The organism is Halopiger djelfimassiliensis (assembly GCF_000455365.1).
GTDB classification, from domain to species: Archaea; Halobacteriota; Halobacteria; order Halobacteriales; family Natrialbaceae; genus Halopiger_B; species Halopiger_B djelfimassiliensis.
Genome location: NZ_HG315684.1, coordinates 962,659 through 1,017,000, shown reverse-complemented (window position 1 = coordinate 1,017,000; position 54,342 = coordinate 962,659). Strand labels below are relative to the sequence as shown.

The 54,342-nt window shown below is 65.8% G+C and carries 60 protein-coding genes, 1 tRNA gene and 2 pseudogenes (1 of these 63 only partly in view); 33 read left to right on the top strand and 30 right to left on the bottom strand.

Features of this window, described 5'->3' with window-relative positions:
- From TX80_RS05060 to TX80_RS05020, 8 genes are all read left to right on the top strand, one after another.
- Positions 1–886 carry the 3' portion of a long-chain-fatty-acid--CoA ligase gene (locus tag TX80_RS05060; RefSeq protein ID WP_049921874.1) on the top strand. The gene continues 731 nt to the left of window position 1, outside the view, so the window shows 886 of its 1,617 coding nt (coding positions 732–1,617); the start codon falls outside the window, past its left edge; its stop codon occupies positions 884–886.
- 170 nt (positions 887–1,056) lie between these two features.
- Positions 1,057–2,202 carry an extracellular solute-binding protein gene (locus TX80_RS05055; RefSeq protein ID WP_049921873.1) on the top strand — a complete coding sequence of 382 codons (1,146 nt, stop codon included), beginning with the start codon at positions 1,057–1,059 and terminating at the stop codon, positions 2,200–2,202.
- 9 nt (positions 2,203–2,211) lie between these two features.
- Positions 2,212–3,135, top strand: a complete 924-nt coding sequence (locus tag TX80_RS05050; RefSeq protein ID WP_049921871.1) for an ABC transporter permease — start codon at positions 2,212–2,214, stop codon at positions 3,133–3,135.
- 1 nt (position 3,136) lies between these two features.
- Entirely contained in the window at positions 3,137–4,003 is an 867-nt protein-coding gene (locus tag TX80_RS05045; RefSeq protein ID WP_081661440.1) for an ABC transporter permease, read from the top strand.
- An 85-nt stretch (positions 4,004–4,088) separates the two neighbouring features.
- The gene (locus TX80_RS05040; RefSeq protein WP_049921868.1) at positions 4,089–5,123 is read left to right on the top strand and encodes an ABC transporter ATP-binding protein; all 1,035 of its coding nucleotides are present in this window, start codon (positions 4,089–4,091) and stop codon (positions 5,121–5,123) included.
- Positions 5,124–5,446: 323 nt separating this feature from the next.
- Positions 5,447–5,647 (top strand): zinc ribbon domain-containing protein, encoded by a 201-nt coding sequence (locus TX80_RS05030; RefSeq protein WP_049921866.1) that lies wholly within the window; start codon positions 5,447–5,449, stop codon positions 5,645–5,647.
- 105 nt (positions 5,648–5,752) lie between these two features.
- Entirely contained in the window at positions 5,753–6,472 is a 720-nt protein-coding gene (locus TX80_RS05025; protein ID WP_049921864.1) for a V-type ATP synthase subunit D, read from the top strand.
- A gap of 4 nt (positions 6,473–6,476) precedes the next feature.
- Positions 6,477–6,872, top strand: a complete 396-nt coding sequence (locus tag TX80_RS05020; RefSeq protein ID WP_049921862.1) for a DUF6276 family protein — start codon at positions 6,477–6,479, stop codon at positions 6,870–6,872.
- 378 nt (positions 6,873–7,250) lie between these two features.
- Here TX80_RS05020 and TX80_RS05015 read toward each other — a convergent pair whose 3' ends face one another.
- The 8 genes and pseudogenes from TX80_RS05015 to pepF all read right to left on the bottom strand — a co-directional run bounded on the left by TX80_RS05015 (position 7,251) and on the right by pepF (position 13,827).
- Complete coding sequence (locus tag TX80_RS05015) at positions 7,251–7,643, bottom strand: DUF5811 family protein (RefSeq protein ID WP_049921860.1); 393 nt, start codon at positions 7,641–7,643, stop codon at positions 7,251–7,253.
- Positions 7,644–7,834: 191 nt separating this feature from the next.
- A complete protein-coding gene (locus tag TX80_RS05010) occupies positions 7,835–8,329 on the bottom strand; it encodes a type II toxin-antitoxin system VapC family toxin (RefSeq protein ID WP_326544621.1) in 495 nt (164 codons plus the stop codon).
- Positions 8,217–8,447, bottom strand: a complete 231-nt coding sequence (locus TX80_RS05005) for a ribbon-helix-helix domain-containing protein (protein WP_326544620.1) — start codon at positions 8,445–8,447, stop codon at positions 8,217–8,219. The genes TX80_RS05010 and TX80_RS05005 overlap by 113 nt, the downstream gene beginning before the upstream one ends.
- Before the next feature lie 63 nt (positions 8,448–8,510).
- Positions 8,511–8,686 (bottom strand): annotated as a pseudogene (locus TX80_RS18510) (IS6 family transposase); the annotation flags it as partial.
- Between the two features lie 603 nt (positions 8,687–9,289).
- Positions 9,290–9,775 (bottom strand): pyruvoyl-dependent arginine decarboxylase, encoded by a 486-nt coding sequence (locus TX80_RS04995; RefSeq protein ID WP_049921856.1) that lies wholly within the window; start codon positions 9,773–9,775, stop codon positions 9,290–9,292.
- 193 nt (positions 9,776–9,968) lie between these two features.
- A pseudogene (locus tag TX80_RS18505) lies at positions 9,969–10,313 on the bottom strand (GNAT family N-acetyltransferase); the annotation flags it as partial.
- Between the two features lie 381 nt (positions 10,314–10,694).
- Positions 10,695–11,927 carry a proteasome-activating nucleotidase Pan2 gene (gene pan2, locus TX80_RS04985; protein ID WP_049921854.1) on the bottom strand — a complete coding sequence of 411 codons (1,233 nt, stop codon included), beginning with the start codon at positions 11,925–11,927 and terminating at the stop codon, positions 10,695–10,697.
- A 106-nt stretch (positions 11,928–12,033) separates the two neighbouring features.
- Positions 12,034–13,827: an oligoendopeptidase F gene (pepF, locus tag TX80_RS04980; protein ID WP_049921853.1), complete on the bottom strand. Its 1,794-nt coding sequence runs from the start codon at positions 13,825–13,827 to the stop codon at positions 12,034–12,036.
- Positions 13,828–13,922: 95 nt separating this feature from the next.
- Between pepF and TX80_RS04975 the strand changes: the two genes are divergently transcribed.
- Positions 13,923–15,311: a M28 family metallopeptidase gene (locus TX80_RS04975; protein ID WP_049921852.1), complete on the top strand. Its 1,389-nt coding sequence runs from the start codon at positions 13,923–13,925 to the stop codon at positions 15,309–15,311.
- Positions 15,312–15,359: 48 nt separating this feature from the next.
- Here TX80_RS04975 and TX80_RS04970 read toward each other — a convergent pair whose 3' ends face one another.
- The 4 genes from TX80_RS04970 to TX80_RS04955 all read right to left on the bottom strand — a co-directional run bounded on the left by TX80_RS04970 (position 15,360) and on the right by TX80_RS04955 (position 17,970).
- A complete protein-coding gene (locus TX80_RS04970) occupies positions 15,360–15,602 on the bottom strand; it encodes a hypothetical protein (protein WP_049921851.1) in 243 nt (80 codons plus the stop codon).
- Between the two features lie 108 nt (positions 15,603–15,710).
- On the bottom strand, positions 15,711–16,556 hold the full coding sequence (gene truA / locus TX80_RS04965; protein WP_049921849.1) for a tRNA pseudouridine(38-40) synthase TruA: 846 nt from the start codon (positions 16,554–16,556) through the stop codon (positions 15,711–15,713).
- A gap of 46 nt (positions 16,557–16,602) precedes the next feature.
- Positions 16,603–16,944 carry a carboxymuconolactone decarboxylase family protein gene (locus tag TX80_RS04960; protein ID WP_049921847.1) on the bottom strand — a complete coding sequence of 114 codons (342 nt, stop codon included), beginning with the start codon at positions 16,942–16,944 and terminating at the stop codon, positions 16,603–16,605.
- Between the two features lie 69 nt (positions 16,945–17,013).
- The gene (locus TX80_RS04955) at positions 17,014–17,970 is read right to left on the bottom strand and encodes a PfkB family carbohydrate kinase (RefSeq protein ID WP_049921846.1); all 957 of its coding nucleotides are present in this window, start codon (positions 17,968–17,970) and stop codon (positions 17,014–17,016) included.
- A 153-nt stretch (positions 17,971–18,123) separates the two neighbouring features.
- Here TX80_RS04955 and TX80_RS04950 point away from each other — a divergent pair, with 153 nt between their 5' ends.
- The 5 genes from TX80_RS04950 (at position 18,124) to TX80_RS04930 (ending at position 25,555) form a co-directional block, all read left to right on the top strand.
- Positions 18,124–19,704 (top strand): sulfatase, encoded by a 1,581-nt coding sequence (locus TX80_RS04950; RefSeq protein ID WP_049921845.1) that lies wholly within the window; start codon positions 18,124–18,126, stop codon positions 19,702–19,704.
- A gap of 121 nt (positions 19,705–19,825) precedes the next feature.
- Positions 19,826–20,119, top strand: a complete 294-nt coding sequence (locus tag TX80_RS04945) for a hypothetical protein (protein ID WP_049922215.1) — start codon at positions 19,826–19,828, stop codon at positions 20,117–20,119.
- Positions 20,120–20,248: 129 nt separating this feature from the next.
- A complete protein-coding gene (locus tag TX80_RS04940; protein WP_049921843.1) occupies positions 20,249–21,541 on the top strand; it encodes a hypothetical protein in 1,293 nt (430 codons plus the stop codon).
- A 39-nt stretch (positions 21,542–21,580) separates the two neighbouring features.
- Entirely contained in the window at positions 21,581–22,876 is a 1,296-nt protein-coding gene (locus TX80_RS04935) for a carboxylate--amine ligase (RefSeq protein WP_049921841.1), read from the top strand.
- A 129-nt stretch (positions 22,877–23,005) separates the two neighbouring features.
- Positions 23,006–25,555, top strand: coding sequence for a heavy metal translocating P-type ATPase (locus TX80_RS04930; protein WP_049922214.1), 2,550 nt, complete (start codon positions 23,006–23,008; stop codon positions 25,553–25,555).
- 21 nt (positions 25,556–25,576) lie between these two features.
- Here TX80_RS04930 and TX80_RS04925 read toward each other — a convergent pair whose 3' ends face one another.
- Positions 25,577–26,059: a cupin domain-containing protein gene (locus TX80_RS04925; RefSeq protein ID WP_049921839.1), complete on the bottom strand. Its 483-nt coding sequence runs from the start codon at positions 26,057–26,059 to the stop codon at positions 25,577–25,579.
- A 105-nt stretch (positions 26,060–26,164) separates the two neighbouring features.
- On the opposite strand from TX80_RS04925, the gene TX80_RS04920 reads away from it, so the two are divergent.
- Positions 26,165–26,950 carry an HpcH/HpaI aldolase family protein gene (locus TX80_RS04920; RefSeq protein ID WP_049921837.1) on the top strand — a complete coding sequence of 262 codons (786 nt, stop codon included), beginning with the start codon at positions 26,165–26,167 and terminating at the stop codon, positions 26,948–26,950.
- Positions 26,951–27,052: 102 nt separating this feature from the next.
- Positions 27,053–28,528 (top strand): lipase maturation factor family protein, encoded by a 1,476-nt coding sequence (locus TX80_RS04915; RefSeq protein ID WP_049921836.1) that lies wholly within the window; start codon positions 27,053–27,055, stop codon positions 28,526–28,528.
- A 2-nt stretch (positions 28,529–28,530) separates the two neighbouring features.
- Here TX80_RS04915 and TX80_RS04910 read toward each other — a convergent pair whose 3' ends face one another.
- Positions 28,531–28,917 (bottom strand): DCC1-like thiol-disulfide oxidoreductase family protein, encoded by a 387-nt coding sequence (locus TX80_RS04910; RefSeq protein ID WP_049921834.1) that lies wholly within the window; start codon positions 28,915–28,917, stop codon positions 28,531–28,533.
- Positions 28,918–29,020: 103 nt separating this feature from the next.
- Here TX80_RS04910 and TX80_RS04905 point away from each other — a divergent pair, with 103 nt between their 5' ends.
- Positions 29,021–29,215, top strand: a complete 195-nt coding sequence (locus TX80_RS04905) for a hypothetical protein (protein ID WP_230198669.1) — start codon at positions 29,021–29,023, stop codon at positions 29,213–29,215.
- Positions 29,216–29,522: 307 nt separating this feature from the next.
- Here the strand turns inward: TX80_RS04905 and TX80_RS04900 are convergent, their stop codons facing one another.
- The 7 genes from TX80_RS04900 to TX80_RS04870 form a co-directional block, all read right to left on the bottom strand.
- A complete protein-coding gene (locus TX80_RS04900) occupies positions 29,523–29,771 on the bottom strand; it encodes a hypothetical protein (RefSeq protein ID WP_049921833.1) in 249 nt (82 codons plus the stop codon).
- Between the two features lie 253 nt (positions 29,772–30,024).
- Positions 30,025–30,097, bottom strand: a tRNA-Arg gene (locus TX80_RS04895).
- A gap of 87 nt (positions 30,098–30,184) precedes the next feature.
- The gene (locus TX80_RS04890; protein ID WP_230198668.1) at positions 30,185–30,496 is read right to left on the bottom strand and encodes a HalOD1 output domain-containing protein; all 312 of its coding nucleotides are present in this window, start codon (positions 30,494–30,496) and stop codon (positions 30,185–30,187) included.
- Between the two features lie 288 nt (positions 30,497–30,784).
- The gene (gene gnd / locus TX80_RS04885) at positions 30,785–31,684 is read right to left on the bottom strand and encodes a phosphogluconate dehydrogenase (NAD(+)-dependent, decarboxylating) (RefSeq protein ID WP_049921831.1); all 900 of its coding nucleotides are present in this window, start codon (positions 31,682–31,684) and stop codon (positions 30,785–30,787) included.
- 168 nt (positions 31,685–31,852) lie between these two features.
- Positions 31,853–32,287: a hypothetical protein gene (locus TX80_RS04880; RefSeq protein WP_049921829.1), complete on the bottom strand. Its 435-nt coding sequence runs from the start codon at positions 32,285–32,287 to the stop codon at positions 31,853–31,855.
- A gap of 103 nt (positions 32,288–32,390) precedes the next feature.
- On the bottom strand, positions 32,391–32,855 hold the full coding sequence (locus tag TX80_RS04875; protein WP_049922212.1) for a hypothetical protein: 465 nt from the start codon (positions 32,853–32,855) through the stop codon (positions 32,391–32,393).
- Between the two features lie 88 nt (positions 32,856–32,943).
- Positions 32,944–33,498, bottom strand: a complete 555-nt coding sequence (locus TX80_RS04870; RefSeq protein WP_049921828.1) for a hypothetical protein — start codon at positions 33,496–33,498, stop codon at positions 32,944–32,946.
- Between the two features lie 407 nt (positions 33,499–33,905).
- Between TX80_RS04870 and TX80_RS04865 the strand changes: the two genes are divergently transcribed.
- Together TX80_RS04865 and TX80_RS04860 are read left to right on the top strand one after the other, a co-directional pair.
- On the top strand, positions 33,906–34,289 hold the full coding sequence (locus TX80_RS04865) for an ArsR/SmtB family transcription factor (protein ID WP_049921827.1): 384 nt from the start codon (positions 33,906–33,908) through the stop codon (positions 34,287–34,289).
- Between the two features lie 2 nt (positions 34,290–34,291).
- Positions 34,292–35,251: a permease gene (locus TX80_RS04860; RefSeq protein ID WP_049921826.1), complete on the top strand. Its 960-nt coding sequence runs from the start codon at positions 34,292–34,294 to the stop codon at positions 35,249–35,251.
- A gap of 3 nt (positions 35,252–35,254) precedes the next feature.
- Here the strand turns inward: TX80_RS04860 and TX80_RS04855 are convergent, their stop codons facing one another.
- Positions 35,255–35,737, bottom strand: a complete 483-nt coding sequence (locus TX80_RS04855) for a deoxyuridine 5'-triphosphate nucleotidohydrolase (protein WP_049921824.1) — start codon at positions 35,735–35,737, stop codon at positions 35,255–35,257.
- Between the two features lie 227 nt (positions 35,738–35,964).
- On the opposite strand from TX80_RS04855, the gene TX80_RS04850 reads away from it, so the two are divergent.
- Positions 35,965–37,938: an aconitate hydratase gene (locus TX80_RS04850; RefSeq protein ID WP_049921822.1), complete on the top strand. Its 1,974-nt coding sequence runs from the start codon at positions 35,965–35,967 to the stop codon at positions 37,936–37,938.
- A 110-nt stretch (positions 37,939–38,048) separates the two neighbouring features.
- Complete coding sequence (locus tag TX80_RS04845; protein WP_049921821.1) at positions 38,049–38,972, top strand: LLM class oxidoreductase; 924 nt, start codon at positions 38,049–38,051, stop codon at positions 38,970–38,972.
- A 4-nt stretch (positions 38,973–38,976) separates the two neighbouring features.
- Here TX80_RS04845 and TX80_RS04840 read toward each other — a convergent pair whose 3' ends face one another.
- Together TX80_RS04840 and TX80_RS04835 are read right to left on the bottom strand one after the other, a co-directional pair.
- Positions 38,977–39,858, bottom strand: a complete 882-nt coding sequence (locus TX80_RS04840) for a hypothetical protein (RefSeq protein WP_049921820.1) — start codon at positions 39,856–39,858, stop codon at positions 38,977–38,979.
- A gap of 67 nt (positions 39,859–39,925) precedes the next feature.
- The gene (locus TX80_RS04835; protein WP_394324875.1) at positions 39,926–40,549 is read right to left on the bottom strand and encodes a DUF7344 domain-containing protein; all 624 of its coding nucleotides are present in this window, start codon (positions 40,547–40,549) and stop codon (positions 39,926–39,928) included.
- A 455-nt stretch (positions 40,550–41,004) separates the two neighbouring features.
- Between TX80_RS04835 and TX80_RS04830 the strand changes: the two genes are divergently transcribed.
- From TX80_RS04830 to TX80_RS04815, 5 genes are all read left to right on the top strand, one after another.
- Positions 41,005–41,541, top strand: a complete 537-nt coding sequence (locus TX80_RS04830) for a DUF1102 domain-containing protein (protein ID WP_230198667.1) — start codon at positions 41,005–41,007, stop codon at positions 41,539–41,541.
- Positions 41,542–41,554: 13 nt separating this feature from the next.
- Positions 41,555–42,154: a hypothetical protein gene (locus TX80_RS04825; protein ID WP_049921817.1), complete on the top strand. Its 600-nt coding sequence runs from the start codon at positions 41,555–41,557 to the stop codon at positions 42,152–42,154.
- A 2-nt stretch (positions 42,155–42,156) separates the two neighbouring features.
- Positions 42,157–42,282, top strand: coding sequence for a hypothetical protein (locus TX80_RS19930; RefSeq protein WP_268258130.1), 126 nt, complete (start codon positions 42,157–42,159; stop codon positions 42,280–42,282).
- Positions 42,283–42,446: 164 nt separating this feature from the next.
- Positions 42,447–43,589, top strand: a complete 1,143-nt coding sequence (locus tag TX80_RS04820; protein WP_049921816.1) for a signal peptidase I — start codon at positions 42,447–42,449, stop codon at positions 43,587–43,589.
- A 5-nt stretch (positions 43,590–43,594) separates the two neighbouring features.
- Positions 43,595–44,941 carry a DUF5305 domain-containing protein gene (locus tag TX80_RS04815; RefSeq protein ID WP_049921815.1) on the top strand — a complete coding sequence of 449 codons (1,347 nt, stop codon included), beginning with the start codon at positions 43,595–43,597 and terminating at the stop codon, positions 44,939–44,941.
- Here the strand turns inward: TX80_RS04815 and solA are convergent.
- From solA to TX80_RS04800, 3 genes are all read right to left on the bottom strand, one after another.
- Complete coding sequence (gene solA, locus TX80_RS04810) at positions 44,938–46,068, bottom strand: N-methyl-L-tryptophan oxidase (protein WP_049921814.1); 1,131 nt, start codon at positions 46,066–46,068, stop codon at positions 44,938–44,940. The genes TX80_RS04815 and solA overlap by 4 nt on opposite strands.
- Before the next feature lie 55 nt (positions 46,069–46,123).
- Positions 46,124–46,537: a hypothetical protein gene (locus TX80_RS04805; RefSeq protein ID WP_049921813.1), complete on the bottom strand. Its 414-nt coding sequence runs from the start codon at positions 46,535–46,537 to the stop codon at positions 46,124–46,126.
- Positions 46,538–46,615: 78 nt separating this feature from the next.
- Entirely contained in the window at positions 46,616–47,044 is a 429-nt protein-coding gene (locus TX80_RS04800; RefSeq protein ID WP_049921812.1) for a DUF5807 family protein, read from the bottom strand.
- Between the two features lie 446 nt (positions 47,045–47,490).
- On the opposite strand from TX80_RS04800, the gene TX80_RS04795 reads away from it, so the two are divergent.
- Positions 47,491–47,991, top strand: coding sequence for a helix-turn-helix transcriptional regulator (locus TX80_RS04795; protein WP_049921811.1), 501 nt, complete (start codon positions 47,491–47,493; stop codon positions 47,989–47,991).
- Between the two features lie 103 nt (positions 47,992–48,094).
- Here the strand turns inward: TX80_RS04795 and TX80_RS04790 are convergent, their stop codons facing one another.
- The gene (locus TX80_RS04790; protein ID WP_049921809.1) at positions 48,095–48,541 is read right to left on the bottom strand and encodes a DUF7112 family protein; all 447 of its coding nucleotides are present in this window, start codon (positions 48,539–48,541) and stop codon (positions 48,095–48,097) included.
- Between the two features lie 32 nt (positions 48,542–48,573).
- Positions 48,574–48,972 (bottom strand): 30S ribosomal protein S6e, encoded by a 399-nt coding sequence (locus TX80_RS04785; protein ID WP_049921807.1) that lies wholly within the window; start codon positions 48,970–48,972, stop codon positions 48,574–48,576.
- A gap of 161 nt (positions 48,973–49,133) precedes the next feature.
- Between TX80_RS04785 and TX80_RS04780 the strand changes: the two genes are divergently transcribed.
- The 6 genes from TX80_RS04780 (at position 49,134) to TX80_RS04755 (ending at position 53,571) form a co-directional block, all read left to right on the top strand.
- Complete coding sequence (locus tag TX80_RS04780; RefSeq protein ID WP_049922210.1) at positions 49,134–49,418, top strand: hypothetical protein; 285 nt, start codon at positions 49,134–49,136, stop codon at positions 49,416–49,418.
- A gap of 60 nt (positions 49,419–49,478) precedes the next feature.
- Positions 49,479–50,186: a TetR/AcrR family transcriptional regulator gene (locus TX80_RS04775; RefSeq protein WP_049921806.1), complete on the top strand. Its 708-nt coding sequence runs from the start codon at positions 49,479–49,481 to the stop codon at positions 50,184–50,186.
- A 31-nt stretch (positions 50,187–50,217) separates the two neighbouring features.
- Positions 50,218–51,171, top strand: coding sequence for a hypothetical protein (locus TX80_RS04770; protein ID WP_049921805.1), 954 nt, complete (start codon positions 50,218–50,220; stop codon positions 51,169–51,171).
- Positions 51,164–51,493 carry a hypothetical protein gene (locus TX80_RS04765; RefSeq protein WP_049921803.1) on the top strand — a complete coding sequence of 110 codons (330 nt, stop codon included), beginning with the start codon at positions 51,164–51,166 and terminating at the stop codon, positions 51,491–51,493. The genes TX80_RS04770 and TX80_RS04765 overlap by 8 nt, the downstream gene beginning before the upstream one ends.
- A 91-nt stretch (positions 51,494–51,584) precedes the next feature.
- Positions 51,585–52,814: an MBL fold metallo-hydrolase gene (locus TX80_RS04760; RefSeq protein ID WP_049921802.1), complete on the top strand. Its 1,230-nt coding sequence runs from the start codon at positions 51,585–51,587 to the stop codon at positions 52,812–52,814.
- 61 nt (positions 52,815–52,875) lie between these two features.
- Entirely contained in the window at positions 52,876–53,571 is a 696-nt protein-coding gene (locus TX80_RS04755) for a hypothetical protein (RefSeq protein WP_049922209.1), read from the top strand.
- Positions 53,572–53,602: 31 nt separating this feature from the next.
- On the opposite strand, the gene TX80_RS04750 is transcribed toward TX80_RS04755, so the two are convergent.
- Positions 53,603–54,342: DUF7509 family protein (locus tag TX80_RS04750; RefSeq protein ID WP_230198666.1), on the bottom strand; the 740-nt coding region annotated here is incomplete at its 5' end.

Genomic DNA, 54,342 nt, shown 5'->3' with positions numbered 1-54,342 from the left:
CTTCGAGGCCGTCCGAGCGGAGGACGTTTCGTACCTGTGCGGTGCGCCGACGGTGCTGAACATGCTGATCGACTACTACGGCGAACACGACCCCGAGACGACCGGCGCGAACGACGTCCGGATCGCGACCGCGGGATCGGCACCGCCGGAGGCGACCATCCGGACCGTCGAGGACGAGTTCGGCTGGTACCTGAAACACGTCTACGGGGCGACCGAAACCGGCCCGCTGATCACGACCTCAGACGCACGACGGAAGTTCGACGACGATGACTCGGACCGGTTCGCCATCAAGAAGCGACAGGGCCTCGGGTATCTCGGTACCGAGGTCCGCGTCGTCGACGAGGACGGGACCGACGTCGCCCGCGACGACGCGTCGATCGGCGAGATCGTCGTCCGCGGCAATCAGGTCATGGAAAAGTACTGGAACAAGCCCGAAGAGACGGAGGAGGCGTTCACGGACCGCGTCGAGGGCTACTACCACACGGGCGACCTCGCCGTGGTCGACGAGAACGGAATGATCTCGATCCAGGACCGCAAGAAGGACATCATCATTTCCGGCGGTGAAAACATCTCGAGCATCGAACTCGAGGACACGCTGTTCGACCATCCCGAGGTCTCGGACGTCGCCGTCGTTCCTGCCCCGAGCGAGGAGTGGGGCGAGACGCCGAAGGCGTTCGTCGTTCCGGCGAACGGCGATCCGGACGATCCGAGCGTGACGACCGACGAACTCGTCGAGTTCACCCGTGATAACCTCGCGGGCTACAAGGCGGTCCGGGAGGTCGAGTTCGTCGAGGAGTTGCCGACGACCGCGACCGGCAAGGTCCAGAAGTACGAACTCCGCCAGGAGGAGTGGGAGGACGAGGATCGGATGGTCGGTCAGGGGTGAGTCGAACCCGGATCCCGGTCGTTGCGGGCGCGTTCACGGTTCGGCGCTCCCGTCCGCGGTTCGGATCCCTCGAGACCGATCCGGAGCCGTCGGTGCCGGTACGTGGCGCTATATAGGGCAGTAGTCCGAACATAGCAACGGATTAGTGTGTTTTGTGGCCTCTCACGGACATGTCCGGACCGACAGGGACGACGCGACGCGCGGTGCTGACAGGGGGCGTTACTGCGGGGTCGCTCGCACTCGCCGGCTGTCTGAGCAGCTTCGGCGGCGGCGGCAACGGCGAGACGTACACGGTCGGCTACGGTGACGACGAGACCGAGATCAGTTCCGCCGCCTTCCCCGAGGAACTGCAGATCTACTGCGTCCAGACCGGCTGGTCCAACTGGGGGGCCGTCATGGACGCCTTCGAGGACGAGTACGGCGTCTCGCTGTACGACGCCCAGGGATCGTCGGGCGAGGCACTCGACGACATGCGCGCGAACGCCCGGAACCCGACCCACTCGGCGTACAACGGCGGCTACTCGTTCGGTCTCGAGGCGATGGCCGACGACCTGACGGCCGCGTACAAGCCGGCAAACTGGAACGTGGTCCCCGACGACCTCAAGACCGACGACGGTCACGTGACCGCGACGCGACAGATGACGACCGCGGTGACCTACCGGACCGACGTTTACGAGGAACGGGGGCTGGAGCCGCCGGAGACCTGGGAGGACCTGAAACACCCCGACATCGCCAAGGATCTCGCGTTTACGCCGCCACATACGGCCAACGGACAGGCGTCGGCGCTGTCGGTCAACCGCGCCTACGGCGGCGATCTGGACGATCTCGATCCGGTCATCGAGTACCACGAGGCGATCGCGGAACACGGGGCGGACTTCCGGCGCAACGTCGAAGGGCCGATGACCAGCGGCGAGATTTCGACGGTCGTCGAGTACGACTACACGGGGCTGAACCTGAAGTACAACACCGACGAGTTCGACGAGAACCAGATCGACGTGACGATCCTCACCGGCCCGAACGGCGAACCGGGGGCGATGAACGTTCCCTACGGCTACGCGTTGCTTCGGAACGCGCCCAATCCCGAAGCGGCGAAGCTGTTTATGGACTACGTGCTGACCCTCGAGTGTCAGGAACTGTTCTTCGACGCTTACGTGCGCCCGATCCGGGCGGACGAACTCGATCAGCCCGACGAGTTCCCGTCGCAGTCGACCTACGAGGCGGCGGAGTTTACGGTCGATCAGGAGGAACTCGTCTCGAAACAGGACGACATTCAGGAAGAACTGGTCGATCGAACGCCCCTGCAGGGTGCCCAGTGATCGTTCAGTATGTCTGTCCAGGACTCGATGGCGGCATCGGTCCGTCGGATCGCGTCGGCCGCGTCCGCGACCGCCAGCCCGACGACCGAACGCGAGCGCCGCCGGCGGCGAATCGCGATCCTGTGTCTCCCCTTCTTCGTGGTCGCGACCGTCGCGGGGTTCGTTCCGCTCGCGATGCTGGTCCGGATCAGTCTCGCGGACGACACGGTCTGGATGGAAGGCTGGTCGCTCGCGGCCTGGCGGACGCTCGCGACCGATCCGACGTACCTGCGGGTCGCCTGGAACACGCTGTGGTTCGTCGGACTGGCGACGGTCGTCAGCGTCACGCTCGGCGTGGCGATCGCACACGCCCTCGAGAAGTACGACCTGCCGTTCGAGCGCGCCGTCGTCGCGGCAGTGTCGTTTCCGATCGCATTGCCGGGGATCATCGTCGCGATCCTGATCATCGCCATGCTCGGCCGGCAGGGGATGGTGACGAACGCGATCGCGACCGTCACGGGGACGAGCGAGCACGACCTCGCGAGTGCGACCGCCATCACGGGGCTGTTTCTGGGCTACGTCTACTCGCTGGTGCCGCGGGCGACGATGGTGCTGCGGGGGACCTACGCCGAGATCAACACGCAGGCCGAGGAGGCGGCGCGGTCGCTCGGCGCGAGCCGGTGGGAGACGTTCTATCACGTGACCCTCCCGGAGATCCGGCCCGGAATCGCCGCGGCGGCGATCCTCACGTTTCGCTCCGGACTCGCGATCTTCGGGACGGTCCTGATCCTGCAGAGCCACCGGGTGGTCACGCTCCAGATACACCGCGAGCGAAGCGTCGGCACGTACGCCCCCGACGTCGCGGCCGCGATCGGTCTCGTGTACGTGGTCGTCATCGTCGCGGTCACGTTCCTCGGGCTTCGGTTCGTCAGGGCCGATACGGTGGAGATCTAACATGAGCGCCGACACGGAGCCGAACGGACCGGACGGTGCGTGGACGCCGTCTCCGACGGCGATCTCGACGCGGATCGGCCGACCGCTCGTCCTCGGGGTCGTCGTGCTCGTCGGGGCGTTTCTCACCGTTCCGGTCGTCGTGACGTTCGTCTCCTCGTTCGCGGAGACGGCGACCGGCGTGCTCCCGCGGGGGTTCGTGACGCTCGAGCACTGGCGGGACGTGCTCGGCGTGGGTAACGATCGGATGACCGTGCTGCCGGGACTCGCGTTCAGCCTCGCGATCGCGACCGGCGGGATGGTCCTGAACGTCGTCATCGGCGTTCCGATCGCGTACGCCCTCACGCGATACGACTTCTACGCCCGGGACTGGATCAACACGCTCGCGGTGGTCCCGCTCGTTCCCGGGGTCGTCCTGGGGCTTGCCTTCGTGCAAACGTATCCGAACTACGGTCGCTCCGCCCTCGGATTGATCGCCGGCTACTGTCTGCTCAAGTCGCCGTACATGGTGTTGACCGTCCAGAGTTCGTTCCAGTCGATGGATCTCGTCCGCCTCGAGGAAAGCGCCCGGTCGCTGGGTGCGTCGTGGCCCCGGACGTTTCTGACGATCGTCGTACCGCACGCGAAACGGGGGATCCTCGCGGGCTGTATCATCACCTGGACGCTCGCGGCCGCGGAGTTCAACTTCACGTTCATGGTCGTCAGCGGCAGCCCAGACCCGTTCGCGGTCTTTCTCTACCGAAATACCGCGAACGCGACGTACATGCAACGAGCGGCCGCCGTATCGGTGTACTTCCTGATCGTCGTGGCCGCGATCACCGCCCTGCAACTGCTCGGCAACAAGGGATTCACGACTGCACGAGACGGATGATCGATCGAACTTCCACTCACCGACGTCGCACTCGAATCGTCCGCCGACCGCGCCCACGCACCGTTTGCGTCCGGGGTGGTCGCCCGTGAGCGAGGTCCGCCTCGAGTCGCTGACCAAACGATACGGCGACGAGGTCGCCGTCGACGGCGTCGACCTGACGATCCGAGAGGGGGAAATCCTGGGTATCGTCGGCCCGTCGGGCTGTGGCAAGACGACGACGCTGCGGACCATCGCGGGTTTCGAGACGCCCACCGACGGGCGGGTGCTGTTCGACGGCGTCGACGTCACCCACGTCCCGCCGGAGGAGCGAAACGTCGGCCTGGTCTTTCAGTCGGACGCGCTGTTCGAGACGATGACCGTCCGTGCGAACGTCGCCTTCGGACTGAAGATGCGCGATGTGCCCGCGGACGAGCGCCGCAAGCGCGCGGACGACCTCCTCGCGATGCTCGACATCGCCGAGCTGGCCGACCGGCGGCCGGCGACGCTGTCGGGCGGCCAAAAACAGCGGGTCGGTCTCGCGCGGGCGCTCGCGATCGAACCGCACGTCCTCCTGCTCGACGAACCGATGACGGGACTGGACGCGAAACTCAAGGCGCGCCTGCGCGAGGAGATCGGCGATCTCCTCTCCGATCTCGGGGTGACCACCCTCTATGTCACCCACGATCAGGAGGAGGCGATGGCGATGTGCGACCGGATCGCCGTCTTCGATGACGGCGGTATCGAGCAACTCGGACGGCCGGCGGAGATCTACCGCCGGCCCGCGAACGCGTTCGTCGCGAACTTCGTCGGGACCTCGAATCTGCTGTCCGGCCGGGTGACGGACGACTGCGTCGACCTCGGGTTCGACACCCTCGAGATCGACGCCCAAACGAACGGCGAAGCGACGGTCGCGATCCGTCCGGAAGCGTTCGAACTCGCGGACGGAACCGGGATCGACGCCGAGGTGGTCGACGTGACCTATCTCGGCGACCGCACGCAACTCGAGGCGACGCTGTCCGACGGCACGTCGGTGACCCTCCGTGGCGACGGTGACGCGCACCGCGTCGGGGACTCGATCTCGCTGTCGATCGACGACGAGCGGGTCCACGTTCTCGAGGAACTCAACCGGCACCAGCCGTAGTGACTGTGCGTTCGACCGTCGGTTACTCCCGGCGGTCGTCCCAGCCCGGTTTGCCCCACTCGTCGTCTCGATCGCCGTTTCTCGAGGCGTCCGGCGTGGACCGTCCGGTGTCTCCGTTCGACCGCCGCCGCGCTCTCTGGCGATCCGTTCCGCTTCCTTCCGGTCGACGACGGTCGGCTCCGACGTTTCCTCGGCGATCGCCAGCCACAGGAGGGCGGGAACGCCGACCCGATCAGGAGCACGATGAGGAGGACCCCGGTCATCGATCGAACGTCGGGCGTGCGAGGACAAAAGTTCTGGTGAGGTTACAAGAACGTCGTCGTATGAAGGACGATCGCGGCTGTCCGAAGTGCGACCACACCGAGACCGAGATCGACGAGATCGCGACCACCGGAACCGGACTGTCGAAGTTTTTCGACGTTCAGAACCGGCGGTTCATGGTTATCAGCTGTACGAACTGCGGCTACTCCGAACTCTACCGGGGTCAGTCCTCCGGCGAGATGATCGATCTCTTCCTCGGGTGACCGCCGCTCGAGCGGAGCCGAACGCATCCCCGCTCGAGGAGCGGCGTCGACCGCCGTAGGAAACTGTAAACAGTTATCCGACTGGGTGCGCAAACCCACCACAAGATGGCCAAGGACGTCAAGCCCACCCGCAAGAACCTGATGGAGATCGAGGATCGGATCGAACTCTCCGAGCGGGGGCACGGGACCTTAGAGAAGAAACGGGACGGGCTGATCATGGAGTTCATGGACATCCTGGACAAGGCACAGGACGTCCGCGGGGATCTGGCCGACGACTACGAGCAAGCCCAGAAGAAGATCAACATGGCTCGCGCCATGGAGGGCGACGTCGCGGTTCGGGGGGCCGCCGCCGCGTTGCAGGAACACCCCGAGATCACCACCGAATCCAAGAACATCATGGGCGTCGTCGTGCCCCAGATCGAATCCTCACGCGTCTCCAAGAGCCTGGACGAACGCGGTTACGGGATCATGGGCACCTCGGCGCGCATCGACGAGGCCGCCGAAGCCTACGAGGACCTGCTCGAGAGCATCATCCTCGCCGCCGAGGTCGAGACGGCGATGAAGAAGATGCTCCGGGAGATCGAGACCACCAAGCGTCGCGTCAACGCCCTCGAGTTCAAACTCCTGCCCGAACTCTACGACAGTCAGGAGTACATCGAGCAGAAACTCGAGGAACAGGAGCGCGAGGAGACCTTCCGCCTGAAGAAGATCAAGGAGAAGAAAGAACAGGAGGAAAAGGAACAGCGCGAGGCCGAAGCCGAGGAGGAGGCCGAAGAAGCGGATCTCGAGCCGCCGGCCGCGGGCGGCGCGCCGAATCAGGACTGAGGCGATGGAGTGTCCGGCCTGTGGGACGGCACCGATCGTGTTTTCGGTTCCCGAGCAGTACCGCGAGTACGTCCCCGCCTCGATCGTCGCGTTCTGTCCCCGGTGTCTGACCCTCGAGCCGGCCGAGATGGACCCCGAACCTGACGAGACACCGGCCTTCGCCCGCGTCGGCGACGCCTTCCCGACACGCCCCGAGCGGGCGATTCCGCTGGCGATCGCGCTCGATCTGGCCGGCTCGCTCGCGACGAACCGATCGGCGATCGAATCCCTGCTCAGGGACGTCGAACGCGCGGGCACGGACCCTCTGCTCGTGCTCGATCGACTCGGAACCGACCCGTCCGTCGAGCCGGCGATCGATCTCGACCGGCGACGCCACCAGCTCGAGCAGTTGCTGTACTAGCGCGCCCGTTCGTTCGGAGACGCGTTCGGATCGCCGTCGAAACCGTCGCTACTCCGTCTTCTCGCGTTTCGTTCCGTACTACTGGAGCGCCTCGACGACAATCTTGCCGAGAATCAGGAACGGCGTTCCGATCACGTTGTCGCTGACCGCCTGTTTCACTACGCCCTGAAGTCAGGGACAATGACCGTGAACGCTACTGAAGTGGCGTCCGACACTCCTGTGTCGGCAGAACGAGAGTCCACTGACAAGCCCACCGCTGAAGCGGTGGGTAGCTGACAGCGGCGGTGAGGTCTATCGGCTCGTCTTGTCGATCGAGACACGATAACTCCGCGTGTCGGTCGCCGCTTCCGGGCGGCCCGACGAAACGGAAGGAAGGGGTTACTTCGCCGTCGGCGTCACGTTGTCGCTGACCGCCTGTTTCACCTGAAGGGCGGCGCTTGCGGCCAGACCGCGGGCGACTTCGTTTCGTTCGGCGGAGGTGATGACTTCCTCGGTTGCGTCCTCGAGATCCGGCGAGAAGCCGGCGCTGACGGCGTGGCCGACCGGCGGTCGAACGGCGACGGTCACGCGGGGACCCGTCGCGCCGGTCGAGACGTCGGCGTCGACGACGTACTCGTTGGGGAGGAACTCGCGGGTGCGGGCGGCGATCCGTGAGACGTCACGGTGGAGCAGACGTTTCTGTGTGCTCGAGAGGTCCGGAACGTCCGCCGCGGCGCGCTGACCAGCAGCTGTTTCCCCCGGCAGCCCTGCGTACGGCGTATTTCCGTTCATGAGAAGTGTGTACCGATAGCAATGGGCTGCCGGGTCAAAAGGGTTCGCCTTCGGGCATCGCCCGCGCTCGGCGACCGTCACGCAAGCCGTGACGGCGACTACCCGCCCGGATCGAGGGCGGGACGTGCGGGCTCGGCTGTCGGTTGAGCGCGATATATTGCACGCATGCCGACACTAGAACGGGTAAGCGATCATTCATCACCGAGGTTTCGTGGATCGATGTGCTCTATCTCACGAATATCTGGGTAGAGCGTATCCGTCGAGATTATCGGCTCGTCTAGTGTATCGGCTGTGCCAAGATGAACTGCATCGAAGACGTTGAGCCGTTCGTATCGCTTCCGCAACGTTGCTGCGGCCTCCATCGCGTCGACGGTCAGCGGGACCAGCTCGATCCCTTGATCGGCGATCGCCGCGTGAGCGTTCGCGAGTTGGTCCTGCTCCCAGTCGCTCTCCATGACGTACTGGACTTCGATCGCCGTCGCGACCGATGTTTTCGGAACCGCAACGGCCTCGAGATCGACGCTGCTGGCGAGCCAGTCGTCAGGTTTCAATACGGCGAGAATCGGGTCGGTATCAAGATACACGCTTGCGTTCCAACCGATCGCGGATATCTTCGCCAGCCTGCTCGGTGGTGAGTTCGTGAAGTCGTGCAGTGCGCTCCTCATGGACAACGAGCCGGGCTCCATACCGCAGCGCATCGGAGCGCGAACTGAACATCCCCTCTTCGACGAGTTTGTCGAGTTCCGCCACCAGTTCCGGGGGCAGTGAAACTGGCACTGACTTTCGATCGCTACCCATACTCATCCCTATTCTATACTATTGTATAAACCACTCGCCGCTCTCGTTCTGTGAGATCGGCGGTTGTGGTTAGTTTGTCGCGTTCTGCCGGGCGGCGAAGGCTTGGAGCCGCGATTCTGCGGTTGACGATTTGACGTGACCGAAACAGTTTGAGAACGAGGAAGTTCGTTGTGTTATTTTCTAAAGATACGTTCAGCAGCGTTCCGATTCCGTGTTTTTCGTCTCGAAAATCGGAGTTCGTGTCGACAGTGTGTTCTCGCAGAAACCTGTCCGCCCGGCTCGAGGGCGGGACGTACGGGCTCGGCTGTCGGTTGAGCGCGATATATTGCACGAACGTCGTCACTAGATATAAGTCGCTCCGTGTACTAGCTCACGCCGGAAGCTACCGTCTCCAGAACCGTCGCGGGGGGCATGCGCTGAAATGCCCCGGGTGCTGGGACACCCGAGACGTGGCTTCCGACCGGATGGTCGAAGCCATGATTGCGTACCCGCTCCCGAGACATAAACGTCTCGACGAAACTCCGTTCACCCGACACGGAAAGCGGCGCGTCCGAGGTGCGTTTCAGAGTCGAACTCGGCGAGGGTGTCGGTTTTGCGCCGAGTTGATTCGCTCGAGGACGGCGGCCGGCGGGACCCCTGGGGGATTCCCGCGAGGTCGCATCTCGTCGCGGTCCGCTCGAGCGAGCGCGTCGTGGGTTCGACCGATCCGGGACGTTGCGCTGGACCGCGAGTCACGGCCGGGACCGACCGACCGATCGCCGTGATCGGCCCGGTCACGCCGACATCGTGGCTTCCGGCCCCGTCCCGCCGCCGTCGTCTCGAGTCGGAGACGAAGCGAGTAGCCCCGCCTAGGCCGAGATGATCGGTTCGCTCTCGCCGTACACCGCGAGCACGAGCGCCGTCGTATACGTTCCGGACTCGGCTTGCGCGCTTTCGACGGCGACGTGTGGGTCGCCGAACTCCCAGTCCCGAAGCTCCTGACCCGCCGCCAGTCCCTCGCGGACGCGCCGTTCGACGTCCTCGCGGTCCATCTCGCCTGCGGTTTCGTAGAACAGTCCCGGACCGTCCTCGACGGACTGGGACCACGCGAGCGCGGCGCTGACGCGCCCGGGGCCGGCGGTGGTCGCTCGTCCCTCGACGACGGTCAGGCGTTCGCCGGCGGGACCGAGGTCGGGGGCGGTGCCGACGGCCTCGACGTCGACGCCGGCGGGGATCACGGACGACACCGAGACGAGGTTGTAGTTCTCGACGCCCGCGTTTGCGAGCGCGGCGTCGTAGGAGGCCATCGCCGTTGGAGCCGACGCGGCCCCCCAGACGACTCGAATCGTGCTCATACTCGATGTCGGGGGTCGGCGGCGTAAGGGCTTGCGATCCGATGCTGACGCTTCCCGGTCTCGGAACCGAACCCCACTTTCGGGGCCGAAGTCGGTCGAACTGGTGCTCCCGAGCCGAGCCTGCCTCTCGAAGGCCCTTTTCGAGTGCGATTTCGTCGTACTCGCGGTAGTCCAGCGGATACGGACCGGTCCGTGCGTATCCGCGACGGCGATACAGGTCGGGCAAGTACGGATGGGTCTCGGGCGTCGTCAGCCACATCGTCGCACAGCCGTCGGCTCGAGCCGTCTCCTCGGCGTGCTCGAGCAATCGACTGCCGATCCCCTCGCCCTTCCAGTCCTCGTGGACGCCGAGCCGGCTGCACTTCACGCGGTCGGGGTCCGTTTCCTCGAGTCGGACGCCGCCGCCGATCTCGTCCGAAACGTCGGCGATGTAGACCCGATGCTGTCGGATCCATTCTCCGACCGTCGACTCGTGAACGGACGCCGCCTTCGCGGGGAATCCGAGCCGGCAGTTCTCCTGATACGCGCTCCGGGACACCCGCGCGAGCGGTTCGGCGTCGGAATCCGTGGCCTGACGGATGTGCAAGTAAAAACAAACAGCATGACAGGACTGTCGCGGGCCGTGAGCGGAGCCGGAAGCGCTGACGGCTCCGCGAACCGGGGAAGGGCAGGCGGCACCCCGACGCTCACCGCGAGGGAAGCGAGGCGGCGAAGCCGCCTCGGATATGCGAACGGTGCAGCCGTGAGTGAGCGCCACCGGCGCGAACGAGCGGGCCGACGACCGATGTGAACGACCGACCGAAGGGAGCGAGAGAACGGAGGGAGGAGTGCTTTTGATCGAAATTTTATCGAGGGCCGTCGCGCTTGTGGCAGCAACGCTGGCGCAAGCGCGACAGACCGCAGAATAAAATTTCGGTTGTTATTGGTAGAAGTAACCCGCAGAGGAGACGACGTCGCTCGAGTCGTCGTTTTCGATCTTCTCGAGGGCGTCGGTGAAGTCCGCGTGGCGGACCTCGTCGCGGTCGTTACGGATGGCGAACATGCCGGCCTCGGTGGCCAGACTTTCGATGTCGGCTCCGGAGTAGCCCTCGGTTTCGTCGGCGAGGGACCCGAAGTCGACCTCGTCGGCGACGTTCATCTCGCGGGTGTGGATCTCGAGGATCTGCTCGCGGCCCTCGCGGTCGGGTTCGGGTACCTCGATCAGTCGATCGAACCGGCCGGGCCGGAGGATGGCGCGATCGAGCATGTCGAAGCGGTTGGTGGCGGCGATGATGCGGATCTCGCCGCGGGCCTCGAAGCCGTCCATCTCGCTCAAGAGTTGCATCATCGTCCGCTGGACCTCGGCGTCGCCCGACGTTTTGGACTCCGAGCGGGTGGTGGCGATGGCGTCGATCTCGTCGATGAAGATGATTGCGGGTTCGCGCTCGCGGGCCATCTCGAAGAGGTCGCGAACGAGCCGCGAGCCCTCGCCGATGAACTTGCGGACCAGTTCCGAGCCGGCCATCTTGATGAAGGTGGCGTCGGTCTGGGTGGCGACGGCCTTCGCCAGCATCGTCTTGCCCGTCCCCGGCGGCCCGTACAGCAGGACGCCGCTTGGGGGTTCGATCCCGACCTCGTCGAAGAGTTCCGGCTGGGCGAGGGGCTGTTCGACGGCCTCGCGGACTTCGCGGACCTGCTCGTCGATGCCGCCGATGTCCTCGTAGCCGACCTCCGGCTTCTCGGTGATCTCCATCGACTGGGCGCGGGCGTCGGTTTCGGCGTCTAACACCGTCTGGATCGCAAAGGAATCGTTGACGGCGACGCGGTCGCCGGCGTCGACGCGGTCGGCGATCCGCGGCGAGACGTCGGTCAGCACCTCCTGATTGTTGCCGTGTTGTTTGACGACGACCTCGCCGTCGTCCATCACGTCCTCGATGGTCGCGATGTACAGCGACGAACCCTTGAGCGTCTCGTTTTCGCGTTCGACGCGGTCGACCTTGTCGCGGAGTTGCTGGCGACGCTCGCCGGCCTCGTCGAGCTGTTCGGAGAGCTGTTCGTTGACCGCTACGAGGTCCTCGTAGTGCCCGCGGAGCGCCTCGAGCCGCTCGTCGTCGGGGAGATCGGGATCGATATCGCGGTGAGGTCGTTCGGGGAGAGACGGGCTTCGAGACATCTTGCTGTGCACGGATAAGTCCCCCACGATAAATGTGCCTTTGGGTCGCGGACGGATTTCCGTCCGGCGGCGATCCCGTCTGCAGATGCCGACACGGCCCGTGTTCTCACTCCAGCAACGTTTCCATTTCGTCGAGGCGGTCGCCGTACATCGCGAGCGCGCGGTCGATCGGCTCCGACGTACTCATGTCGACGCCGGCCGTCCGGAGGAGTTCGAGCGGATACTCGCGGGAGCCACGACGCAGGAACTCGAGGTAGTCGTCGGCTGCCGCTTGTCCCCGTTCGAAGATCCGGTCGGTGATCGCGAGCGCGGCGGAGATGCCGGTCGCGTACTGGTAGACGTAGAAGGCCCGATAGAAGTGCGGGATGCGCATCCACTCGCGGGCGATCCGGTCGTCGACGACGGCCGGGTCGTAGTACTCGTCCTTGAGTCCGCGGTAGATCTCGTCGAATCGGTCCGCCGTGAGCGGCTCGCCCGCTTCCTCGAGGCGGTGGGTCTCGTGTTCGAACTCCGCGAACAGCGTCTGGCGGTACAGCGTCGATCGGACCCGCTCGAGGAACTCGTTCAGGACGTGCTTGCGGAACTCGGGGTCGTCGACCGTCTCCAGCAGGTGCCGGGTCAACAGCGCCTCGTTGACCGTGCTGGCGACTTCGGCCACGAAAATCTCGTAGTTCGAGTAGACGTAGGGCTGTTCTTCCGTGGTAAGCTCCGAATGCATCGAGTGGCCCAGTTCGTGGGCGAGGGTGTACATCGAGGAGATGTCGTCCTGATAGTTCATCAGGATAAACGGCTGGGTGTCGTAGGTGCCCCCGGAGTACGCGCCCGACTGTTTGCCTTCGTTTTCGTAGACGTCGACCCAGCGCGAGTCCAGCCCCTCGGCCACGCGGGACTGGTACTCCTCGCCGAGCGGTGCGAGCGAGTCGACGACGTAGTCGGTCGCCCGCTCGTACTCGATGTCGGGGCCTTCGTCGCCGGTCAGTGGCATGTAGAGGTCCCACATCCGGAGGTCGTCGACGTCGAGGGCCTCGCGTTTGAGTTCGGCGTGGCGGTGGAGCTTCTCGAGGTTGTCGTGAACGCTCTCGACGAGCGTGTCGTAGACCTCGACGGGAACGTTCGGCCCGTCGAGAGCGGCTTCCCGAGCGGTGTCGTAGTGACGCGCCTGGGCCGTCTTGACGTCGGCCTTGACGCTGTTTTTGTAGGCGGTTGCGACCGTATTTCGCATCGACTCCCACTCGTCGAAATACCCTTCGTACACGCGGCGACGGAACTCCCGGTCGGGACGTTTGAGCAGGTTCGTGAAGTTGCTCTGGGTGATCTCGACGGAGTCACCGTCGGGGCCCTCGACGGTCGGAAACGCCATGTCCGCGTTCGAGAGCATGTTGTACACCTCTCCCGTCGCCCCGGTCACCTCACTCAGGTCGGCGAGCAGTTCCTCGACCTCCGCCGAGCGCGTGTGGGGTTTCATCCGGAGTACGTCGTCGACGTAGTGGTCGTAGGTCTCGAGATCGGGCTCCGTCTCGACCATCGCCTCGAACTCCTCGCGGGTCAACTCCTGAATCTCGGGGTCGATAAAGGAGGCCGCGGATTGGGCGTCGGCCGCCAGCGACTGGGCGCGGGCGGTCAGCGCCTGATAGTGTTGGTCGGTCGTATCCTCGTCACGGCGCATTCTGGCGTAGGCCGCGACCGTCGAGACCTCGCGCATGACCGCGTCGCGAAGCTCGAGTACGTCGAGGAGGGTGGCCGCGTCGTCGGTGACCTGCCCCTCGTAGGCCGCGAGTTCTTCGACGCGCTGGGCGACGCCCTCGTAGGCGGCTTCCCAGTCGTCGTCGCTCGCGTAAATGCTCTCGAGGTCCCAGGTGTACTCCTCGTCGACCTCGGACCGTTCGGGAACGGAACTCATGGGCGCGATTTTGGATCGAAGGTGGTAAAGGGTATCGAACCACAGTCGATCGCGACCGTACCGGCGCTTTTGTCGATCGGGATGGATGGGGACGTATGGCTGACAGCCGATCCGAGCCGGCCGACCTCGAGCGCGCGCTCGGTCGCGCGTGGACCGACGAGCGACCGTGGAACCTGCTGACGCGATTGACCGCGCTCCCACACCGGATGGGGGGATCGCCGGCGGAACGGCGGGCCGCCGAGATCGTCCGCGAGACGCTGGCCGATGCAGGACTCGGCGAGGTCCGTCTCGCGGAGTTTCCGATGCAGTACTGGCAACGCGGAACGACGGAGTTCGCCGTGGTCGGGACGGAACCGTTCTCGGCGGACGACGAGCCGACGGGCGTCGATCGATCGTTCGAGGCGCTCGCCCTGCCGTACTCGCCGGCCGGCGACGTCGAGGGGCCGCTGGTCGACGTCGGCTACGGCACGCCCGACGAGATCGAAGACGCCGACCTTCAGGGGGGAATCGCCGTCGCGAGCACGACCACGCCGCCGGGCCAGCGGTTCGTCCACCGGATGGAGACATACGGGCACGCGGTCGCCGCGGGTGCGAAGGCGTTCATCTTCGGCAACCACGTCGCCGGCCAGTTGCCCCCGACCGGTGCGTTGCGGTTCGACGGCGAGGCCGCCGTTCCGGGCGTCGGCGTCAGCGCCGAGACCCACGACTGGCTCACTGAGTACGCCGACCGCGGGGCTCGAGCCCGAGTTCGTGTCGACGCGAGCACCCAAGCAGGGACGAGCCAGAACGTTCACGGGACGCTCGGCCACGAGGCGGCCGACGACGAGGTGCTCCTCCTCGCCCATTACGACGCCCACGACGTCACCGAGGGGGCGCTCGACAACGGCTGTGGCATCGCGACCGTCGCCGGTGCGACCGCGATCCTCGCGGCGATCGAGGACGACCTCGACTGTCGCGTCAGGATCGCGGGCGTCGGCTGCGAGGAGATCGGCCTGCTCGGTGCCGAAGCCGTAGCCGAGACGTTGCCTCTCGAGTCGATCCGTGCCGTCGTCAACGTCGATGGTGCCGGACGGTTTCGGAACCTGCAGGCGTTATCACACGGATCGGCGGCGCTCGAGGGACTGGCCGACGAGGTAGCGAGCGACGCCGGACAGCCGGTCGTCCACGACGAGGACCCGCACCCGTTCAGCGATCACTGGCCGTTCCTGCGTGCCGGTGTGCCGACGCTGCAACTCCACAGCGAGCCGTCCGAGGGCGGCGAGCGGGGCCGTGGCTGGGGACACACGGCGGCCGACACGCGGGACAAGGTCGATCCCCGGAACCTCCGGGAACACGCGATATTGACGGCGCTGCTGGTTCGCGAACTGACGAAAGCGACGGTCCCGCGGATCGACGAGCGGGACCTGCGCGAGCGGTTGCGGGAACAGGAGTACGAGCCGGGGATGCACGCGGCGGAGATCTGGCCCCTCGAGTGGGATCGGTGACGGCGAGGGGACGTCAACCGCCGGGCGGCGGCTCCGGGTTCGTCCGGCTTATCGCATCTCGGCGTCGACGGCGGTTCGGACGACCCGCGCGACGCCGAGCATCGCCGCGAACGTGCCGATGAACACGAGCGCAGCGAACAGGAACGCGCCGAACGCGGTCGCGCCGATATTCGGATAGGAAAACAGCAGTGACACGACGAAGCGATACCCCAGAACGACGATCAGTACGCCGGCCGCGATGTAGATCGACGCGCGCCAGTAGGCACCGTACTCTTCCGGCGACAGTTCCATGCGCTGTCATCCGTCTTCCCGCATAAAAAGCGCTCGTCCACGGCTCGAGCGGTCGGCGTCACCGTCGCCGGCACGAGCGCGATGCCGACGCGCTCGATTGCGCTCGAGTCAGCGGACGCCGTCGGCCACCTGTCCGGCCACTCGAGCACCGGTCCGTCGCTGGACGCGCCGCGTCTCGAAGATCTCCCGTGTGCTTGCAGCCGCTTGCGCGTCGACTGCGAACGCGAGGTCGGGATAGCTGACGTCGGTCAGAACGAGCGGCTCCGGCGGCGCGGGCGCGATCCCTTCGTGTCCCGGGAGCGGAGTCGGGGCGAGCGCCCGGTCGATTTTCTCGAGCGGGGCGTCGCCGGTCCCGACCGCGCGGGCGAGCGAGACCAGCCGCCGAACGAGTTCGCGGGCGAAGCCGCCCGCCGAGACGGTGACCACGAGGTAGTCGCCGTCGCGGGTCGCCGCCACGGTCGGCGAGCGTTCGGTGTTGTGGTCGTCGGGGGTGAGGTTGTGGAAGTCGTGTGTCCCGGAAAGGGCTTCGCAGGCGGCCGCGAACCGGTCGTCGTCGACGGGCCGATCGCTCGCGGGTTCCGAACGGCCCGCCTCGAGCGGCGCGTACAGGTGGTACGTGTACTCCCGGCGGGTCGCGTCGTGAGTCGCGTGAAAGCCAGCGGGCGCGTCGGCGGCCGCCCACGCCCGGACGTCCGCGGGGAGTTCGGCGTTCAGCGCCCGCGGCGTGAGCCAGTCGGGGGCCTCGAGCGCGACGGTCTGGGCGAGCGCCGAGACGCCCGCGTCGGTCCGGCCGGCCGCGGCGTAGGCGTCGGGCTTGTCGGCGTCGGGTTCGAGCACCCCGAGTGCGCGCAGGGCGTCGAACAGGGCGTCCTCGACGGTGGCCACGTCGGGCTGGCGCTGGAAGCCGTAGTAGTCGCTTCCGTCGTAGGCGAGACGAAACGCGCGCGGAGCCATCGGTTCGACGCACTCGAGCCAGCGTGTTAGGGGCGTCGAATGGCCGTCAGGCCGACTCCTCGGTCAGGTCCTCGATCCAGCTTAACGCGGCCATCGCCTGGGGAAACCCGACCGTCGGGATCGAGAGGACGGCGACCTGTTTCAGCGCGTCCGGATCGACGCCCTCCTCGAGACCGCGCCGGACGTGGGAGTGGACGGCTCCTTCCGACTGGGCGGCGACGGACAGCCCGAGTTTGACGAGCCGTTTCGTCTCGTCGTCGATCGGTCCCGCGGCCGAACAGGATGCGCCCAGATCGGCGTACCGGTCCCAGACGTCCGGGTATTCGGCCGCGAACTCGCCGGCGGTCGACGGCAGTTCGGTCGTGGGGTCGTCGACATCGTCACCCATGGGCGTCCCGTCACCGTCGAAGCAGTTACTCGTTGTGCCGGGGTCGACGACTGCGAGCTAGCCGGCCACTCAGAAGGAGGACGCCCCGCCCTCGAGCACTCCGAAAACCCTCTCGGCGGGCGGAATCGCGCTTTGTGCCCCCTCCCGTTCGGTCGCGATCGAGGCCGCGACGGTGGCGACGTCGACCGCGTGCTCGACGGCAGCGCCGTCCGCGAGCGCGGCCCCGAAGTAGCCACAGAAGGCATCCCCCGCGCCCGTGGTATCCACCGGATCGACGGTCGGCGGCGTGGCGCGGTGTGTCACCGAACCCGTAACGATGACGTCGTCGCCGCCCCGCGTCCGGACGACAGTTCCGTCGACGGCCGCGAGGCGGTCCTCGAGCGCCCGGTACTCGGTTTCGTTGACGACGACGAAATCGATCGCGGACCGATCCAGCAGCGGCGCGGCCCCGCCGACCGGTGCCGGGTTGAAAACGACCGTCGGTCGGATCGCCTCGCGCTCGAGTCGCCCGAGCAGGCGGTCCATCGTGGCTCGCGGAATCTCGTTTTGGAGCAAGAGCACGTCGGCCGTCCTGATGCGGTCGTACTGCCGGTCGAGGTACGCTTCGTCGACCGCGTCGTTGGCTCCGCCGACGATGGCGATCCACGATTCGCCGTCGTCGTCGACGAAGACGTACGCCTTGCCGGTTTCGCGGTCGGTGATCGCCACGCGGTCGACGTCGACGCCGCGCTCGGAAAGCGTCTCGAGGACCCCGTACTCGGCTTCGTCAGCGCCGACGCACCCGAGAAGCGACGTTTCGGCGGAAGCGCGAGCCGCCGCGACCGCCTGGTTTGCCCCTTTCCCGCCGACGACGTTCCGGTACGACCGGCCCTCGAGTACGGTCCCGTCGGTCACGCCGTCGATGCGAACGGTTTCGCCGGCTGCCGGGAACCAGCCGTGGCGGTTCTCGAGTTCGCGGATCCGCTCGGCGGGCAGATACTGGATTCGGTCGACGTTACTGCTCCCCAGGCTCACGACCTCGCTCATCGATGTTTCGGAGTCGCGTATCCACGTATATACACTGCCCGTTTGTCGGTCGACGCCGCAGCTCGAACGCGCCCCGATGTGACGTCGACCGCCGACCGACCTGCATACTCCGGGCGGGCGACCTTCGGCATGAGCGGTGGAGGTGTGTGCAGTATGGCCGATGTAAACGAGAGTGACACGGAGTCACACACTACTGTGCGGAACGTCGTGCTCGTGATTCTCGATACGGCACGATCGAAAAGCGTCGGTGCGGTTCCGAGTGCGGTCGCCGCCGATTCCGCCGCTGCCGGTCCGACCGGGGCCGCGCGAGACGCGAGCGGTCACGAGGGCGACGGTCCGCAAACGACCCCCACGTTGTGCCGGCTGGCTGGCGAGGGCACCACGTTCGAGAACGCCTTCGCGACCGCGCCGTGGACGTTGCCTTCACACGCGTCGCTGTTTACCGGCCTGTTCCCGTCCGAGCACGGCACCCACGGCGATCACACGTACCTCGACGACCAGCTCCGAACGCTCCCCGAAGCGTTCGCCGACGCCGGCTACCGGACGGTCGGCGTCTCGAACAACACCTGGATCACCGAGGAGTTCGGGTTCGACCGCGGCTTCGACACCCTCCGGAAAGGCTGGCAGTACATCCAATCGGACGCGGACATGGGTGCGGTCGTCCGCGGGGAGGACCTCCGTGAGAAACTGCAGGCGACGCGAAACCGTCTTTTCGACGGCAACCCGCTGGTCAACGCCGCCAACGTTCTCTACAGCGAACTCCTCCAGCCGGCCGGCGACGACGGGGCCGCCCGGTCGGTCGACTGGATCGGGACCTGGCTCGAGCGCCGCACGGACGACCGCCCGTTGTTCCTGTTCTGTAACTTCATCGAACCACACGTCGAGTACGATCCGCCCCGGGAGTACGCCGAGCGGTTCCTGCCGGCGGATGCGACCTACGAGGAGGCGACCGCGATTCGACAGGACCCACGGGCCTACGACTGCGGGGCGTACGATCTCTCCGACCGGGAGTTTGTCCTGCTCAACGGTCTCTACCGGGCCGCACTCGCCTACGTCGACGACAAACTCGCAACGCTCCGACGGTCACTCGAGGCCGCCGGCGAGTGGGAGGACACCCTGTTCGTCGTCTGTGGGGATCACGGCGAGCACATCGGCGAACACGGCTTTTTCGGCCACCAGTACAACCTCTACGATACGCTGATCAACGTTCCGCTGGTCGCCCACGGCGGACCGTTCACCGGTGGCGGTCGACGAACCGACCTCGTCCAGTTACTCGATCTTCCCGCAACGGTGCTCGAGACGGCCGGCATCGACGATCCCGAACTGCTCGAGCAGGGCTCGAGCCGGTCGCTGCACCCGGATTCGGCGTCGGATCCTCGGGACGCGGTCTTCGCCGAGTACGTCGCCCCGCAGCCGTCGATCGACCGGCTCGAGGCCCGGTTCGGGAGCGTGCCGAAGCGGGTCCGGGCGTTCGACCGGCGGCTCCGGGCGGTCCGGACGGCCGAGTACAAGTACGTCCGCGGCGACGACGGGTTCGAACGGTTACACGACGTCGGCTCCGATCCGTTCGAACGAACCGACATCGCCGACGCGGAACCGGCGGCGGTGCGGTCGCTTCGAACCCGGCTGGAGGCTCGGTTCGAGCCGCTCGAGGACGTCGGCTCGACCGGCGAAGCCGACGTCGCGATGCGCGAGGGAACGAAGGAGCGACTCGCGGATCTCGGCTACCTCTGACCCGCGTCCTTCGGCGGCTGGAACCGGAGACCGGGTTCGCCGGCCGCCGGGGGTCGCGTGCCTATCAAGCGTCCACCTGTTCACGCGGACGCGTTTCCGCCCGGCGTGAAAACGCGTGGTCGTGTCCTCCACCACGCCCCCCGAAACGCGGTCGCTCCCGACGCGAGTCGAGGTCGATCGCGTCGCCGGACGCCTGACGGTCGTCGTCGATGCCGCCCCCGCTGACGCAGCCGATATCACCGTCTCGATCGGTTCGAACCGCCTTCGGATCCGGATCGATCGCGACGGCACCGTCTTCGATCGAACCGTCACCGCGCCGCCGCGCTGGCGCGGGTTTACCGACGAGCGCGAGGCCGTCTGTCACAACGGCGTCCTCACCGTCACCGTCGGCATGCAACGTCGATCGTACCGCTGACGCCGCCCGTTTCGCCGCCGTTGCCTGCAGTACGCTTTTGCCCGTCGATCGGGTACCGTCGCTCGAGCAGCCGGCGTCGGGATCGTTCGGACGACACCGCGCTCGGCGCTGGCTCGTCCCGAGTTCAGGATGGCCACCCACGATCCCCCGGCCGCCGACGGGTTCGTCCCCTTCTTTCGCCGGTACACGAAGACGTGGATTCACGCCGTCGCCACGGCCGGCCTGACCGCGTTCGGCACGCTGACGATCGTCCACCGCTGGTTCGTCGTCCTCGCGCTCGCGTCGTACGTCGTCCCGCCCGTCGTCCTCTATCTTCGGCGGGGCGGGGACCGCGAACGCGAGTCCCGACCGCCGACATCGAACGGCGCTGATACGGGGTCGGGAACCGGTGCAAACGCGTCGGAACGTCCCGATGCGTCGCTCGAGCGGCCACCTCCAAACGGTAGCACGGCCGAACCGGCCGCCCCAGACGGCGATAACCGAACCGGCGATAGCAACAGCCCGCTCGAGGGCCACGACGGTGCGTACTGGCGCTCGATCGACACCCCGACGAGCGCGGCGTTGCACGACGTCACCGTCGCCGAACCGGGTCGCGCCTACGCGGTCGGGACCGGCGGCATCGTCCTCGCCGACGATCACGGGACGAGTACGGTCCTGCTGGCGGACGGGCCGGCCGCCGGGGGGAACGATCTCTTCGGTGCCGACGCGACCGCCGACGGCACCGCCGTCTGGGTCGCGGGCAACAGCGGTACAGTCGGGCGCATCGACGCCGATACCGGACACCACACCGATTACACCGCACCGTCGGGGATCACTGACAACTGGCTCGGCGTCGCCGTCGGCGGCCCGGCAACCGAGGAGACGATCCTGCTGATCAACGGCTCCGGGGCGGTCCTCCGCGGGCGCTACCGCGACGGCGACCTCGCGTGGACCGGTCCCACCACCCCGGGAAGCGGCTCGAGCCTGTGTGCGGTTTCGATGGCCGATCAGTCGGTCGGCTACTGCTGTGACACGAGCGACGCCGTCTTCGAGACGACGGACGGGGGTGAGACGTTCGCGTCCGTCGGGCCGGTCGGTGCCGACGGAACGCTGTCCGACCTCACGACGGGCGGGCGAACGGACTGTCGCGTAAGCACCGACGACGGCGTCGTCTACCGCTACGAGGACACCACGTGGACGCCGGATCGGGTCACCGATGCGTCGGTGACCGGGATCACGCGACACGGGGACCGGACGATAGTGTGTACGGCCGACGGCTCGATCCACGAACGGGACGAGCGCGCGCTCGAGTGGGAGCGCTTCGGGACCGACGCCCCCGGATCGTTGCACGCCGTCTCGAGCGGCGAGGATCGGGCGGTCGCGGTCGGGGACGACGGTTGCGTCGTCGAACGGACCCGATACTCGGCCGACCGCGACGGCTAGTCACGTCATTACATTTCTCCGGTAGCCGGAACGGCCGGTATGGAAACGACTCCCTGGAACGGAACCGGGAACCGAACAGTCGTCGTTCCAGGCATCAACGCGCCGAGTACCGTCGCGTGTCTCCGATCGCTCGGCCGACGGGGGATCCGGACGATCGTCGTCTCGAGCGAGGAAACGACGCCGGCGTTCCGATCGCGGTACTGCGACGAATCGGTGCTCGTGCCCTCGCCACACGACGACCTGGTGGCGTACAAGGAGGCGCTGCGGTCGCTTGCGATGCGGCCCGACGTGTGTACGATCGTTCCCGTCCGCGAACCGGACGTCTACGTCCTCTCGAGGTACAGAGACGAGTTTCGCGAGCACGTGGCGACACCCTGGCCACAGTTCGACACGCTCGCTCGCGTTCAGGACCGCGTGCGGCTCTTCGAAGCCGCGGAGTCCGCGGGCGTTTCCGTGCCGGAGACGACGCTGTTTACGGCGCTGCCCGACGCGGATCGGGAGTGGATCGTCAAACCGCGGTATTCGATCCTCGGGGATGCGTATCTCGACCGGTACACACCGGAGACGTGTGTCGCTCCGCCCTCGACGCGGTATCTGGAGTTCGAATCCGCCCTCGCGTCCGCGCCGGCCGTCGGTTCCGGGACCGGGGCCGCCCCCAGCGCCGAATCCGACGGCGGGACGGTGTCGACGACGACCGACCTCACCGAGCGGCTGCGGTCGGAGATGCACCACGTTCCGGTCGTCCAACAGTACATCCCCACGACCGACGAGTACGGGTTCTTCGCCCTCTACGACCGCGGGGAGCCGGTGGCGACGTTTCAGCACCGCCAGCGTCGCGGCTGGAGTTACGCCGGCGGTCCGAGCGCGTACCGCGAATCGACCCGGATTCCGGCACTCGAGAACGCGGGGCGGGCGTTGCTCGATCACCTGGACTGGCACGGGCTCGCAATGGTCGAGTTCCTGCGCGACGAGTCGACGGGCGAGTTCAAACTCATGGAGGTCAACCCCCGGTTCTGGTCGTCGTTACCGTTTACGGTACAGACGGGGGCTGATTTCCCCTACTACTACTGGCTGCTGGCGTCCGGACAGCGATCGCGGATCGATCACGACTACCGGTCTGACATCGGCGGCCATCTGTTGCGGGGCGAACTCCTGTACCTCCACTCGGTTCTCGTCGACGACGTGCCGCTGGTCGAGAAACCGGACGTTACGGACGCGCTGGCGGACGTGGTCCGATCGCTCGTCGACCAGCCGCGGTTCGACTACCTCAGTCGGGACGATCCGCTTCCGTTCGTCCGGGATCTGGTGAATACGATCGGGGAAATCCGCGACTAACCGCCATCCGGTCGGCGAAACGGGCGCTGAACGGGCGACCCACTGCGGCCGACCGCCCCTCGAACGGACAGCGGACACAGCGGCGACATACGTACCGTTATTTGCCTCGACGGTCCCAGCACACGTGTGGTGAGCGACTGTCGATCGGCGGACGACCGCTGTCAGTTGTGTGGCAGCCGACTGTCCGGCACGCCCGTCGCGCCGGGCAGATCGGACGGCTCCGAAGCGACGGAGGCGGCAGCCGACGGCCCGTTCTGTTCGGCCGGCTGTCGCGATATCGCACACACCCTCGACGCGCCGTCGGACGGAGTCGACGAACACGACGCCGTCGCCCACAGCCCGGACCGGACACGGGAAGGGACGGACGGACCGCCGGACGATGCCGTCCGCACGTTCCTCCGGATCGACGGCATGCACTCGGCGCTGTGTGAATCCTATCTGGAAACCGTCGCGGAGTCCACGGCGGGCGTCGTCGACGCCGCGGCGAGCTACGTCACGGAGACCGTCCGCGTCGATCACGACCCTGACCGGGTTTCGGCGTCCGCGCTCGAGGACGCGCTGAGTACGACCGGCTACACGGCGTACCTCCGCGAGGATGCGGCCGTCGGGGACGACGCCGAATCCACCGGCGGCACCCGGCGCTCACGCGAGATGCAGGGGCTGCGCAAGCGCCGAACGGAGGATATGTTCGAGATGCGGTACATCGTCGGGATCGTCTTCGGATCGTTCCTGCTGGTGCCGTACGCCGCTCTCCTCTACCCGGTGTATCTCGCCTCGATCGTCGACTGGGGGGTGTTGGGGCTGTACGAGGACGCCTTCTCCGGGTTCGACGGCATCCTCTTTCTGCCGGTCTTCTTCGCGATGACGGGTGCCGTCCTCTATCTGACCGGCCGCCCGCTCTTGCGTGGCGCGTACGTGAGCCTGAAACTCCGGCAGCCGAGTACGCACCTGCTCGCGGCGCTGACGATAGTCGGGGCCTACTGTTACGGTACGCTCGCGTTTTTCGCCGGCCGGATCGACGTCTACTACGACCTGACGATCCTCGTCGCCGCGACCGTAATGGCCGCCTTCGTCTACGAAGCGACCACCAAACGGCGCGCGATGAACCAGCTCACCGAGTTGACGATCTCGCAGGTCGACACCGCGCGCCGCTACGACCGCGACGGGACGACCCGGGAGGTACCGGTCGAAGACCTCGAGTCGGGCGACCGAGTGCTCGTTCGTGCCGGCGAACGGATTCCGGTCGACGGGACGCTGGCGGAGGGCGAGTGTACGGTCGACGAAGCGGTCGTCACCGGCGAATCCCTGCCCGTTTCCAAGACCGCCGGCGACGCGGTCATCGGTGGCTCGGTCGTGACGAGCGACGCGGCGGTCGTCGACGTCGGCGAGCGGACGACCAGCAGCATCGACCGACTCACGCGGGACGTTTGGAACCTCCAGAGTGCGACCCACGGCGTCCAGCGGCGGGTCGACCGCCTCGCCGCGGCCGTGGTCCCGGTCGTTCTCGGTCTCGCCGCCGTCGTCGGGATCGGTGCCCTCGCGCTGGGCGCGGGACCGATGGCCGCCGCGATGGCCGTCTGCCTGACCGTCATCGCCGCCAGTCCGTGGGCGCTCGGGCTGGCGACCCCCTGTTCCGTCGCCTCGAGCATCCGGGACGCAATGGCTCACGGCATCGTCGTCTTCGACGAAACCGTCTTCGAACGCCTGCGCGACGTCGACGTCGTCGTCTTCGACAAGACGGGGACGCTCACGACCGGCGAGATGACCGTCCTCGAAGCCGACGCACCCGACGACCTGTTGCGCGCCGTCGGGGACCTCGAACGCCGGGCGTCGCATCCGGCGGCGGCGGCCATCGCGGATGCCTTCGGGAGCGGACAGCCCGGGTCCGACGACGACCGCGAGCCACGCCCCGACGGCGACCCGGCCCGGTCGACGGACGAATCACGGATCGAGGCGTTTCAAACGCACGAAACGGGCGTCGAGGGCGTCGTCGACGGCGATCGGGTGCTCGCGGGCCACCCCGATCTCTTTCCCCAGCGTGACTGGACCATCGAGCCGGCCCTCGAGAGCCGAAGCGCGGCGGCGCGGGAGGCCGGACGGCTCCCCGTCGTCGTCGGCCGCGACGGCCGCGCGGAGGGGCTGGTCGTCGTCGGCGACGAGCCCAGAGCCGGCTGGGACGAGACGATCGCGGCGCTCGACGAGAGCGGGATCGACGTGGTGGTGCTTACGGGCGACGACGAACCGGCGACGGACGCGTTCGCGGACCACCCCGGCGTCGATCACGTCTTCGCCGGCGTTTCGCCCGCCGGAAAGACCGCGGCGATCCGCAGGCTGAGCGCCGAACACGACGTGGCGATGGCCGGAGACGGGACGAACGACGCCCCGGCGCTGGCCGAAGCGGATCTCGGGGTTTCGCTCGGGAGCGGGACGGCGCTTGCCTCCGACGCGGCCGACCTCGCCATCGTCGACGACGACCTCGCCGGGGTCGAGCGGGCGTTCGCGCTCTCGAAAGCCGCCCGGAAACGCGTCGCACGAAACCTCGTGCTGGCGTTCACCTACAACGCGATCGTGCTCCCACTCGCCGTTCTGGGGGTGTTAAATCCCGCCGTTACCGCCGCCGCGCTGCTTGCGACCGGAACCGCGATCGTCGCCAACTCCTCGCGGTCGCTGCTCGAGTAACTGGAACGACGACTCCCACAGTTACTCGACGGTCGTCGTCGCCCCGCAGTCGGGACAGACCAGCCCCGACCCGTCCGCGATCCGCATGTGGTCGTGATCGCACTCGGGACACGCGACGGTCCTGTCGTCCAGAACCGGAATCCGCGTGACGCGGACGTCGTCGCTCCCGCGGGGTGCGCCGAGTGCAAGCACGACGAGGCGGCCGTTCGCGTCGTTCCATCCCGACTGGAACTCGCCGGGAGCGAACCTGATCGCCTCGTCCTCGTCGACGGTGATCTCGCCGTCGCCGGTCTCGAACGTCGCCGTTCCTTCGAGCACGACGAACAGTTCTTCCTGATCGGCGTGGGCGTGGACCGCCCCGCTCAAACGTTCGCCCGGGCCGAGCGCGTATCGGACGACCGCGACGTGGGCGGCTCCGAGGGCGTCGCCGAGGTCGCGCCGGTCGCTGTGGAGTTCGTCGTCGTACGGTTCGGGGTCGACGTCGTCGATCGAGATACGTTCCATGGGTTGGTTTCGGAACGGGGGGACGTTAGTGTAAGCCACCGGCACCCGTTGCCAGCGAGGGCGTTCGCCGCGAAGGTTTATGCCGGTCCTTCGTGTCCGTCGCCTATGTCCACGTTACCGCGATCGAACGCGCTTCGACGAACGCTCGAGGACGGCGACGTCGCACTCGGGGTCCTCGAGAGTACGTACTCCCCGACCCTCGTCGAGTTCTACGGCGAGCTCGGGCTCGATTTCGTCTGGATCGACCTCGAGCACGCCGGCCCGAGTCCGTGGGACGGCGAGCGGATGGCGGACCTCCTTCGGGCCGCGGACGTTTCGGGAACGGAACTGCTCGTTCGGCTGCCCGAACCCGATCCCGGGATGGTGCGCAAGGCCCTCGACGCGGGCGTCCGGAACCTCTTCGTTTCGCGGATCGAGACGGCCGCGGAGGTCCGACAAGCGGTACGGGCATCGCGGTTCCGATACGACGGCGACGCGGGACGGCGGGGGTTCGCCGCCCCGCGTGCGAGTCGGTGGGGAACCACCGACGACTACGCGGCCAGCGAAGACGAGGAGATCGTCGTCGGCGTGACGATCGAGAACCCGACCGCGGTGGGGAACCTCGATGAGATACTCGACGTTCCCGATCTGGGGTTCGTCTTCGCCGGCCCGCTCGACCTCGCCGTCTCGACGGGCCACCCCGGTGAGCCGACCCACGACGACGTCGAAGAACTGGTCGAAGAGATCCGAACGCGCGCGCTCGAGGCCGACGTTCCCCTCGGCGGTCTCGGCTTCGGCATGGACGACGTCAACGAGAAGGCCGACTCCGGGTACCAGATCCTGAACCTCGGGAGTACGACCGGCGCGTTGCAGGGAACGGTGCAGTCGTGGCTCGACGACTTCTCCGGGTAGCGCCGCCCTCGCAAGCGGGCCGCTCGAGATACCTCGTGGGCCGTCTCGATCCGTTCGACTCTCCCCGTCACACCTTTCCCGATCCCGGAGCTACGGCCGCGTATGTTCCCCGGGGAGGGGTTCTGGCTGGTCCGCTTTCTCTTCCAGCGGGGGCTGGCGCTGTTGTACCTGCTCGCCTTCCTCGTCGCCGCGTTCCAGTTTCGCCCCCTCGCCGGCGAGGACGGCCTGTTACCGATCGAGTGGTACGCCGACGGCGCGTCCGTCCGCGAGCGGCCGAGCCTCTTCTATTTCTATCCGGACGATCGGGTCATCGGGCTGGCGGCCTGGACCGGCGTCTGCCTCTCCGGACTGGCAGTGCTTGCGGTCCCGTACTGGCTCCCTAGTCCGTACGCGACCCCCGCGTCAATGCTTCTGTGGGCGACGCTGTGGGGGCTGTACCTCTCGTTCGTCAACGCCGGTCAGACCTTCTACGGCTACGGCTGGGAGTCGATGCTGCTCGAAACCGGCTTCCTGACGATCTTTCTGGGTGCGGGCGACGTCGCGCCGCCGGTCGTCGTCCTGTTGCTCCTCCAGTGGGTGCTCTTTCGCAACATGTTCGGTGCGGGGCTCATCAAACTCCGCGGGGACGAGTGCTGGCGGGAGCTGACCTGCATGGACGACCACTACGAGACCCAGCCGATCCCGAATCCGCTCAGTTGGTTCGCACACCACCTCCCCGATCGGTTTCACCGGATCGAAACGTTCGGAAATCACGTCCTCGAACTCGCGGTCCCGTTTCTCTACTTCGCGCCACAGCCCCTGTCGGCGCTTGCCGGCCTCGCCACGATCGGCTTTCAGGGCTGGCTGTTGCTTACCGGAAACTTCGCCTGGCTGAACGCGCTTACGATCGTCCTCGCGGTCGCGACGTTCAACGACGGGATCGTGACCGCCGTGGTTCCCGTCTCGACGCCGGCGACCGCGGCGACGCCGCTCTATCTCGAGGGGGCGGCGATCCTGGTCGCGCTCGTCGTTCTGGCCATGAGCATCCGTCCGGTCGAGAACATGCTCTCGGAGAGCCAGACGATGAACACCGCCTTCGATCCGCTCCATCTCGTCAATACGTACGGCGCGTTCGGCTCGGTGACGCGGGACCGCCACGAGATCGTCGTCCAGGGAACGACGGCCGACGAGATCACCCCGGAAACGGAGTGGAAGCCATACCGGTTCAAAGGGAAGCCGACCGACCCCGGACGACGGCCGCCCCAGATCGCGCCGTATCACCTCCGGCTGGACTGGCAGCTGTGGTTCGCCGCCATGACGCCGACCCCACGGTACCACCCGTGGTTCCTGCGGTTGCTGACGAAGTTGCTGGAAGGCGACGACCGGACCCTCGCGTTGCTGGCCGAGGACCCGTTCGCCGATTCGAACGTGAAGGGGGCCGATGCACCGACGTACGTCCGTGCGATCCGCTATCGCTATCGATACACGACGCCCGCGGAACGGGCCGAGAGCGGGGACTGGTGGCACCGCGAGCGCGTCGGCACGTACGTCGGCCCTGTCTCGATCGAGGAGCTTCGGGTTCGCGGGCCGGGGCTGTGACGTCAGCGTCGGTCGCTCGAGTCCCGTCTCACCGGCGGCGTCTTCGACAGGACCCGGCCCCACAGATCACGGTTGTCCGCTACCCATCGGTAGCCGCGCTCGCGGAACCGCTCGTAGTCCTCGAAGTTCCGAAGGAACCGAAGCATGTCGTCGACGGAGCCGCCGATATCGGAGCGAGCGAGCGCCTGTTCGATCGACGCGCCACAGGAGTACACCCTGCGGTCGGTCACCAGATGCGAACACTCCTCGTAGTACTCGGGCAGCCGTTCGCGCAGTTCCGGCGAGAGCTCGCTGAACCCGACGATCCGGAGCGACGTCCGGTCGGCGAAGAAGTCGGCCCACCACGTGCAAAACCCGCAATCGTCATCGTAGACGAACGTCGGTTCCATGTCGGATCAACGGGCTTGATTCACAAACATCTGACTGCGGCTTTCCGGAGCCGACGCGTTCGAACCGCCGAGATACTTGTTCCGTGGCCCGGAAACGACCGATATGGCCATCGAACGGTTCGTCACGCTGCTCGTCGCCGGCGGCGGCTGTCTCGTCTCCGGGCTCTGGATCGCGGCGCTTTCCGACTGGGGAGCGACGCCGTGGCTCATCGGCGTCGGTCTCGCCGTGGCCGGTACGTGTAGCCTGCTCGCCGGCATCCTCGACGAACTCGAGATCGGCGTACTGGGTTCTCCGTAGCGGGACTCGTCGGCGTCTTTCCCCTCGAGCCGAACCGGCAGTGCGTGGAACGGTTCGGCGAGACGAACGCGACGGACGTCACCGCCCCGGCGGATGTGGTTCGGCTGAGGATGGGGCGCGTTTGACCGCGCCACAAGACAGCCAAGCCGATGCTGAAACCAAGCAGTCGACGCGTGGAACATATGCGTCTTGAAACCACAGGGCCATTGTACTCGGCCTGAAATCCCGTGGCGGGGTTCCCGCGTCTTCAGGCGCGGGAGGTGGTCAATACGGAGACGGATCGGTGGTACGGAGCGACGACCCGGATCTAGTCTCGTATATGCCTGTTGACTGTGAACATATCGTAGACGACGAAGAGCGAGGCCGGAATAACGAGACCCCAGCCAAGATAAGAGAGGGGTGCGGGTTCGAACAAAGCGAGGTAAGTCCCTGTCAGGAGTACAATACCGGAGATGAGGCGTGTGACGATTCGTGTAAGCGTCAGCCCATGATAGAAATACTCGATCAGCGGGTCGACGAAGATATCCGTGAGAAGCTTGAACAGAAGGGATTCCATATACTGAACTGCTCATATCAGAAATAAAAACGTAGCGGTTGCTCGAGTCCGATTCGGAGCGACCACGTTGCCCATCCGAAACGGGCGGAGACATCCCTCCCGAAGCGTCTCCTGCCGATAAACAGCAGTCCCAAAACGCGGGGAAGCAGAGCGGGCGCGGAGGGATTTGAACCACGTGAACGGCTCGCTTCACTCGCCGTTCTCTGCTTCAAATCCCCGTGCCGGTTCGCTCGTCACCGCGTTCCGCGCTGCACGGGCGCGGAGGGATTTGAACCCCCGACATCTTGGTCCGGAACCAAGAACTCTGTCCACTGAGCTACGCGCCCTCGAGTGGGAATAGGACGGTCGTCATCAAAACGGTTCCCTTTTTCGTCGGCAGCGGGTGCTCGAGCGCTGTGGCGGAATCCGGGCGGCTACGTGGAGGATTCGGTATCGGCGACGGAGCGGGTCCCATCGGTCGCGAATCCGGCGTCTTCGAGGCTGATCTCGAGGGTGCCGTCGGACGCTTCGACGGAGACGGTGTGGCCCTGATACTCGAACTCGAGGCTGGTGAACCCGGAGTCGGAATCACAGACGGTATCGAGAACGTCGGGATCGATCGCGTTGTAGAGCGGTTCGAGGTCGATAGGGTCGGCCCCGTCGGCGCGGGCAACGAGGTCGATGACGGCCATACTGGGTCGTCGTTGGTTCGTGGCCGCCACCGTCATCGAGTGCTGTGATTTCATAACTACTGGTGACGTGACCGGGAGTAAAGAAGGTAACTCAATATTCCGATCGCCGTCAACCGGAGAAATGAAGGGTCCGTTTCGCCGGACCGTTCAGACGACGAGACTGCTACCGCGGTGCTGTCACCGGGTACAGCGGACGCTACTATAGGTGTTTCCTTCGGCGGTCGGACGATCGTCCGTGTCCGGACCGACCCGCGGGACCCAGTGCCGGCTTTGCAGCAGTTATCGAACTGGGGTCGAAGGCCTCCATTCACGAACTACTGCCTCGTCTCGAGTCCGGTCGGGCTACTCCCGCCGCTGGATTTCGTGGCGACCGAAGCCGTACCGGAGGCGGTTTGCCAGCCGCCGGGAGAAGCGTCCGTTCTCGGCCCGGGAACCGAACCGTTCGGACAGCGAGGTGTAGATCAACGGCAGCGGCACCTCCTGCTCGAGCGCTTCCTGAACGGTCCAGGTGCCGGTCGATCCACCCTCGACGCGATCGGCGACGTCTCCGAGGTCGGTTCCCTCCTCCCGGAACGCCTCCTCGCACAGTTCCAGCAGCCACGAGCGGATCACGGCCCCGTTGTTCCAGACCGAGGCGACGTCCTCGAGATCGAGGTCGTACCGGCCCTCGTGGAGCAACTCGAAGCCCTCGCCGTAGGCCTGCATGAGGGCGTACTCGACGCCGTTGTGGACCATCTTGACGTAGTGGCCCGACCCCGCGGGACCCATGTGTTCATGGCCGTCCGGGCCGGTCGCGACGGCATCAAAGATCGGCGTAAGCTCATCGTAGGCGCGTTCGGGGCCGCCGATCATCAGCGAGAAGCCGAGTTCCGCGCCGGCGGGACCGCCGGAGGTCCCACAGTCGAGATACGCCGCGGGACAGGACTGTGCCCGTCGAACCGAATCCTCGAAGTAGGAGTTGCCACCGTCGACGACGATGTCGTCCGCGTCGAGATGCGACTCGAGTTCCTCGAGCGCGGCGTCGACGGCCTCACCGGCGGGGACCATCAGCCAGATCCGCTTGGGTCCGTCGAGTCGAGCCACGAGGTCCGGAATCGAGTCGGCCGGCTCGGCTCCGGCATCGGCAGCCGTCGCGACCGCCTCCGGCTCGAGGTCGAAGGCGACGACGTCGTGCCCCGCATCGAGGACGCGGTCGACGACGATCTGTCCCATGCGTCCGAGTCCGATTACGCCCAGTTGCATAGCGGGAGTTCCGCGGGGGGATGAGGTAGTGGTTGTGATTCTCGTTCGTCCCCGCCGGTAGGCGGTGCCTCGGGGTCGCGTGTGATATCGGACGCCACAGGGGACGAAAACGGTGAGGCAGCCGAAACCGCCGAACGGATCGCGCGAGCCCGAACGCGAGTCGACGGATCAGTAAAGCGGCTCTTCGAGGCGGGCCCAGCCGATCGCGTCGAGGACGACGATCCGATCCCTGTACCGAACGTAGACCCCGTTGTACCGATCGTCGCTCCCATCGTAGTACGGCAGCGACTCACGGACGGCGTCGACGACCGACCAGGCACCGTCGCGCTCGAGTGTGACGTGCTCCCACTCCTCGCGGGCGTCGTTACGGACGGCCCGGTCGATCGCGCGTCGTGCGCCGGGGATTTCGTCCAGTTGTCGGGAGGTGGCTGCCACGACGGTCGCGTCGTCGGGGACGTCAGCCCGGCCGACGACGCGCGCCCCGAGATCGGCCTTCGAGCACGCGTCGGTGTCCCGTGATCGGTTCGCACTGAGCACGTAGCCGGCGGCTGCGGCCGTCCCGACCGCGAGCAGCGACAGTGCCACGTCTTTCCCCCTGAGCATTATGAGAGTACGTTACAGCAACCGACTAAGTATCTTTCGCAAGAACGTTCGTTTCCGAGAGGTTCGTCGGCGAACAACCGTTCAACGGCGGCAGCGACGCCGGTTACAGCGCCGCGGCGAGGTTCGACGTAATCGCGCCGCCGACCACGAGCAGCGCGATTCCGACGATCGCCGCCGCCCGGTACAGTCCGAGCGCGTCGGCGGCGGGTTCGCGGAGTTTCTTTCCGTTGAGTCCGGCCTCGAGTCGCTTCGCCCCGACCTCGACGAGGCCGGCCAGAAGCAGCCAGAGCGCGACCATCGAGAGCACGAGGTGCCCGTTCGGCGTGTTGACGAGCGTCTCCGACGTGTAGTGGCTCTCGGCGAGGTAGCCGCCGGTGAGCAACAGGACGAGCGCGCTCGTCCGCGAGATCAACGTCAGCTTTCCCGAGATCGCTTCGAGCGGCTTCGTCGTGTTGAACGCCCCGTCACGGGCCAGCGGTAACACGACAAAGGCGACGTAGAAGACGCTGCCGGCCCAGATCGCAGCAAACACTAGATGGACCGCCTGTGCGAGGAACGTATCGATCATACCGGATTTCTCGGAGAGGGATGGTATCAGCGTTCCGACTTCCGGCCGATCGGGGGCCGGCGGCCGGAAAAACGTGACGGCCGGCGGGTCACTCGAGCCAGTCCGGCGTCCAGGCGACGAGCCGACGCCGAACGAGTGCATAGCCGATCGAGACGGCGGTGCCGCCGAGCACGACGGCATCGAGCCAGCCGTCGAAGACGACCAGTGGGGGGATCGCGAGGACGATGGCGACGGCGGCGTCTTCGGGTGCGCCGTCGTACCGGATCCACCGTCGCGGTCGGACCCACCGGCCGCGAACGTGATCGTAGACGGCCCGGTCGCTGCCGTTGTTCCACGGGTCCAGTTCGGGACCGCCGCCGACCGCGTCGCTTGCGGCGTGCAGCCACGCGGTGCCGGCAAACGCTGCGACCGCGACCGTTTCCGCCGACGGACGCGTCACCGCGAGAACCGCCGTCGGGACGGCCACCGCGAGCCCAGCCACGGGGAAGTGGAAGGTTCGGCGGTGCTCGAGGGCGAGATCGACGTCGGGTGCGAGCCCACCGAGGAGCGCACCGACGGCCAGTGGCACGCCGAACTCGGGGACGACGGCAGCGATCGGGGCCACGAGGGTGAGTCCGGCGAACGCGTGTGTGGTCGCCATCATCGGTCCGACGTACGGCCCCAGCGAGGAAAACGATACGCGACTGGCGCTCCGCTTTCAGCCGCCCAGTCACAGCGCTCGAGACACACTGAACTGTGGGAACGCCGCCCTCGCCACCGTCAATCAGGGGACCCGACCTCGGATCTCGAGAATAGATCGTAGCATCTCGATACGGTTGTTCCTTATTGAAGCCTCGATGCTGACCCTAGGTTTATATAGATCGGAAATATACAATTCGATATGGTTGGAGCGAACATCCTTTCCAAAGCGTGGAGCCGCCTTTATGACCGCTATAGTCCGGATGGTGGTTCGGGTTGCTGTGATACTCATATCGAGAAATCGGAATTCGAGCGTGCCGGATCCGAGACCGGAAGCTGCTGTGAGCAATAAACGAACCGAAAAAATACAATATGTCCGAACACGGATCACCGCCCGACGAAGCGTACGACGCGCTCGAGCGACTGTACGACGATCCCGACGAACGGGTCGCTGACCTGCAAGAACTCGGCTCGGAAGAACGAGACGTCGCCGGTCAGGCGGCCGTCTTCAAAGCGCTGGGGAACGAAGACCGTCTCCGACTTCTCAGTGCGCTTCGGGAGTCCGAGTGCTGTGGCTGTGAGTTACAGGTCGTCCTCGACGCACCGCAATCGACGGTCGCCACACACCTCAGGAAGCTGAAAGAAGCGGGGCTGGTCAAATCACGCAAGAAGGGCAAGTGGAGTTACTACCGGATCGCCGATACCGCAGTCTTCGAACTGCTCGATCTCGGTCACGCGGTTCAGGAGGAGAGCTAGGGATGGTGCCGCCGGAGCTGTGGCGTGGTCTACTGGATTCGTGGAACTACTTTCTCCATCTCGGAGTCGTCCTCGTGCCGCTTTTCATCGGCGCGTCGTTCATCGTCGGTCTCGCACGGGAGTATCTCCCACCGGAGCGAGTCGAACGGAAACTTCGTGGTCACGACGAGGGGACCGGCAACGTGGCTGCTGCCGGACTCGGCGCGGTCACGCCGTTTTGTTCGTGTTCGACTGTGCCCGTTCTGGCCGGACTCCTTCAGGCCGGTGCACCGCTCGGGGTGGCGTTTTCGTTTCTCCTCGCGTCGCCGCTCGTCAACTGGATCGCGGTCACGTTGCTACTCGGTCTGTTCGGCCTCGAAATAACCGTCTGGTACGTCAGTGTAACGCTTCTCGCGTCCATCATCGGGGGTATCGTTATCGGGCGCTTGGGCCTTGCTGGGCACGTCAAAGACGTGCAGCTGACGGCCGGAACGAACCCCGCCGCCGCGACCGACGGCGGGACGGCCGACTGCTGTAACGGCCACCGTCCGTCCGCTTCCGGAACGCACAGACGGCGGATCGAGGCGGCCGCACGCGAGGCGTGGTCGTTCTTCGTCGAAACGCTGCCGTATCTCGTCCTCGGGATGACGATCGGCGCCCTTATCCACGGCGTCGTTCCGCGACGGCTCCTCCATGCCGTCCTCGGAGCCGAGAACTCGCTTGCCGTGCCGCTTGCTGCACTCGTCGGCGCACCGGTCTACATGAGCCTCAGCGGAATGTTGGCGCTCGCAGCGTCCCTCAGCGAACAGGGAATCGCTATCGGAACCGTGCTGGCGTTCGTCATCGGCGGCGCTGGCGTGAGTCTCCCGAACCTGATCCTGCTCAACAAACTGTTCGAACGCCGACTCCTCCTCGTCTACGCTGGCACCGTCGTAACGATCGGCATTGCCGTCGGACTCGTCTTCAACCATCTCGTCGTGTAACCGTTACTCGAGGTTTTCGCCCTGATAACTGCCGTCGTAGCTGTCTTCGTGGTTGGCTTCGGCGAACACCAGTTGCGCGATCCGGGCACCGCGTTCGATTTCGATGTCGTGATGGACCTGCAACAGGCCTTCGCCCCGGCCCTCGTAGCCTGCGTCCCACACCGCCGTGTTGAGCATACAGGAGTTGCGCATCAACGACGAACGCGGGTAGACGAAGCCGATATGACCCTCGGGGATCTCGATGCGCTCGTTGTACCGCGCGACGTAGGCCCCTTCGGGCAGGTAGTAGGTGTCGGGTGCTTTCTGCTCGAGTTCCTCGAGCGGGCGGGCGACGCGATCGCCGATCTGTTTCCCATCGCGGCGGATCCGGCCCGGTTCTAGCTGCTCGAAGACGATATCGAGGGTGAGATCGACGCCGTTTGGCTGGATCTGCTCGTCGGTCGTCGGCGAGACGTGATCGGCAACGAACGCACCGGAACGGAACATATCGGTGCAACGCTCTGGAACGGAGAAAAACGTATCCGTTCGCGCCTGCCCACCGGTCGTTCGGCGGCGTCGCGACGGTCCGCAGACGCCCTCGTTCGGCGCTCGACGAACGTCCACTTCGACGGCAAAAATTACGCGAAAGCTCCCAGCTTGGTCGGGATTGACATGGTCGTTCCCTATAGAAACACGCTGGATTTATCAGGACGGACGGCCGAGTTTCGGGTGCTATGGGACAAACTCTCACCGAAAAAATCCTCGATGACCACCTCGTCGAGGGCGAACTCGAGACCGGCGAGGAAATCGGGATCGAGATCGATCAGGTGCTGACCCAGGACACGACCGGTACGATGGTCTGGCTCCAGTTCGAAGCGATGGGGCTGGACGAAGTCCAGACCGAGATCGCCGCCCAGTACTGCGACCACCAGACCTACCAGTTCGACTTTAAGAACACCGACGACCACCGTTTCCTGCGTTCTGCAGCCGGTACCTACGGCGCTTACTTCTCCCGTCCCGGTAACGGCATCTGTCACAACGTCCACCGCGAGAACTTCGCGGCCCCCGGCAAGACGCTGCTGGGTTCGGACTCCCATACCCCGACGCCCGGCGGCCTCGGCGAACTCGCCATCGGCGCCGGCGGGATCGACGTGACCGTCGCCATGGGCGGTGCCCCCTACTACATCGAGATGCCCGAAGTCGTCAACGTGCGCCTCGAGGGCGAACTCCCCGAGTGGGCGACCGCCAAGGACGTCATCCTCGAACTACTCCGGCGGCTGTCCGTCAAGGGCGGCGTCGGCAAGATCCTCGAGTACACCGGCCCGGGCGTCGAGACCCTGACCGCGCCCGAGCGCATGACCATCACCAACATGGGCACCGAGCTCGGCGCGACCTCGTCGATCTTCCCGACCGACGAGCAGACCAAAGACTACCTCGAGCGCGTCGGCCGCGGCGACGAGTACGAGGAACTCCAGCCCGACGAGGACGCCGAGTACGACGACGAGATCGTCGTCGACCTCTCGGATCTGGAGCCGCTGATCGCCCAGCCGTCGATGCCCGACAACGTCGTCCCCGTCCGCGAGGTCGCGGGTCAGGACGTCGATCAGGTCATCGTCGGCTCCTGTACCAACGGCGGCTACGAGGACATCCTCCCGGCCGCGAAGATGCTCGAGGAGCGCGAAGTCAACCCGACGACCGAGATGATCGTCGCGCCCGGCTCCAAGCAGGCCTCCGAGATGCTCGCCCGCGAGGGCTGGGTCGCGGAGATGATGGCCGCCGGCGTCAACTTCTCCGAGGCCACCTGCGGTGCCTGTATCGGTATCGGTCACGTGCCCGCCTCCGACTCCGTCTCGCTGCGGACCTTCAACCGCAACTTCGAGGGCCGCTCGGGTATCGAGGACGACAACGTCTTCCTCTGTTCGCCGGAGGTCGCCGCCGCCGCGGCGATCAAAGGCGAAATCGTCGACCCGCGGGACCTCGCGGACGAACTCGGCGACCTCGAGGCACCCGGTATCGAACTCCCCGAGGAGTACACCGGCTCGAAGACGGACCTCATCACGCCCGACGAAGCGCCCGACGACGAGCTCGTCAAGGGGCCGAACATCGGCGACGTCCCGCTGCGTGACGAACTCGACGCCGACATCGAGGGAGAGGCCCTCCTGAAGATGGAGGACAACATCACGACCGACCACATCATTCCTGCGACCCAGGACATCCTGATGTACCGGTCGAACATCGACAAGCTCTCGGAGTTTACCCTCTCGCGCGTCGACGACACCTTCGCCGAGCGCGCCCGTGAAGCCGACGGCGGCGTCCTCGTCGCCGGCGAGAACTACGGGCAGGGTTCCTCGCGCGAACACGCCGCGATGTGTCCGATGTACCTCGGTATCGAAGCGGTTCTCGCCCAGAGCTTCGCGCGCATCCACCGCGCGAACCTCTTCAACTTCGGCATCGTCCCGCTGACGATCGACGAGGACACCTACGAGGACATCGATCAGGGAGACGAGATCGAGATCGTCGATGACGTCTACGACGCCGTCACCAGCGGTCAGGAGGAGTTCACCGTCCGCGTCAACGGCGACGAGGAGTACACCGCCACGCTCGACGCTTCCGAGCGCGAGCGGTCGATCCTCGCCGCCGGCGGCAAACTCTCCTGGACGAAACAGCAGGCCGAAGGCGGCAGCGGCGCAGCGCCCGCCGACGACTGATCGCCACAGCCAGACTCCGACGTTCGACTTTTTTCGGTGACCCGGTCCCGGACCGGCCGCGCTCGAGGAACGGAAAACTGTCTTCAGGCAGCGTCCGGTAGCACGTTCGAATGGCGACTGACGGACACGCGAACGCTGGCTTTCGACGGCTCTTCGCGGCGGACGGACTGACCGTCGGCATCGGCTTTCCGCTTACGGGAGCGACCCGTTCGCGGCCGGATATCGATGCGGAACTGCGCCTCGCGAACCGCGCCGAATCGCTCGGGTTCGACGGGCTCTGGGCGCGGGACGTGCCGACGTACTGGCCGAAGTTCGGCGACGCGGGCCAGACGTTCGACGTCTGGCCGTGGCTCTCGTCCGTCGCCGCTCACACCGACGATATCGCGCTCGGGACCGCAAGTATCGTCCTTCCGCTCCGACATCCGATCCACGTGGCGAAATCCGCCGCGACGGTCGATCGGCTCTCGGACGGCCGACTCGTCCTCGGCGTCGCCTCGGGCGACCGCGATCCCGAATTCGCAGCGTTCGGCGTCGACCGTGAGGAACGGGGCGCTGCGTTTCGCGAACGGTTCGACGCAATCCGGACGCTCTGGCGCGAGGAGTTCCCGGAACTCGAGGGCGAGTGGGGGCGTCTCGAGGGGGAACTCGAGGTCGTGCCGTCGCCGACGACGGAGACGGTTCCCCTGTTGCCGACCGGGAACGCCCGCCAGTCCCGGGCGTGGATCGCCGAGCACGGCGACGGCTGGCTCTTTTACCAGCTGCCCGAGAACACCCTCGAGAGCTACCTCTCGGACTGGCGGGCCGACGCCGGCACGAAGCCGTACGCGATGGCCGTTCGCGTCGCGCTGGCGGACGATCCCACGGCAGGGCCGGAGCCGCTGCATCAGGGGTATCGGGCCGGAATCGAGTGGTTTCGCGAGTACTTCCGGCGACTCGAAGGCTACGGCGTCGATCACGTCGTCGTCGGTTTCGAGAACGACGACACCGAGCGGGCGCTCGAGACGTTCGCCGACGAGATCCTCGCCACGCTGTAGCGTCTCACACCTCGAGCGGTACGTCGATGCGTTCGACCCGGTCGGTCGCGTCCGCCGTGACGTCCGGATCGACGACGAGTGCGGGGTCGTCGCCGCCGGTCGCCGAATCGTCGCCGTCGCCATCGTCGGCCGCCGCGGAACTCACCGAGGCCGCGAACTGATCGACGTCGACCCGCGGACAGGCGTCGATCTCGAGGTCGGGGTGTGTCGCCGCCGGAAACGTCAGCCGCAGCGTCGGTTTCGGCCGGCAGCTCACTTCGCGTACCCGGTTCGCGTCGCCGGTTTCGGCGTCGACCGTTTCGACGACGTACGACGGGGACGCCTCGTCCGCTCGTCGCTTCCGGAGGACGATCAGTACGTCCGGCACCGTCCCGATCCCGGTGAGATCGATCGTGAGCAACACGTCCGAGACGAGCGCGAGCGAGCGGGCGGCCTCGATGGACGTTCCGTCGCCGTCGCCCTCGATGGTGACGGTGCCGGTGACCTGCTCGTCGAACGGCGGGAGGGCCGTCCGTGGATCGAGGTCGACGGTCACGGGCTCGAGCGCCTCGCCGGGTGAGAGCGGATCCGTCTCCCCGTGGCCGAGGGTCAACGTTCCGCCCTCGCCGTCGGGCGAGTCGAATCGGAAGGGGTCGTCGACGGTCAGCGCGATCGAAAGCGGCTCGGCCACCTGGTTGGCGACGGCGAACGTTGCAGGCGGTACGCCAGCGGCCGTTCCGTCATCGAACAGGACGCCGCTGCTTTCGACGCCGTCTTCGGTTCCCTCGGTTAGCCCGAGATAGGCGTCAACGTCGCTGACGACGTCGAGTGGAACGTCCCGTTCGGGGCTACTGCGGGAGTAACCGAACGTCTCGGCTGCGAGGAGACCGCCCGAACCGGCGATCATTGCCAGTGCCGTGCGTCGTGTCCGTTTCATCGTGTGTGGCTGGGATCTTCGGCGGGTGGCTGGCGGTTCACTCGGTGTAGGTGTGTTCGACCCCCGGCGGATCGCTGCCGATCCCGAGTCGGTTCCGTCTGGCGTAGTAGCGGTGTGCGAGCGCGGAGACGCCGAACGTGACGACGACGAACACGCACCACGCGTAGGGCGACACCGCCGCGAACGGACCGATCGCGAGCGCCGAGGCGACGAGCAACGCGCCGGAAAGGAGCGTCAGCCCGAGGTAGTAGTCGCCCCACGGAATTTCGCGCCCGCGAACGATATCCATGTAGATTTCCACGTCCTCGAGGGCCGGCGTCGGTTCGACCGTTCCCCGGTCGCGGTCGAAGTCGATGACGCCGGCCTTGTCCATTTTCGGCAGGTGTGACTGGTGAAGAGCGGTGTAGACGCGTTTGCGATCGCTGCTCGTGACCTGGTGGAGATCGAGGCCGTCCTCACAGGCGGCGATCTCCTGTGAGAGGGTCCCGATGTCGATTCGTTCCCCCGTGCGCATGAGTTCGTGGAGGATATATCGTCGCCGCTGGTTCGAGAGCAGTTCGAAGAGTTCGTCCTCCGTGAGGGTCTCGTCGGACGTCCCCGCCTCCGTTTTCGGCCTCGACAGTTTGTTACCCTTGGCCAGTTCCATGTGAGATTCCCCCATATATGATACAATCGTATTCCCTCTTTCAATAAAAGTGTTCGGTGGAGATTAAATAATTGAGAATCGACGACGGTTTGCGCGGACGATCGTCGATCCGTTCGACCGAGTGTTCGTTCCGAATACCGTAGTCGGCGAGCGAGCGACCGGAGACAGTGGTCTCGAAACCGGTTCAAATGGACGTTGACCCGAGTCAAACAGTCGATATTGGGGACGGGAGGCGCGTTCGACACGGATCTCGTCACTGCCTCCCATTCTACGGTTCGGTATCGGTCGGCGGACGGTTGACCGGACGGAACGTGACGTTGAGATCGACTCCACGAGCGTATTACAATACCCGATGGCGTTCACCGATGAGATACGATCCCATCGGGGGATCGATGATGCCGAATCGACGCGGGTTGACGTGGTGTTGCCCGTGAGAGAGGCCAACGAAAACGACATCAGTGATTCAAACTATGCAACGACGCAAATTCGTCATCGGAATGGGAGCACTTGCATCGGGAGCAGCAGCGGTCGTCGGAACCGGTGCGTTCACGAGCGTGACCGCGACGCGAGACATCGACGTGCAGGTCGCCGACGACGCGTCCGCCTACCTCCGACTCGCAAGTGCCGGCGGCGCCAACGCGGACTACGTCACCGGGGACGGGAACGGCGGAACGTTGACGATCGACCTCAGCCCGAGTAACGACGCCGTTTCCGGTGACGGTCTCAACCCGGACGCAGTTACGCAGATCGACGACCTGTTCGTCATCGAAAACCAGGGCACCCAGGACGTCGACGTCGATCTCTCCAAGGTCGGCGACAATGCGGATCTGGTCGGGTTCTACCCCGATGACGAGGCGTACGACGGTCAGTCGCTCTCGGACAGCGCCGTTACCCTCGGTCCGGGCGACAGCGCAGTCGTCAGTCTCGAGGTCGACACCACGGACAGCGGACTCGGTGACGGCGACGAACTGCTCGATTCGGTGATCATCTCCGCGAGGGCGAACTAATCGGTGACCGGCCATGGAACGACGAAAAATCATCCTGAGCGTCGGCACGCTCGCCGCCGGCGGCAGCATCGCCCTCGGCACCGGCGCGTTCAGCAGCGTCGAGGCCGAGCGTGACGTCGCCGTTACCGTCGCGGACGACGCCAGCGCGTATCTCAGTATCCAGCCCGGAAACGGGCCGAACGGGAACTACGCCGAGACGACGGGCAGCGACGCGCTCGCAATCGACCTGACCGGCGACAACGACAACATCGGCTCCGGTATCGCCGGCGGTGAAGGACTGAACACGAACGCAGTCACGGGGATCGCCGACCTCTTTCGGATACAGAACCGGGGGACCCAGGAGATCGAACTCGAGGTCGCGCCGCTGATCTTCATCGACGCGGACCGGTTTGGCTTCGACGGGCTGCTGGGCGTGTTCCTCGTCCCACATATGGGTCGGTTCGAACCCGGTCTGGATCTGACGTGGCGACCGCCCCTGAACGTCATGTCGATCTCGGAACTGTCGCCGGGCGACGAGATCGACTTCAGCGTGTTGGCGTTTGCACTCCCCGAAGGCGCGGTTGACGGGGTCGAGATCGAGGACGAAATCGAAATCACCGCGCAAGCGATCTAACCATGACGGACGAACCACCGACACTCAGCGATTACGAAGAAACGGGAGGAATCGAATTCGACCTGGACGGCGAAAAGATCGATCGGGAAACGATCAACGCGGAACTCGAACGCCTCTTTACCAGTTGATGGGGCTGCGGGGTCCCTGTCACCCCGCCGTTTTCGAGAAGTACCGTACTCGTGGCGGCAGTTGGCCGCCGCCCCGCGGTGTCGCCGTTCGCAGAATCCGGGTTCTTGCTGTTATTCTGTCACAAACTTACAAGTAATTTTATTGAGTTCGTTTATGTGGAAGAATGATCCGGCGGGGAGCAGGATGGGTACTACAGGGGCTCGTCCTCGTGACTGTGCTCGCGATGGTCGCGGGACAGATACTCGGCCAACCGATCCTGCTTGGCTTCGTCGAAACGGGGAGTATGGAACCGACCATCGAAACCGGCGACGGCTTCGTCGCGATTCCCAGCCAACTGACCGGAGAGCCGGAACCCGGTGACGTCGTCGTCTTCGAGGCCGAACGGATCCAGGGTGGCGGGCTGACGACCCACCGGATCGTCGAGGAGACCCCGCAGGGATACGTAACTCGCGGGGATGCAAACCCCGTCACGGATCAGGACGGCGACGAACCGCCGGTTACCGACGATCGGATCGTCGCCGAAGCCTGGCAGGTAAACGGCGACGTCGTCACGGTACCCCGGTTTGGTACCGCCGTTATGACGGCAAGCGCCGGTCTCGAGCGCGTCGAGGCTCGGCTGGCGACGGTGACGGGAACGCGGACCCCCTTCGGAGCGTCGGGCCTGCCGTTCCTGCTGCTTGGCCTCTCGACCGTGCTCTATGCCGTCGAAACGGTCAGGGAGCGGCGCAGTCCGTCCCTCGAGTCGCGGTTCGGTCGCGACGAATCGCGGCTCGATCCGCGGCACCTCTCGGCGCTTTTCGCGTTGTTCGTGGTCGTCGCCGCGGCGGCGGCGATGACCGTTCCCGCCGGCACCCAGTCCTACGACGTCATCAGCGCGGAGTTCGACTCCGAGCAGCCGCTGGTGATCGAACAGGGGACCGTCGAGGAGTTGCCCTTCCCCGTCTCGAACGGCGGGTTCGTTCCCGTGGTCTCGTACGTCGAGGCCGGCGGCGAACACGCGACGGTCGACGCCGGGCCGACGACGGTCGGACCACGGGACGAACGCGAGGTGGGTCTCACGATCAGGGCACCCGACGAGCGGGGACACTATCCCACGACCGTCACCGAGCGCCGCTACCTGCATGTCCTCCCGGTTTCGGTCATCGACGCGCTCTACGGCGTCCATCCGTGGGTCCCGTTCGTCGCCGTCCTCTCGGTACTCGGTGGGACGACCTACGGACTCAGTCGGCTCGTCCTCGGCCCCGCCGATCCGCGTTCGAGGCGAACGTCGGCCCGCGGTCGCCGGTCGACCCGACGACGGTTGTAACATCCATGATCTCGAGTGACACCCGCGACGGAACGAACGGCACTGCCGAACGTCGACTCCGGCTTCGCACTCGCTTCTGGGAGTATCGAACGGCGATCGTGATCGCGTTCGTCGTCGTCCTCGCGGCGGGTGCGTGGGTAAGCTACGGGGCCTATGCCGACCCGGGCGAGGAGACCGACCGACAACTCGAACACCGCTGGACCGCGACCGGATCGCTCGAACACGAGGCCACGGTGACCGAACCGACGACTGTCTATCCGGAGGGCACCGTGCTCGAGGAGGAACCCCTGTACTACACGGCGATCACGCCGACGGTCGACGGCGCGTTTACCGGCGGGTACGAGGCGGAGCGGGGCGAGAACGTGACGATCGCGCTCACGGTCGATCTGCGCTATCGGGCCGTCGATTCGGACGACGGAACCGTCTACTGGTACGAGACCGAGCGGCTGGCGAACGTGACCGAACACGACGTCGCTCCCGGCGACCCGGTTACCGCCGCGTTCGATCTCAACGTCTCCGCGGTCGGGACCCGGATCGACGAGATCGAACGCGATCTCGATGCGAGTCCGGGCGAGACCGAGATCCGTCTCGAACTCGACCGCGAGATAACGGGCACCATAGACGGCGAGCAGCGGCGTGCCACGGACGGCTTCACCGTCACGGTCGAGTACGACGGGGCGACGTACCGGATCGACGACGAGAACGACTACGACGTACCGAACGACTCGTATCGGACCGAAACCGTCGCCGCATCGCCGGGTCCGACACGGACCGTCGGCGGTCCGCTCCTCGTGGCCGTCGGGGGCGGCGGACTCGTCGGTGTCATCCTCGCCACGGTCCGGTTCGATCGCCCGACGGCCGCCGAACGCGAGTGGCTCGCCTACCGGGCCGACCGGTCGCAGTTCGAGGAGGTGATCGTCCGCGCCGACCTCCCTCGGACGGCGCTCGAGGGCCAGCGCGTCGAGATGGCGTCGCTTTCGTCGCTGGTCCGGTTCGGGATCGACGTCGGGACCGCGGTCGTCCACGATAGACGGACGGGACGCTACGTCGTGACCCACGACGATCTACGGTACGTCTACCAGCCACCGCCGCTCGAGCGCACGAACGAGGGCGAGGTGACGGGTGGGACATTCGAGACCGAATACGCCGGCTCGACCGACGGACCCGAGCCGACGATGATCGGCGAGGCCGGCACGGAGAGCGATCAACCCCCGATCACGATCGAGCACGGCGACGAAGGCGGACGGACGACGGGATTCGACGCTCGGCAAGCCCGGACGGCACCCGCGGAAACGGACTCGGGAACGGCCGTAACCGATCGGAGTGTGGGGAACTCGAGCGACGGAAATTAGAACCGATCCAGCGAGAACATCTCGATCCCGTGGTCGGTCTCGCCGTCGAGGGCGAGGTCGGCGAGGATTTCGCCGACGACGCTCGCGAACTTGAACCCGTGGCCCGAAAAGCCGGCTCCGACGGCGACCTGCGGATGTTCGGGAAGGGTATCGAGGACGAAGTGATCGTCGGGCGTATTCGTGAACAGACACGTCTCCATGCGCATCGTCGGACCTGCCCCCGCCGGAAAGTACTGCTCCGCGAACTCGCGAAGCAGGCGTTCGTCCGCCTGGGTCGGCTCGCGCTCGAATGCGTCGGGATCGACCGTCTCCTCGCGGTGGTGGTACCGGCCGAGCTTGAACCCCGGAACGCCGTGTACCGGAAAGCCGTAGAACCGTCCCTCCGGGACCCGCAGGTTCCAGACGGGGAACCGCTCGGGAGCGAAGTACTCGGGTTCGTCGGGCTGAAGCCACGCGAGTACCTGTCGCTCGGGGACGGCGATTCCGTCGAGGGCGTCGACGAACTGGGCTGCCCACGCACCCGCAGTGATTACGAGCGAGTCGGCCTCGTAGGCGGCGTGATCGGTTTCGACGCGGACGCCGCCGTCGTCGGTCGGTTGCCAGTTTACGACGCGCTCGCGGGCACGGATCGTCGCCCCCGCTCGGTGGGCGCGATCGACGTGGGCGACGATACAGTCCTCCGGGACGAGAAACCCGCCGTCCGGCTGGTAGATCGCGGTGTAATCGTCCGGGAGCCGATAGCCCGGATACCGGTCGGTCAACTCGTCGCTCGAGAGGCGTTCGTACTCGAGATCGTGTTCCTCACAGGAGCGTTTCGATCCTTCGACGAGCGGGTCGTCCGTCGGGCCGGCGTCGATCGAGCCGGTTCGGTACAGCAACTGCCGGTCGTGGTCGCTCTCGAGGTCCTCCCAGAGGGTCGCTGCGCGCCGGAGCAACGGGACGTAGTCGGGGTGTTCGTAGTACGCGAGCCGAAAGATTCGGGTAATCCCGTGGGAAGAGCCGTAGCCATGAGGGACGTCGTAACGCTCGAGGCCGAGGACGTCGACGCCGCGGTCCGCGAGGTGGGCGACCGTCGCGCTCCCCATGCCGCCGACCCCGAGGACGATGACATCGTGTTGATCGGTCATACCGTGAGATACGACAGGACCGTCGAAAACGCTTCCTCACTCCGTCCGTGGGCGGTCATCGTCGGTCGTCCCCCTGTGACCGCTCCCGCAATCGTCGCTTCTGGCGGCGTTCGGTCACGTGATCGAGCCCGTCCGCCAGATCGTCCCTGACCGTCCCCTCGAAGGCATCGGCCGCCTCGAGAAACTCCGTCGAAAACTCCGCGACGAGTTCGTAGGTCCACTGGTCGCTGACCGCTCCCGACGGGAGGTGGTCATCGCGCAGTTCGTCGGCGTACGCTTCGTGGCCGGCCTCCCGTAGCGCGTCTTCGGCGTCGCTCATCCGATCCATCGCGTGGCCGAGTTCGTGATGAAACTCGAGAAGGGAGCCATAGGCCCGGTGGACGTACTCGATACCGAGTTGCAGGTGGTGAAGGGCGTCCGTTTCGGCGTCGCTCAACTCCAGATCGTCCGGATCGGTCACATCGGTCATCAGCGATGCGACCACGGACGCGTGCAAAGACGTTGGCGGCCCGGCAACGAATTCCGGTTTCGCCCCGGAGCCACTGGCTCAGGTGTCGGCGACCGTCCACCGGTCCGAAAACGCCGTCCCACACGTACACTGTGCATAGGCGTGGATCACGTCTCCCTCGGCGTAGATACCGCCGACGTCCTCGTTTTGCTCCTCGGCGAAGGCGAACACGAACTGTATCGCGTGGGTCTCGTCGGTCGGGGCTTCCGGACACTGGCCGCCGGCGAGATCGTCGTCGACAACACCCTCCAGTCCCATCGCCGATTTGGCGAACTCCATCGCCTGGGTCCCGGTCGCCGCCTGGAACGCGCTCCGGCCGCGCTCGCCGTCGACGACGATCAAAACGCCGTCGTCGACACGTTCACCGAACTGCTCGAGGCGGTCGTCGGAGACGTACGACTCCGCCAGAAACAACGCGACGTCGTCGGGCCGGTCGCCGGCCAGAAACTCCTCGCGGTGGTCACTCATAGCCGACCGTTCCCGCTCGAGGTGGAAAAAGGCCGGTATTCGAGCGACGCCTTCCCCCGATGCCGGCGCGCGGAACGAACGAGTGGTCACGAACGATAGGGTTCGCCGTCCATTCATCTTCCCGATGGCCGAAACACTTATATGAATTTTCGTAACTGGGACTATTACTGAATATTCAGTCATACATAATGGTTCAACCCCCAATAAACAACCAGTATAACCAATCCATGGGTTGTATGTCACGTCCTTTCCCGAGAAAGACAGTTATTATGTTAATTCTCGATAATTTATTTATTGTGTGTGGATTCGGTTGGTTCCCTGCCGTTTAAGACCTGTTAGTTCCAGAATTTCAGTAGTCGTGAATGGTTCCGTACACTGATCCGCCGGCAGTGCGTGGCCGGCAGGGAGGGCGGTCCACTCACGAACACCCCCATCGGTGATGGTCAATGCGTGAGGATACAATCAATACTGAGTCCGTCTTCGAGGAACTCTCGCGGACGGCAACTGCGGATGATACGTCGGAATCGTACGAAATTTCGCTCGGACCGGACGAGGACGCCACTCGAAACGTCGAACGCGAACTCGAGGAGTTGATGGAGCAAGTAACCGGCTCGCTCCCGACCGACGAGGTCCAGTTCGACGAGTCGATCGTCAAGGAGAACCTCGAGGAACTGCTCTTGATGCTTATCGCGTTACACGACGGAACCCACGGTGAGGAACTTCTGACGGACCTCTCTCACTGCTTCGATGCCCAGCTCAGCCCGGGTACTGTCTATCCAGCGTTGCACTCCCTCGAAGAAGACGACGTGCTGTCGATGCACGCGAAGGTACGAACCAAGGAGTACTCACTCGCCGACGAGGAGTATGTCCGTGCGACCCTCGAGCAGACGATGGTACAGCATCTGGCCTTCGGGATGTTGCTGTACGGGTTCTTGCCCCGGCTCTGAGCGACGATCACCGCCCTCGAATCGGTCTCCATTCTAGCCCTCTTTTCCTTCGGAGACAGGTGGTAGCGACCGCCGCTCGTGACGACGCTCCGTCGACCGCCGCTTACGATTCGTCGTCGCGCTCGAGATCGGACGCGATGTCGCTGAGGCTCTTGTTCGGTGGTTCGTACGCGTCGTAGTACGCCGTCGCCCCGGGTTCACGCAGTCCGTAGAGGAAGTCGGGTTCGACGACGTCGACCAGCACCGAGCCGCCGGTCGCGATGTCGTGATCGGCGATCCACTCGCGGAGCCGATCGGACGCCCCGCCCGGCTTCCGCGCCAGATCTGGTGTCTCGTAGATCCCGGGAATCGACAGGTCGTCGCCCGTCAGCGCACGCTCGATCCGGGCGAACAGTTCCTCCCCGTCGAGGACGACCCGGACGACCTCCTCGGCCGGAACCACGTCCCGGTCGTCCGCGGGAATCTCTAGTCGTACGCCGGTCGCCGTCTCCGTACACGTCGAGCGGATCGTCCGGACCGACGGATGATCGCTCGAGACTCTGTCTGCCATTGGAAGAGAACGCAGGGTCGGTGGTGGATTCGTTACTCGTCGTCCTCGCCGTCGCCGAGCAGCTCGTCGACGTCGGTGCTGCCGCGATCGGCGATCGAGGCGTTGATCTGTGCGACGGCGTCGGAAATCTCGCGGCCCCGGACCGTGATCCGGCGGCGCTCGCCGTCACGCGAGGGGTGATATCCCGTCTGGCGTTCCGCCATCAGGACCTCTTTCAGGTTCGCTCCGGCCACGTCGGGGTTGAGCGGTCGGCCGGCGTCGTCGGAGCCGCCGGTGATCTCGAGCGTGTAGCCGTCGAGGCCGACCGCACCGCCGTCGACCTCCTCGCCGATCGACTTGCCGATAAACCGGTTTGCGTCCTGTTCCTCCGCCTCGAGCTGGTACGACGACCCGGTTTCGGGGTCGCCAACGACGACAGTGAAACTTGCCATGCACGGGAAAAAACAGTCGCCGCTCAAAAACACATCGAATCAACGGCCACGTCCGCCCCGGGCGTGACGCCGACAGGGCCTGCTGAGTTTGCCGTCATCTCCGGGTCCGGGACGACCCTCGACGCCCCCGATTTAGGGTGCTCGAGTTCGTATCGCCGGCCATGGACAGCGGCATCGACCCGGAACGCCTCGAACGGCGGCTCCGCGAAGCGTTCGATGCGACGCCGGGACAGTCCCGGGTCGTCGTCCGTCAGGCCGTCGATCTCGCGGATTCGGGCCGATACGAGACCGATGTCGGGACAGCGCTTACGGCCGACGTCGTAATCGACGAACTCTCCGACGCACCGGACGGAACGCCGCCCGAGCGCTGGAACTGGTGGATCGGATCGCTCGAAATCGCCTACGGTGGCTACGGTCAGTTCGGGATCGGTCGCTATCGGTCCTGACGACGTGACAGCCCCGGCGAACGAAACGCCTTTTATTCGTACCTGACCAACAAGTCAGTAGTGACCGATCCGGACGTCAGAGAAACGATCATGAGCGCGACCTACGATGCCCTGTGCGAGCGCGGCTACACCGAGCTTACGGCACAGGACATCGCCGACAGGACCGACAAGAGCAAGTCGCTCCTGTTCTATCATTACGACTCCAAGGAGGATCTGGTCGCCGACTTCCTCGAGTTCCTCCTCGAGCGGTTCGACGAGCGCGTCGCCGAAACCGAGGAGTTGCCCCCAACCGAGCGGCTGGCTGCGTTTATCGACTGGTTTCTCTACGGATCGTCCGACGACGAGCGACAATCGTTTCACACGGCCTTGCTCGAGTTGCGAACGCAAGCGCCGTACAACGAGCGCTATCGCGAGCAACTCCGGGAGAACGACGAGCGTCTTCGGGGGCTGCTCGCGGAGATCCTGCAGGAAGGCATCGAAACCGGCGAGTTCGTCGACCACGATCCGGAACGGACCGCCGCATTACTGCTCGCGGCGATGGACGGCGCGCGGATCAGACAGCTCACCCTCGATCGTGACGTCTACCTTGAGGCGGTCCGCTCGGCGATCGTCGCGCGGATCATCGAGGACTTGCTCGCGGAGGAGGGTCGGTTTCCCGTCGATCGCCAGCCGAACGACGACCGACGCCGACCAGGGGAACCGTCCGGATCGACCGACGCCGAAACCGACGAGCACAGCGATGACACCACTGACACCGACCCCGAATGAGTGACCCCACCGATCGTCACACCCACCAGATATGAGCGAACGCACCTCCACGTCCGACACGACAGGACACGTCGACCGACCGTTCCCCGGACTGGCACCGCCGGTCCGGGCGATCGTCTCCGATGCGTTGCCCCCGCACGATCGGTCGCTGCCCGTCGCGCTCTGTACGATCGCCGGCGAGGTCGGGGCCGAGACCGTCCCCGACCGCGAGCTGGAATCCGGTTCGAGGGCGGTCGATCGCCGACTCGAGCCGGTCACGAACGCGGTCACGTCCTTCGAGGGGTACGCCCGAATCAGACACGACCTGCTGGTAACCGATCGGTACGACCGCGACGACGACCGCGACGCGGCCGTGCTCGCGAGCGACTACCTCCATGCCGCGGCGTACACGATGCTCGACGAAGCGCCCGTTTCCGATCGCCGGACGCTCGAACTGTACCGGATCATGATCGACGGCTCGACGGCGCTCTCCCACCGGTTCCTGTCGTGGACCGACGGGGATGGCCCGACCGGGACGGCCGACTGTCCACCCGAGGCGACGCTTGCCGAAACCGCGACCGCGCTCGGAGCGGCCGCCGTGGGGGCGACCAGCGACGTTCGATCGGCGATGGACGCGTACGGACACGCGCTGACGACTGCGCTCTCGGTCACCCCCTCGAGCGATGCCCCCCGTGAAACCGCCGTTCGCGTCCTTACGGGGCGTGAATCGCTCGAGACATCGGCGGATGGCGACACTCCATCCCGCGGATGGGCGTCCGTCCAGGCTCGTCGCCACGACCCCTCGGCTGTCACCTCTCACCTCGAACGAGCCCGGGAGGCGCTCTCGCGGCTGACCCGGCGGGTCGACGGTACCGACGCCACTCCGGTCGGATCGGAGTCCGTCAGCGAGACACAGCCGTCGGGTGGCCCATACGGCTCCCCGGTAGCACGTCTCAGGAGGGCAACACGGATCCCGTTTCAGGACGTACCGTCTACCGATGAGTGAGCGTACACGTCCGATATGGCCTGCGTACCCGCTGTCGGCGCTCGTTGCCGGACTCGGCCACTGTTATCTCGGCCAGTGGAAACGCGGGGCAAGCTGGTTCGGTCTCTACGTCCTCGCGCTCGCGTTTTTGAGCGCACGGACGTTGTCCGGGGCGCTCAAGCCCGGCGAGCCGTTCGTCGTGACGGCACTGCAGTTCGACGCGGTCAGCTACACCGACGTCGCCGTTCCGCTCGCGGTGGTGATCGTCTGTCTGCTCGATGTCTATCTCGTCGGCCTGACGCGGTTTCGGATGGAGTCCTCGAACGGAACGCCGTCGCCGTAGCGGCGACTGCCCGACCCCGAGGGAGCCGCATTTGCGGCCGCGTCTGATGTAACCGACGACATCAAAGGGGTCGACTAACTACGTCTCACTGATGGAGATTCGGTTCCTGGGTGGTGTCCGTGAAGTCGGCCGGAGCGCGATCCTCGTCAACGATCGACTCCTGCTCGATTACGGCGTGAAGTCGGGGTCGCCGCCGCAGTACCCGGGAGACGTCGATCCCGAAGCGGTCGTGGTGAGCCACGGCCACCTCGATCACGTCGGGGCCGTCCCGTCGCTTCTCAGCGGTGACGCCCGTCCGCCGATCCACTGGACGCCGCCGACTCGGGAACTCGCGCTCGTGCTCGCGCGGGATACGCTGCAGCTACACGGCGGCACGCTACAGTGTCCGTTCACCGAAACCGATGTCCAGCGTGTCACGCAGGTTTCGGAGACCCACGGCTACCGGGAGCCGTTCGAGGCGGCGGGTCACGAGGTGACGTTTTTCGACGCCGGTCACATCCCCGGTTCGGCACACGTCCTCGTCGACGACGGCGAGACCCGACTGCTATACACGGGGGACTTCCATACGGCCGATCAGCAGTTGGTTTCCGGGACGACTGCCCGCCCCGACGCCGATGTCGTGATCTGCGAGAGCACCTACTCGGACGTCGACCACGCGGACCGAGCGACGGTCGAAGCGCAGTTCATCGAGAGCGTCGAGACGACGCTGTGGGAGGGTGGCACCGTCGTCATCCCCGCGTTCGCCATCGGGCGGACACAGGAGATGCTGTTGCTCTGTGCGGATCACGACGTTCCCTGTTACGTCGACGGGATGGGCAAGCGGATTACGAAACTGCTGCGTCGGTACCCGGACTACGTCCGCGACGCGGATGCGCTTCGGCGGGCGAAATCCCACGCACGGTTCGTCACCGGCCGCGACGGCCAGCGAAAGCGGATCGCCGACCGGAACGCGGCCATCATCACCACAAGCGGAATGCTCCACGGCGGTCCCGCGATGACCTACGTCCCGGCGGTCCGCTCACACCCGACGAACAAGATCACCCTGACGGGCTATCAGGTCGAGGGAACGCCCGGCCGCGACCTGCTCGAGACCGGAAGCGCCGAGATCGACGGCCGAACGATGCCGGTCAGTGCGCAGGTCGAACAGTACGACTTCTCGGCACACGCGGATCGAGACGGAGTGCTGGCGTTTCTGGAGTCCTACCGGGACAGCGAGCTACTCGTCGGTCACGGCGACCGCTGTGAAGCCTTCGCCGAGGAACTCCGTGCGGACGGGTTCGAGGCGAGCGCCCCCGAACTCGGCGACCGCTGGGAACGCTGACGCGACGCGGCGTGACCGAACTGGAGCAGCTTTTTCCGCGTTGCTGGGGTACCACTGGACGATGAGTTCCTTCGGAACGTCCCACGAGACCGAACGCGGGGTCGGACTCTCGAGCCGGGACGTACGGGTGATCGGCGGGGCAAGCGTCCTGATGGCGATCAACGTCCTGTTGATGTCCGTCGTCGCGACGACGCCGCTGGCGACGGTCAACGAGTACCTGTTCGCGGTTCCGATCGTCGGCGTGGCCGTCTACGGCGTTGCGATCATGGGCGGCGAGGTGATCGCCGAACGGGGCGTTGAGGGCGGAGACATGGGAATCGCGTTCGTCGGGATGGTCGTCCTGCAGTTCGCGTTCGGGATCTTCGGTGCGGGCGTCCTTCGGTTTGTCCCTCGGGAGGCGCAGCTTCCGATCCTCGGTGTAACGACGATCGTCGTCGCCCTGCTGACCGCCGCCATCTCGGGGTACGTCTACGCGCGGTCGACGACGTTCGAACACTGGGGACGGTACGCCAACGGCTCGTTCATCGGCGGGATCGTCGCGATCCTGCTCGGCACGTTCGTCCAGCCGGCGTTGCTGGTCGGATTCGTCCTCGTCTTTCTGGGTTTTCTCCTCCGACTGGGGTACGAGATCTGGCAGGTACGGGATCGCCGCGACGCGTCGATCGCGCTTCAGACGATCGGCGTCTACATCGCCGTCGCCGGCGTGTTCGTCCACGTTCTACAGCTGGTGGTGCGGTATCTGGCGTCACAGGAGTAACCGAGCCGCGCTGGCGTGTACAACGCCGCCGCTACATCCGGATATCGGTATTTCGCCGTTCTTCCGGCTTGTAGGCCCGAAACTGGTAGTCGTCCGGGAGTCGGTGGACCGGGTATTCGCCACGATCGTACTGCTGATCGATGTCCCAGACGTAGTCGAGGAAGTTCTTCAGGGAGCGTTCGATATCGTCCGCATAGTGGTATTCGTCGTAGGTCATCTTGCAATCGTATCTGTGTTCGTCGACGGTCGCGCTTCCGAACCGGGCGTTCTCGAGAACGAGACAGCGTTCGGGTGGCTTCCGTGGCTCGCTCGGCAGCTCGTCCGAGAGCTCGAGGAACTCGCTCACGCCGCCTAGTTCGGTCGACACGCCGTCAGTGAGGCCGGCATACGGAAAGAGAAAGACGACGGCGTTGCTGACGGCGGCGAACAGTTTCGATTGTGTCGCCGGCGTCATTCCGTGAGCCGCGGGATCATCGCGAGCGACGGCCTCCTCGTGTGTGGGAATCGGGATATCCGTTGCCAGAAAGGAGCGGAACCCGTACTCGTCCCGAATGAAATCCCGAACCGTCTCGAGGGCGGCCTTCATGTCGGTCTCCTGTGCATAGTCGACGAGCGGATCGTCGTAGTGACGGGGAACGTCGTCGCGGTCGAGGCCGTACCGGAGGTTCTCGAGCGTATACGCGCCCATGAGATAGACGGGGTACTCCAACGGCGACGGGGGCGCTTCACTCAAAACGAGTGATCGCGCCTCGCTCGGCGTGTATTTCCGCA

What these genes read in the sequence shown, in the direction of transcription:
- TX80_RS05055 (WP_049921873.1), top strand. Translation starts at nt 1,057, where the DNA reads ATGTCCGGACCGACAGGGACGACGCGACGCGCGGTGCTGACAGGGGGC.
- TX80_RS05050 (WP_049921871.1), top strand. Translation starts at nt 2,212, where the DNA reads ATGTCTGTCCAGGACTCGATGGCGGCATCGGTCCGTCGGATCGCGTCG.
- TX80_RS05045 (WP_081661440.1), top strand. Translation starts at nt 3,137, where the DNA reads ATGAGCGCCGACACGGAGCCGAACGGACCGGACGGTGCGTGGACGCCG.
- TX80_RS05030 (WP_049921866.1), top strand. Translation starts at nt 5,447, where the DNA reads ATGAAGGACGATCGCGGCTGTCCGAAGTGCGACCACACCGAGACCGAG.
- TX80_RS05025 (WP_049921864.1), top strand. Translation starts at nt 5,753, where the DNA reads ATGGCCAAGGACGTCAAGCCCACCCGCAAGAACCTGATGGAGATCGAG.
- TX80_RS05020 (WP_049921862.1), top strand. Translation starts at nt 6,477, where the DNA reads ATGGAGTGTCCGGCCTGTGGGACGGCACCGATCGTGTTTTCGGTTCCC.
- TX80_RS05015 (WP_049921860.1), bottom strand. Translation starts at nt 7,643, where the DNA reads ATGAACGGAAATACGCCGTACGCAGGGCTGCCGGGGGAAACAGCTGCT.
- TX80_RS05010 (WP_326544621.1), bottom strand. Translation starts at nt 8,329, where the DNA reads ATGGAGCCCGGCTCGTTGTCCATGAGGAGCGCACTGCACGACTTCACG.
- TX80_RS05005 (WP_326544620.1), bottom strand. Translation starts at nt 8,447, where the DNA reads ATGAGTATGGGTAGCGATCGAAAGTCAGTGCCAGTTTCACTGCCCCCG.
- TX80_RS04995 (WP_049921856.1), bottom strand. Translation starts at nt 9,775, where the DNA reads ATGAGCACGATTCGAGTCGTCTGGGGGGCCGCGTCGGCTCCAACGGCG.
- pan2 (WP_049921854.1), bottom strand. Translation starts at nt 11,927, where the DNA reads ATGTCTCGAAGCCCGTCTCTCCCCGAACGACCTCACCGCGATATCGAT.
- pepF (WP_049921853.1), bottom strand. Translation starts at nt 13,827, where the DNA reads ATGAGTTCCGTTCCCGAACGGTCCGAGGTCGACGAGGAGTACACCTGG.
- TX80_RS04975 (WP_049921852.1), top strand. Translation starts at nt 13,923, where the DNA reads ATGGCTGACAGCCGATCCGAGCCGGCCGACCTCGAGCGCGCGCTCGGT.
- TX80_RS04970 (WP_049921851.1), bottom strand. Translation starts at nt 15,602, where the DNA reads ATGGAACTGTCGCCGGAAGAGTACGGTGCCTACTGGCGCGCGTCGATC.
- truA (WP_049921849.1), bottom strand. Translation starts at nt 16,556, where the DNA reads ATGGCTCCGCGCGCGTTTCGTCTCGCCTACGACGGAAGCGACTACTAC.
- TX80_RS04960 (WP_049921847.1), bottom strand. Translation starts at nt 16,944, where the DNA reads ATGGGTGACGATGTCGACGACCCCACGACCGAACTGCCGTCGACCGCC.
- TX80_RS04955 (WP_049921846.1), bottom strand. Translation starts at nt 17,970, where the DNA reads ATGAGCGAGGTCGTGAGCCTGGGGAGCAGTAACGTCGACCGAATCCAG.
- TX80_RS04950 (WP_049921845.1), top strand. Translation starts at nt 18,124, where the DNA reads ATGGCCGATGTAAACGAGAGTGACACGGAGTCACACACTACTGTGCGG.
- TX80_RS04940 (WP_049921843.1), top strand. Translation starts at nt 20,249, where the DNA reads ATGGCCACCCACGATCCCCCGGCCGCCGACGGGTTCGTCCCCTTCTTT.
- TX80_RS04935 (WP_049921841.1), top strand. Translation starts at nt 21,581, where the DNA reads ATGGAAACGACTCCCTGGAACGGAACCGGGAACCGAACAGTCGTCGTT.
- TX80_RS04925 (WP_049921839.1), bottom strand. Translation starts at nt 26,059, where the DNA reads ATGGAACGTATCTCGATCGACGACGTCGACCCCGAACCGTACGACGAC.
- TX80_RS04920 (WP_049921837.1), top strand. Translation starts at nt 26,165, where the DNA reads ATGTCCACGTTACCGCGATCGAACGCGCTTCGACGAACGCTCGAGGAC.
- TX80_RS04915 (WP_049921836.1), top strand. Translation starts at nt 27,053, where the DNA reads ATGTTCCCCGGGGAGGGGTTCTGGCTGGTCCGCTTTCTCTTCCAGCGG.
- TX80_RS04910 (WP_049921834.1), bottom strand. Translation starts at nt 28,917, where the DNA reads ATGGAACCGACGTTCGTCTACGATGACGATTGCGGGTTTTGCACGTGG.
- TX80_RS04905 (WP_230198669.1), top strand. Translation starts at nt 29,021, where the DNA reads ATGGCCATCGAACGGTTCGTCACGCTGCTCGTCGCCGGCGGCGGCTGT.
- TX80_RS04900 (WP_049921833.1), bottom strand. Translation starts at nt 29,771, where the DNA reads ATGGAATCCCTTCTGTTCAAGCTTCTCACGGATATCTTCGTCGACCCG.
- TX80_RS04890 (WP_230198668.1), bottom strand. Translation starts at nt 30,496, where the DNA reads ATGAAATCACAGCACTCGATGACGGTGGCGGCCACGAACCAACGACGA.
- gnd (WP_049921831.1), bottom strand. Translation starts at nt 31,684, where the DNA reads ATGCAACTGGGCGTAATCGGACTCGGACGCATGGGACAGATCGTCGTC.
- TX80_RS04880 (WP_049921829.1), bottom strand. Translation starts at nt 32,287, where the DNA reads ATGCTCAGGGGGAAAGACGTGGCACTGTCGCTGCTCGCGGTCGGGACG.
- TX80_RS04875 (WP_049922212.1), bottom strand. Translation starts at nt 32,855, where the DNA reads ATGATCGATACGTTCCTCGCACAGGCGGTCCATCTAGTGTTTGCTGCG.
- TX80_RS04870 (WP_049921828.1), bottom strand. Translation starts at nt 33,498, where the DNA reads ATGATGGCGACCACACACGCGTTCGCCGGACTCACCCTCGTGGCCCCG.
- TX80_RS04865 (WP_049921827.1), top strand. Translation starts at nt 33,906, where the DNA reads ATGTCCGAACACGGATCACCGCCCGACGAAGCGTACGACGCGCTCGAG.
- TX80_RS04860 (WP_049921826.1), top strand. Translation starts at nt 34,292, where the DNA reads ATGGTGCCGCCGGAGCTGTGGCGTGGTCTACTGGATTCGTGGAACTAC.
- TX80_RS04855 (WP_049921824.1), bottom strand. Translation starts at nt 35,737, where the DNA reads ATGTTCCGTTCCGGTGCGTTCGTTGCCGATCACGTCTCGCCGACGACC.
- TX80_RS04850 (WP_049921822.1), top strand. Translation starts at nt 35,965, where the DNA reads ATGGGACAAACTCTCACCGAAAAAATCCTCGATGACCACCTCGTCGAG.
- TX80_RS04845 (WP_049921821.1), top strand. Translation starts at nt 38,049, where the DNA reads ATGGCGACTGACGGACACGCGAACGCTGGCTTTCGACGGCTCTTCGCG.
- TX80_RS04840 (WP_049921820.1), bottom strand. Translation starts at nt 39,858, where the DNA reads ATGATCGCCGGTTCGGGCGGTCTCCTCGCAGCCGAGACGTTCGGTTAC.
- TX80_RS04835 (WP_394324875.1), bottom strand. Translation starts at nt 40,549, where the DNA reads ATGGGGGAATCTCACATGGAACTGGCCAAGGGTAACAAACTGTCGAGG.
- TX80_RS04830 (WP_230198667.1), top strand. Translation starts at nt 41,005, where the DNA reads ATGCAACGACGCAAATTCGTCATCGGAATGGGAGCACTTGCATCGGGA.
- TX80_RS04825 (WP_049921817.1), top strand. Translation starts at nt 41,555, where the DNA reads ATGGAACGACGAAAAATCATCCTGAGCGTCGGCACGCTCGCCGCCGGC.
- TX80_RS19930 (WP_268258130.1), top strand. Translation starts at nt 42,157, where the DNA reads ATGACGGACGAACCACCGACACTCAGCGATTACGAAGAAACGGGAGGA.
- TX80_RS04820 (WP_049921816.1), top strand. Translation starts at nt 42,447, where the DNA reads ATGATCCGGCGGGGAGCAGGATGGGTACTACAGGGGCTCGTCCTCGTG.
- TX80_RS04815 (WP_049921815.1), top strand. Translation starts at nt 43,595, where the DNA reads ATGATCTCGAGTGACACCCGCGACGGAACGAACGGCACTGCCGAACGT.
- solA (WP_049921814.1), bottom strand. Translation starts at nt 46,068, where the DNA reads ATGACCGATCAACACGATGTCATCGTCCTCGGGGTCGGCGGCATGGGG.
- TX80_RS04805 (WP_049921813.1), bottom strand. Translation starts at nt 46,537, where the DNA reads ATGACCGATGTGACCGATCCGGACGATCTGGAGTTGAGCGACGCCGAA.
- TX80_RS04800 (WP_049921812.1), bottom strand. Translation starts at nt 47,044, where the DNA reads ATGAGTGACCACCGCGAGGAGTTTCTGGCCGGCGACCGGCCCGACGAC.
- TX80_RS04795 (WP_049921811.1), top strand. Translation starts at nt 47,491, where the DNA reads ATGCGTGAGGATACAATCAATACTGAGTCCGTCTTCGAGGAACTCTCG.
- TX80_RS04790 (WP_049921809.1), bottom strand. Translation starts at nt 48,541, where the DNA reads ATGGCAGACAGAGTCTCGAGCGATCATCCGTCGGTCCGGACGATCCGC.
- TX80_RS04785 (WP_049921807.1), bottom strand. Translation starts at nt 48,972, where the DNA reads ATGGCAAGTTTCACTGTCGTCGTTGGCGACCCCGAAACCGGGTCGTCG.
- TX80_RS04780 (WP_049922210.1), top strand. Translation starts at nt 49,134, where the DNA reads ATGGACAGCGGCATCGACCCGGAACGCCTCGAACGGCGGCTCCGCGAA.
- TX80_RS04770 (WP_049921805.1), top strand. Translation starts at nt 50,218, where the DNA reads ATGAGCGAACGCACCTCCACGTCCGACACGACAGGACACGTCGACCGA.
- TX80_RS04765 (WP_049921803.1), top strand. Translation starts at nt 51,164, where the DNA reads ATGAGTGAGCGTACACGTCCGATATGGCCTGCGTACCCGCTGTCGGCG.
- TX80_RS04760 (WP_049921802.1), top strand. Translation starts at nt 51,585, where the DNA reads ATGGAGATTCGGTTCCTGGGTGGTGTCCGTGAAGTCGGCCGGAGCGCG.
- TX80_RS04755 (WP_049922209.1), top strand. Translation starts at nt 52,876, where the DNA reads ATGAGTTCCTTCGGAACGTCCCACGAGACCGAACGCGGGGTCGGACTC.